Source organism: Pseudoxanthomonas sacheonensis (assembly GCF_031455975.1).
GTDB lineage: Bacteria > Pseudomonadota > Gammaproteobacteria > Xanthomonadales > Xanthomonadaceae > Pseudoxanthomonas_A > Pseudoxanthomonas_A sacheonensis_A.
Map to the genome: position 1 here is coordinate 398,024 of NZ_JAVDTT010000002.1, position 56,427 is coordinate 454,450.

A 56,427-nucleotide genomic window follows, 5' to 3' on the forward strand; every position below is an offset into this window, starting at 1 on the left:
TCGACTGCGCCCGAAGGAACAGGAACTGTAATGCTCTCCTGCAAATGCTCGGTGTGCCAAGTGCTTGGGCCACGAGCATGCCGAGTAACACGGACTGACTCATGAGTGTTGTCACGCCATGAGACAGATAGCTCAAGCTCAATCCTCTCACCGGCAATGTCCAGGACGCGACCAATAGGAGGTGCGCCCACTAGAGCCAGCAGATCCGGTGCGGAAAGCTGCCGAACTGCTTCCAGCTCTTTGACCAATGCGGCGTATGCATCTGACATTTGCATGGATGATTGGTATGGCGCCTAACGCCTGAACTAGCCGACCCGCACTGGATTGGCACCGAAGCCGATATTACTCAGAACGAGCCGAATTTAGCGAGCCTGATGCGGGTTCGGCTTGAATGAACTGTTAGGCGGCGCTACTTGACCTGCCAAAGGATCACCGAGTCTTGTGCCTCGCCAGGAACTAGAGTTATCTCCTTACCGCTTTTGCCATCAAGTCCATTTACAAACAGCATCACTTTGTCATCGACACAACCTGCCATATGTATCCGCGCAGTCAGTCCATCAGAAACTACAGATTGGGGCTCAAGGTCATTGAAGTTGGGAGGAATTCCCGACTTGCCATCTTTGAATAAGCGTGCGTTGCCAGAGTGAGTCAAATCCAAGGCAACGGCGTCTTGATATAGCTGAGCCAATCGTGGCTGGGATAGGCTCTTTGCCAGAGCAATGGAATCAGCATTAGACCCACAGCCACCACAACCGGTGAGAGTCGAGCAAGCGATCAGTAGGATCAGTAGTCGCAACATTATGGGAAGTCGCCTAACGCCTGAATTAATCCGAACCGCGAAGCGGTTTCGGCTTGAATGAATTGTTAGCTGCCCGCGGCCGTAATGGGCAAGAGTAGGAATCTATACGCCTAACCAGTCTCACTGAGGTACTCCGAAGTGGATAGCGCCACTTGGCCACAGTATCGCGGGTTTGCCGGTCGCAGGCGCGATCTGTAGAAGAATCTTTGATTGACACGTCAGATACAGTGCCGTCTGGCAGCACTACGAACTCAAGTGTTACCGCGCACGTGAAGGTCTCTCCCATGCAGGAGTCAGGCGGGATCTTCACCGGGACCTTGTAGATAGGCTCAAGTCCATCTGAAGCCGAAGCCGCAAAGATGACCATGAAGCACAAGACCACGACGAAAAATCTCATAGCAGCTAACGTTTGACTTAAGCGGAATGCCGAAGGCATGTTCGCTTGAAGGAAGGGTTAGGCCTCAACGTGCGCGTCTCTTGGAGAGTAGGAAGCGAACGACTAGCATGCCGGCCCCGAAGAACAGCATAAGTCGGCCGATCCCGCTCTGAGCGTCAGAGGGGTCATCCTTGTTGACGTCCTCGATGGTGCTTGGCGATTCGGGTAGGTAGCGCACGTTCATCGTTGCAGCAGCAGCGTTGCTCCGCAAGGAGCGTCCCAGTTCCGCCGGTACGCCAGTTTCAGCCTGGATCTCACGGCCATCCTCCGTCTTGAAACGGACATGTGCCGTGTAGAGGCTGTCGGCATGACTCGTCTTCTTCTCTTTCCACTCCAAGTTCGTAATCTCGGCTTTGGCTGTCTTGCCGTGATCACGAAGCGCAGCGAATTTGACTGCGTTCCTGTGGCCCGCATAGATGAAGAAGATTCCAATAAGGATAAGACAGATCGAGAATAGTCGGCTACCAAGAAGGCGAAACATGTGGATTCCTCTGAGGCCCAACGCCTGAATTAAGCCGACCCGCGAAGCGGGTTAGGCTTGAATGAATTGTTAGGCCACAGCTTACTAGTACTTGAGCTCGCCATCGACGGTAGCCGTGAGGTCTAGGGCGACAACTACTTTGACCCTATAAGCTCCGCCACCCTCGAAGTAGCCCTGCGGCGGCGTGCGGAAATGGCGTGACCCGGACCGGAAAGCCAGACCCAGCCCCGACTCACCCGCTGGTCGGAGTTGGACAGTCACTGTTTGACCCGGAGCGATGGATCCAACTCGCTGATCGAAGCCCGTGCCAAAGACTGAGACGTTCTCGATGGGCGTTGTAGAGCTATTGGTGATAGCGACCGGCGTAGCCTCCGAGCAACCAGCCAATGCCATCGCTGCGACTGCAGGAATCACGAGTCTCTTCATCTGTGGCCTAACGCCTGAATTAAGCCGACCCGCGAAGCGGGTTCGGCTTGAACGAATTGTTAGGCCGCAGCCAGGTGTGGATCAGCGACGACAGTACGGCGCCGATAAGCCACGCCGCAAGGACCTTGCCACCGTGGCTCAGCAGGTCAGCCGCCGCCAGGGCAGCAACCACGGTCACCGCAAATGCTGAGAAGGCAGGAAGGGGCCTGGCCGCAAACAGTCGAGCTACGAGGAAGTGGATAAGCAATGCCACAAGGGTTGCGCCAATACCAAAAACCACGACTGCATCCCAAAGGACGATAGGGAAGTCCCGCGGCGCTGCAAAGGCGTTGGTTATGGCGAGTGTATAGATGGATGCGGCACATGTGAGTCCGCCTGACGTAACCCCAGCGGAGATGTTTCTAGCCAAGTGCTGCATAGATCCTCCTGCGGCCTAACACCTGAATTAAGCCGACCCGCGAAGCGGGTTCGGCTTGAATGAATTGTTAGGCGGCTGGCTCACTCCAACAACCTGCTGGAGCGCCATCATCTATCGTGATCCGCGCGGATTTGCCAACGAAAACTATAGAAAACACCGATGAGACCAACTGGAACACAGATGACCCATTGGGCTGTTTGATTGGGAATGACCGAAACAAGCAGCCAACAAGCCAGAGCTATGAGCGCAAAGCCTACATACAGTCGCCAGGAAAAGAGCAACTCACCGATACCCAGAACCAAATCTATGAGTCCTAGCATTGTTCCTCCTGCCGCCTAACTACGATTAGACCCCAAAGTGGGGTGTAGCGCGGATTGTGGGTGGGGCCTGGGAGGCCCGTCAATCGGACTTTACCTATACGGCACAAGGGATTACGGCGGTATCGCGGGCCGGTAGTGCATGCAACATTGCGGGTGTTTACCGGCACGGAGGCCGTCCAATGCCTACTGCGGAAGACCTCGCGGTCATAAGCAATCCAGAATCTGTGCCGCCAAGGCCTAGGCTGTTCGATGAAGTTCGGCACAGATTGCGAGTAAAGCACTACAGTTTGCGAACGGAGCAGGCTTATATGTGTTGGATTCGCATGTATATCCAGATCAACGGACGCCGGCACCCACCGCTCCCGTTCATCCCAACCCCAGAAACACCCGCATCCGCCCCAGTTCCGCTTCCAGCGCTTGGTCGAACGCCGCCTCTTGTGGCGCATGGCCGTCGACGTAATGCAGCTGCGGCCGCAACACGCCCTCGGCCACCGACAGATTGCCCCAGCCGATCACGCGGTCGCGCCACAGCAGCGGAAGCGCGTAGTAGCCCAGCTTGCGTTTGGGCGCGGGCGTGTAAGCCTCGAAGCGGTACGCCCAGCCCCAGAACAGCTGGAAACGGCGGCGGTCCCACACCACTGGGTCGAACGGCGTGAGCAGGCGCACGTGCTCGTCGGGCTTCCAGCGCCGGCTCTGCGCGCGCTCGTCCGCCGGCCATAGCCAGTCCACGCCTTCCACTCGCGCCCGCTGCAGACGTTGCCGCGCACGCAACAGCGCCGGTTTGCGCGCTGCGTTCCATTGCGGCACGCCGCTACCCAGGTAACTCACCAGTTGGCCGAGACTGGCATCGGGCAGCGGCGCGTACTTGTCCACGATCAGGTCGATCAACGCGTCCAGGCGCGCGTCGATATCGGCCTTGTCCACTGGCGCGACGTCTTCGCGCACGGCATAGACGCGGGTGCCGCCGTCGCGCCGCGCCACCCGCAACAGGCCGCGGTAGTGCATGCCGTCCAGCAGCTGGGTGCTGGCGTTGGACGAACCGCCGAACCAGTTGGTGGTCTTGCCGTGGGCGAAGTGCGCGTCCACTTCGCGCGGATGCACCGCGCCGCGTTCGGCGATGAACTCGCGTACCGCCCGCGCCTGTCTCCAGCGCGCCGGCGTCCAGGTCTGGCGTGCGGTGCGCGGATGCATCAACGCGTGGTGGGCGCGCGGCAGGAAACCGTAGTTGACGAAGAAGTCCTCCTCCAGCGCCAGCCGCGGATAGCGCCGCTCCAGGTCGCCGGCGCGATAGCCGATCACGCGATGGCGCAAGGTCAGATCCTGCGCCCGCGCCGGCGCGCGGATCGGATCGGCCTGGACGAAGCCGAGTTTTTCGATGGCCCGCATCAGCGTGGTCGGCTTGAACAGCGAACGGGCGATGGCGTAACGGCGCAGGTGGTCTAAGGTCAACGGCATGGGGCAATGATGCCAGCCTGCCGACCTCGGCGCTTCCCATTTTCCGCCTCGCCATGCGGACCACTACGATCTGCACATGTCATCGCCGAGAAGGCCGTGATAATAGATCCCACATCCGCCACCCCACGAGGATTGCCCATGAGGTTATCGCTGTTAGTTCTGGTCCTGTTAGCCGCACTGCTGCCGGCGCGCGTGCGAGCGCAGGAAGCATGCCCCGACCGCTCCACTTATGAGCCCGCACGCGAAATCATCCGCGACCTGGAAAAGATCGTCGCGCCCAACGGCGTGCAGGAAACCTACGCCGCACGCATCGGCGGTATCGACCAATGGCTAAGCGTGCGCGGGCAGGACCGCGACAATCCCATGGTGCTGTTCGTGCACGGTGGGCCGGCGGCCCCCATCATGCCTAGCCAGTGGCAGTTCCAGCGTCCGCTGGAGGAATACTTCACCATCGTCAACTACGACCAGCGTGGCGCCGGCAAGACTTACAACAGCGTGGCGCCGGACAGCATCGCCGACACCATCCATATCCAACGCTACGTCGACGACGCCATCGAGATGGCCGAGTATCTGCGCAAGCGCTACAGCAAGCGCAAGCTGATCCTGATGGGCCACAGCTGGGGTACGGTAGTAGCCATGCACGCGGCGTTGAAGCGGCCGGACCTGTTCCATGCTTACGTGGGCATAGGCCAAGTCGTCAACACGCGCGAGAACGAGCGCATCAGCTTCGAATACGGCCTGCAGCAGGCGCGCGCCCACGACAACGCCGAGGCCATCCGCGAGATGGAAACCATCGCGCCCTATCCGGGTACTACCCCCATCACCCGTGAGCGCATCGTCATCGCGCGCAAATGGCCGCAGTTTTACGGCGGACTCACCGCATTCCGCGAGGATTCGACCTACTACTACCGCGCGCCGCGCCTATCGCCGGATTACGACGACCGCGACCGCTGTGCGATCGATGCCGGCAACGTGTTTTCCCTGGGCCGGCTTCTGGACGAGTTCTTGCAGGTGGACTTCACCGGGGTCAAGGAGTTTCCGATTCCGGTGGTGATGTTCATGGGCCGATACGACTACACGACACCCTCGGCGCCTACCGAACGCTGGCTGCAGCAGGTGAAAGCGCCCTACAAGCGGGGCGTCTGGTTCGAACATTCTGCGCACATGATGCCGTGGGAAGAACCTGGCAAGACCCTGGTCAGCCTGCTGGAGCAGGTGCGGCCGCTGGCGGTAGAAGGAGACGCCGGGCGCTAAGAAGACCAGGTGACGCCACCCCGAGGTTACGTGGCCTTCCCGCGAGCAGGCCGCGTTGGCGTTGCGTTCGCCTTCTCCCGTTATTCCAACACCATGTTCAGATCGCGGCCGGCGCTGGCCGCGTTGCCCATGTAATCGACGGCCGTGATGCGCAGCGTGTAGTCGCCGGCAGGCAGGTCGTCCGGCCACCAGGCGCCGGCGGCGAGTTCGCCGTCGCGCACGATGTTGCTGACCACGTATTTGAAATGCGTCGCCGCGCTGCCGTGCACGGTGATGCCGCTGCCGGGCGCGTAAGCCACCTTCACCGCGTCCGGATCGGCAGGCATGCGGTTGAATTCGATGTTCATGCGCGGCGTTTCGTAACCCGGCCAAGGCGTGCCGTCGGCGCGCAACACCTGATAGCCCAGCGCATGCAGGCCCAGCCTGCGCCTGGGCAGGTTGCGGTCCACCTGGTCCCAGGCGTCCACCACGATCTGCACGCCCATGCCGCGCGGCACCCGCACGCGGCCATCGGCCCGCTTGGCCAACGATCGTTCGCTGGCGTCGAACAGTTCGATGCTTTCGATGCGCGGCGAATAGTGGTCGGCGTATCCGCTGAAGCCCAGCGCCACCGCGTTGCGCTCGAAACCGTTCGCGCCCACGCTGAGATGCACATGCGCCATGCGGTTGATAGTGCCCAGCACCTCGCCCGCCTTGAAGCGCGTGCCGCGCGGCACGCGCATGCGTTCGGGTTCGCCGGCTTCGTCGCGCAGCAGTTGGAAGCGCGGATCGGACACCACCCCGCGCGCATCGCGCCCTACCCGCATGTGGATATAGCTGAGGCCGTCGATCGCCATGCCTTCGCCCAGTTCCTCCAGTCCCCAGGCCCCGGACGGGCTGCTGACCTTGCCGTCGGCGATCGCCAGCACCTGCGCGCCCACGTCGCCGCGGATGTCCAACCCGCCATGCAGATGATCGCGGCTTTCGTTGTCGTAGTTGCCGCGCACTTCGCCCAACGTGCCGACCACTTCGTGCCAACCGTCCTGCGGATGCAGCGGCCAGCGTCCATCGGTGGCGGGCAGCGGATCGTCTGGCGCGGGACCCACCGCACCCAGCGTTGGCGTGGCCATGGCGGTCGCCGCTTCCACCGCCGCGATGCGATGGAGGCGACGGCTGCCGGCATCGGCGACCAACAGCGTCCCCTTGGCGTCGAGGACCAGACCGGCCGGGCGCGAGAGCCGCTGCGCCTGGGTGGCGCCGGTCAACACATGCGGGCGTCCGTCGCGTGACAGCTGGATCACCCGTCCCGACGACATTTCGCCCACGTAGAGCAGACCGTCGTGGGTCAGCGCCAGACTCATCGGCCGGTACAGCGCATTCCGTCCGGCGTAATACGGCGTCACCACCGTGCCATCGGGCGCGACGCGACGGATGGCGTTGTTGCGGGTGTCGGCGACCCAGACGATGCCCTGCGCGTCCACCGCCAACGCGGTGGGCGTATCGAAGCGGGCGGCGGCGCCCACGCCATCCAGATTGCCCGGCCGGTCGCCGCCGGCCAGGGTGCTGACCCGCCCTTGCAGGTCGATCCTGCGGATACGGTCGTTATAGGTGTCGGCGACGTAGACATCGCCATGCGCATCCACCGCCACGCCGATGGGACCGTTGAACTGCGCCTGCGTCCCGGCGCCATCGCGGAATCCGGCCAGGCCGGTACCGGCCACGGTGCTGACCCTGCCCAGCGGCGTGACCTTGCGGATGGCGTGGTTGCCGGTGTCGGCCACGTACAGATTGCCCGCACGATCCAGCGCCAGACCGGAAGGCGTGTTGAAGCGCGCCGCGGTGCCGTCGCCATCGGCAAAGCCTTCGGCGAAGCCGGCCAACGTGGTGACCACGCCGTCGCTGCCGATCCTACGGATGCGGTTGTTGTCGCCGGCATCGGCCACGTACAGCGTACCGTCTTCGGTGACCGCGACACCGTAGGGATCGTCGAAACGCACCTGCGCGGCCGGCCCATTGCGCATCCCGCGCACGCCATCGCCGGCCACGAGCCGCAACTGCGCGGTCCAGCCGAACGGCGTGGGCGCCGGGCCTGCGGGTGCATCGGGATTTTTCGCGGCGAAGAAGAACGTAGCGGCCAGCGCGACGGCGATCAGAACCACCACGCTCCACAACCAGGCTTTACGGCTCATGCGGTCCTGCAGGTAAGAAGCGAAGAGGCACGATAGTCAATCGCAGGGAGTGTGGGAAGCGAGCGCCGCGCGATCGATCAAGCCATCAATGACCAAGGGCACTGTGACGACGATGACAGCGTGCCGATACTCGGCCTAACCGGTCTTGCGTGCGTGCCCCGTGTCGATTCCCTCCCCCGCCTTCGCTTATGGACGCTTCCTCGGCGACTATCCACCGGCTTGCAATACACTGTCGGCGAAGCATGCCGTGGGTGGCAGCCATTGCCGGGAGGGCGCGCAGCGTGGACAGCAATAATCGCAAGCTCGACGAACTGCGCGCGCGTATTCCCAGCTTCAGGTGCATCGTGGGCTGTCACGATTGCTGCGGGCCGGTGACTGCATCGTCCGAAGAGATGGCCAGGCTTCCCGTCAAAACCGAAGCCGAGCATGAAGCCGCGCTGGCGGAATTGAGTTGCCCGCACCTGGGCGAGCATGGTTGCGAGGTCTATAGCGAGCGCCCCCTCATCTGCCGGCTGTTCGGAACGACGCCCAGCCTGCTTTGCCCGAACGGCATGCGCCCGGTCTACATGATCGACAGGCGGACCGAGGAAGAGATCCACCAGTTCCTTGCGAGTACCAGACAAGTGTTGGTTTGACTCGCTTGAGCGGGCGTGCATCGCACGCCATCGTTACCTGCGATGCACGCGGAACGAGCACCGGGACGTAGACCGGCGTGCGACTGCTGTCCGCGCATTGATCTCCGCATGGCGGGATCGAGAGCTTACGGGCGCTGAACGAGCATGGCCGCCGCGCCGCCGCAGCCGCGTTTGTCCATAAGCAGGCACCCCACCAGGACGACAGGGGCGACGATGGAGGCCTGCACTCACGCGCCATGGGCGCATGACCATCCCAAGGAGATTCATTCATGGCTATCGTCAAGGTCCTCATCGTCACCGACGATGACGGCGGCTTCCAACGCAGCAATTCCACCGCGCACAAGTTCCATCTCGGCGAATTCGTCAAGGTGCTCAACGACACCGACTGGCAAGGCTTCACCCTGCAAATCACGCGTGCGCATCGCAGCGCCAATCCCTCTCCCGGCACACCGCAGGCGACCCATCCGATCGGCGCGGATCTGTATGGCTTCCGCTTCAGCGCGGCCAGCCTGGCGGGCTTCGACATGTGTTTCTTCCTGTCGATCGCCTCCAAGTCCGAGGATCCGGTCGGCTCCGATGCCAGCCGCCAGGCCGAAGCCGCGGCCGTGGCCGCTTTCATGGAAGCAGGCGGCGGTTTCCTCGCCGTGGGGGATCACGAAGATCTGGGCGCCAGCATCAATCAGCATATCCCGCGCGTGCGCAGCATGCGTCGCTGGGCTTCGCCGGTCGCCGGACCGCATGGCGGACCCGTGGCGCCCAGCGGCACCGAAGCCGACCGCCACGACACCCTGCAGCGCGGCACCGACAGCGGCACGAACAACGGCATCGTCTATCCGTATCAGTTCAACGACCAGTCCGATGGCGAACCGCAGCCGATCAGCACGCGTTCCTACACGGTGTACTCCAGCCGTTGGTTCCGCAAAACGCTGCCGCATCCGCTGCTGTGTTCGCCGCTGGGCCGGGTGAACGTGTTGCCCGATCATATGCACGAAGGTTGGTGCGAAGTCCCCAGCGATCTGTCGCGCAACGAGGACCTGCCCGGACGCAGCGGCAAACCGGAATATCCGCTGGGCACCGACGGCGTGCAGGTGGAACCGGAAGTCATCGCCGATGCCAAAGTGCTGCCGCATGAAACCTACAACCAGGAATTCGGCGCACCGTTCACCATCTCGCCGATGAGCGGGAACTACTCTTTCGGTGTCATCGCGGCCTACGACGGGCATCGCGCCAACATCGGACGGGCGGTGGTGGACGCCACCTGGCACCACTTCGTCAACATCAATCTGATCGGCACCACTTCGTCGTTCGCCGGGCTCAATCCCAGCAAGGCGAAGGGTTTCTACTCCGGCCCGGGCGACACGCCGGTGCCGGCTTACGAAAAGATCATGTGGTACTACCGCAACCTGGTGTACTGGTTGATTCCCAAACACCGCACGCGGTTCCTATGGTTGAACGAACTGGCGCAGGCGGTGCGGTTGAACCCGCGTTGGGAGGAATTCAAGGGCTCACGCTTCCATGGCGAATACCTGCAGACGCTGGACCTGCGCCACATCCTGGGATTCGCGCAGCTGGCCGAGGGTTATTTCAACAGCGTGCGCGGCTTCTGCGTGCAATTCCATCTGCTGCCCATCATTCTCTACCCGATCTGGAAATTCGATCCGCGCATCTGGGAAGAGCTGATGCCGGAGCTGGACCCGTGGGACCCGGTATCCGAAACCTTGTCGCGCAAGATCAAGCCGCTGGACAGTTGGCGACAGGGTTTGCTGCCGGATGCGCAGCTGCGTCGGCAGGTCTTGCTGGGCACGCTGGCCATCGCCGCGACGCAGCAGTTGGAGCGTTACGGGGAAGCCGACGAGAAATCGTACTTCAACGTACAGAAGCAGTTGCTGGAACTGTTGCCACGCCATCTGGAGCTGGCCGCCGCCGAGCTTGAAGAAGGCATCAAGGCCACGCGTCAGCTCACCGGCAGCCTGAAGGCCTTGGCCGCCGCCGCGCAGCAGGCCAAGCCGGAAGCGCTTGGTCGACAGCAGTTGGGTAAAAAACAGCCGGCTCGCAAGCAGACGCCGGCCAAGGTGGCGGGCAAGAAGCGAAGGTAGATTCCGCAGTAACTAACTAGAACCTATCTTAAAGTCAGATTGATAAGAATTAGCATCGTCATTCCCGCGAAGGCGGGAACCCCGCGCCTTTGCTTTTCAGTAGCTTAAAGTCACTGGATCCCCGCCTTCGCGGGGACGACGGGCAGAAAACATTGACTTGTGGAATTTGAGATAGGTTCTAGGCTGGGTCGGTGACCCCGACCTAGCCTGCGTCGCTCAAACATCGAAATCCCGGATGCGGTAAAAAGGAGCGGAACGGACACCCTTCCTCCCGGAGCTCCACCGATGATCCAATGCATCCGCACCGCGCCTCTCATCCGTCTGTTCGCGTTGTCCGCGACGCTCATCGCGTTGTCCGCTTGCGCCGTCGCGCCCGCACGCGACGCGCTGGTAGTCGGGCAGCAGGCCACGATCGACGGCGAAGTGGTTCGCGTCGATACCGACCCGTGGGCCTACGACGGCAATGCGGTGATCACGGTTTCCAGCGCAGCCGCGGGCACGGTCGGCGTGCAACTGCCCGCACGCTGGAACCTGTGCAAGGCGCCGCCTCTCGGCGACGTGCAGGCGCTTAAGCCAGGCGATCGCGTGCAGGCCGTCGGCACGGTGACCGCGCCGGGAGAGATGCTTGTGTGCGAGCGGCCGCAGCATCGGCTGCGCAAGGTGGAATGAGCGGTCGCAAGCTGATGAAGCCCGCACGATAGATGCCCCCTGCCCGCGGTGCGCCCTCGAGGCACCGCGGGCGCCGCGTGCTCACCCGCCCGTGTTGTTGTGTAGAGCGGCGTGGCGAAAAGCCCATGCGTAGTTGTTGCCGGGCATGGCCGGCAGCAGATTGCGGTAGGCGCGGAAGCGCTCTTCGTTGCTGGGCGCAGCGGGCGTGCTGTCGCGCGCGGGATGCTGCAGCGAAAGGAAGGCCAGCGGTCCCAATACCGCCTGACGGATTGCGAAGCCGTTGTTGTCGTTCATGGTGCGCATACCCCTTGGGAAAGCAGGCATACCCGCGGGCTTGCCTGCGGCCGAGTTCCCCGACAACCCACGCCGACGATGCGCTGAAGAAACCGCAGGCGGCCGGGGTGCTATCCCCCTCTCCGCCGGATGCGTGAGGCGTGTCCCCCTGTTCGACCGCCTGCCAGCCGCATCCGGCGCCTTCACTCTAAAAAACGTGTGCTCCTGCGGAAGGCGGCCACGCGGCCCGCTGCGGCGAGGAGGGTTCGCGCCGTAGCCAGCGTCCGCTTTCGGTCACCTGGTGATGGCGACAAGACGGAAACCCAACTCACCGCACCCGCCGCTCCGACATCGGCGCATTGAACAACCGTCAAACGAATCCGATCCACCGCCCCGCGACCAACGTCGCAATCCACAGTAGCGCCGACGTCCCTGCCAACACGCGCACGCGCACGGGCAATGCGCGCGGCATCTCCGGCAGTTCGACCGAGCGCCAGTGCCGGTGCTGGACCGCCACGTTGCCCAGCGCCAACGAGAGCAGCAGTAGCTTCCAGCGGAAGGCCGTGTTGTCCAGGTAGTCCCCGGGATTCACCGAAAACAGCCAGGCGCCGGTGAGCAGGGCCAGCACCAGGCCCGCGGCGGCGGTGCGTATCGCTAGCGGCACCAGCTCGGACAACGCAGGCTGCGTCCGCCCCAGCACCAGACGCAGGTCCAGCGGCAGGATTGCGCCCAACAGCAGGCCCAGGCCAAGAATATGTGCGGCATTGACCAACAGGTAGGCGGTACCCGACTGCTGAAGCCAGCGCGCGCCCGGCCAGTTGCCGATCCAGTCCACCACCGTCGGACCAATAACCGCAATAGCCGCAATAGCCGCGGCCGTGTTCACGGCATGTCGACCAACCGCTCGGGATACAGGTCGTAGTTGTGGCCGTCGATGGTGATGCGCACCGCCTTCATGTGCCGCTTGCCCGGCTCCTTGTTGCGATTGCCCAGCACCGTGACCTTGTCGCCAGCGCTGGCGCTCTTCGCGGTGAAGCCGGAGCGCTCGGTCTGCGAGGGATTTGCCAGGTCTATCTGCCAGCGGCTGCCGTCGCCAGCTTCGACTTGCAGTTGCGGATGCGGCGGCGCCATCGACACCGACAGGATCTTTCCTTCCAGGGTGGTCTGCTTCTCTTCCGCCCAGGACCAGCCGTGATGCGCCAGTGCCGATACGGCAGCCATCGCCAGCAGCACCCCCGTCGCCAGGCCGCGCAACCGACGGTTCACTTTCGTTGCTTTGGTCTTGATCGTCATGTTCGTCTCCTCGTTCACGTCGGCCGCCGTTGACGCGGGCGATGCCCACGGTATCGGCAGCGGCGCCACCTTAGCGTAAGACGAAGAGCGGAACGTGAAGCGTCTCGGCAGGCTTTGCCGGCCTAGCTGGCGATGCCACAATGCTGCTATCTGCATCGTCGGGTCAGAAAACATATCCGCTTCAATCGCATACGTTCTCCGACTCCTTTATCGCCCCAGCCTGCGACCCTCGCAAGACGTCTTTTTCACCAACATCAAGCCCAAATCTAAGGTGCTCGCTGGCAAACGGTTCGCCACTCTCCCTGCTGGATGCGAATGCTCCCGGCTACCGGTGCGGGAGCCGGGACCCTCGCATCGACCGCAGGTCCCCTCGTTGACGAAGATACGTGCTTCATCTGCACGATGCGCCGGGCCATAAGGCCCAGCCCTGACCCGAAAAAGCGGTTGCGTTCCGCCAACGCGCGCAGCACCGTGCTCTGCCTGGCGCGAAACGCATTGGACGTATACGCCCACACGAGATGCGCAAAGTTCAATGCGCGCGACCCGTAATTCCTAGCCACCGAGGCATTGTTTTCATTGGTCGCGGAAAGGCTTGGGACCAAGGCCTGGGTAGCGCCATTGCCCGTCGTGGAGGGTTGGTTCGCCCCGCCGGGAACGAGCGCCTGCGAGCCATTCATTCTCAGGTTGAGTCCGGTGACCTTACCCGTTCCATAGAGAATCGATATACCCGGGTTGTAATCGAATACGACGACGTCCTTGTAACCGTCGCCGTTGACGTCCCCGATCGCCGGCTGTGCTGCGTTGCTGGGGGAGTTGGCGTAAGGGACGTAGTACTTCGTCTCCCTGACCAAGCCCGCTCCGGCTTGTGTGTAATATCCCAGCGCGTCGTGCCCGTAGTGCATTACCAACAGGTCGTCGCGGCCATTGCCGTCCATGTCGGCAGTCAACATCCTCTCGGGACTCATATATGAAGGAACGCGCACAGGCGGCAGCAGTCCCATATTCCCCTGCAAGTACAAATTGATAGCCGCATTCCCGGAGACGCCATCAAAGGCGGTAACCACGTCCTGGCGGCCATCGCCATTGAAATCGCCCACTGAAGCATTGAGGTTGGGCTGCCTGTCGACAGAGTAAGTCTTCGTCGCTTGCTGGAATCCCATGTTGCGGTTGTTAAAGAACACCACCGCACCGCCGTCGGAACCGCCGTTGGTGATGAGGAAGTCGCTGAATGAAGAGGCAATATCGTTCCATCCATCGCCGTTGAAATCGCCCTGGCGCAGCTGGCCGAGCGAGTCCGAAAACGCCATGTAGCTACGGACCGACGCCTGACCCTGGCCATCGCCGAAGTACAACCCAAGGCCGGGCCATTCGTTGGTCGCCGATGTGCTCGACAGACTCTTCGCGACGATGTCCAGCTTTCCGTCCCGGTTGATGTCGATCGCCATCAGCTCCCCGGTGGGCATGTTGAATTGACCACTGAAGGAGCCTAGAACGAAGTCAGCCTGCCTTTTTCCCACTACCAGGCCTATACCTTTCTCATGGCTGACAACGATATCGAGGATTCCGTCATTATTGAAATCGCCCAGCTCAAGGCTGCCGTTTGGGTATTGCGAAGAGGGCGACGTTGTTGGCGGAGCATATGCAATGCCTATCGGTGCCGCCAGCGTTCCATTGGCGGTCTGCAGCATGATGTTGACGCGGTAGTCCTTCGCCGCATCGGGGTTGGAACCCTGTGCGGTGGAATAAACGACATCGTCGCGACCGTCGTCGTTCACGTCGCCGCTGACGATGGAGACGACGGTGTCTTGCACGAGGGGAGACGAGTAGGAAGAGAACGCATTCAGACCAGGAGGCATGACGGGCTGAACCGGCGTCACTTTCCGGATCGAGCCGAGCTGGGAAATATACAGATTGCCGGCGGCGTCCAGCTCCACGCTGGTCGGGTTGCAAAGCAACGCACGGTTTGCCGGACCATTGTCGCCCAGCCATCCACACTGACCTTCTCCTTCAGCTGAGGTAGGAATTAGCGTCCCCGCGACTATCTGGGTCGCACCGCTTTCGGTCACCATTCTCACCAGGCTGCTGGACAGTGCGACGTACAGGTTGTTTCTCCCATCCGCCTTCACATCCATCGGTGCCGACAGCACGAGGTTCTTGGCGACCGAATCGTCGCTGAAGGTACCGCCACCGGCCACGGTACGTATTACCCCCGCGGTATCCACACGGCGAACTCGGTTGTTTCTGGTATCGGCGATGTAAAGATTGCCGGCGTCGTCGACATCAATGCCTTCGGCCGGTGAGATGCGAGCCTGCTGCGCGGGCCCTCCATCGCCAGAGGCTCCGGACTGACCGTCGCCGACGATCGTCGAAATTATTCCGTCGGGCGCAATCTTACGCACTGTCGGAAACCCGATGTCCAGCACATAGACATTGCCTTGCTTGTCCACTTCCACGTCATCGGGGACGTACATCGACGCCGAATAGGCAGGACCGCGGTCACCGCCATAACCAGGTATGCCGTTGCCGGCGAAGTTGGTGATTATGCCGGCGGTGGATACTTTGCGCACGCGCGCGTTCTTGGCGTCGGCTATGTACAGGTTGCCTGCCGCGTCCAGCGCGATTCCCGCAGGCACCATTCCGGTACTGGTGGCGGGAATATTGGTCCCACCGTACACATCGGTTCCGTTGCCGGCCACAGTGCTGATCGTGCCGGCGGCGCTGATCTTGCGCACGCGATAGTTGTATTTGTCGGCTACGTACAGGTTGCCTTGGGCATCCATCTCGATGTCGTAAGCGCCATCGAGATATGCCGATGTTGCGGGTCCGCCGTCGCCCAGAACGCCGGGCACTCCTCCACCGGCCACGAACGTGATGATGGGGTCGCTGGGCGCGGCCGCTTGAACCATGCCTGCCGATAGCAGAAGCACCCCGACTCGAAGAAGCAGTCGAATGACTCCGGAAACGCCACTCTTCCCCGACGCACGCTTGTCAGTCGTGCGCAAGACTTCAGAACTAAGTCCCATGTTCACTCCCCTGTCCCCATCTCGAGAATATCAGATTGCCAAGAATGCCCGCGCCTCCACATCCATTCGGTGAGGCGCTAACCCGGCCTGTGGCCCAAGGGTCCGTGTCAGACGTGATGAAAAAAGAATGGCTTTACGGGGATCAGACACCTAGTTCGTAGGCTGGGTCGGCTCCATCAACCCAGCGCCACGCAGTCCCAGGAGATTGGCAGGCTTTGCCGGCCTAGCTGGCGATGCCGCGATCTGCAACCTCGAGAAAGATTTGGTTAGTTTCGTCGAAGATGATCGGTCATGCCTTTGGAAACGATGCAGCGACAGAGGTCAACGATACTGTTGTGTGAAATATTTACGTTGCCGTGAACCGACGCACCTACGGACAATAACGAATTAACGGCTCCAGGGAAGGAGCCACCAGTCGCTAATGCTGGTGGCACACGCGGTCTCTGGCGCGAAAATGTTTCATACGCTTGGGAAAGCGCATTGCATAGAAGAATTAACCGGTGGCTGGTTTTGGCGGCCGCCCTGTTTTGGGCGACCGTGGCATCGAATTGTTCGCGCGGCAGGGTCTGTGAAATAGAGGCAACTCTTTACCACGCGGAATCCGGCGGCGAGGGAGCGCACGTAAGGGCAGGCCAGTTTCGCTGTTGAGGACCGCTGCGTTCATCCATCCCTTGGAACCTGGCGTTGGCCTACGCCAACCTGACGCCGACGGTGGGCGGGGCTTAGGGACCCGGGCTGGCGGGCGGATCCTTGCTCCGGGTCCGGGACACCGCGGTGACGATGCCGATGCCCAGCAGCACGATCGCGCCCACTCCTATCCATTGCGGGGCCAGGCCGGCCAGATGCGCGCCATAGGCCAAACCACCGATCAACACCACCATACCCAAGATATAGATCGCTAACGATGACATGTGCGTGCCTCCTGTCTGTGGACGCTGCGATTGTAGGTGGCGTCCGTACTGATGGCGTGAGGACGGGCTGCGTCGTCCGGGGAGGGCTGCCCGCGGACGGGGGCAGCCGTGGAAGTCACCAGCGGCTTCGGCGAACGCGACGGCCCGCGAGCCAGTCAGAAATGCCGCATGCGCTGCCGACCCGCGATATCGCCGTAGTTCCTTGTCCCGTGTATGCAAAGCCCGATTGACGGTCTTCCCAGACCACACCCACAATCCGAGCTACACCCCACTTTGGGGTCTAGTCGTAGTTAGCTGCCATGGACATTCTTACGTTCCTTCAAGACGACAAAGCTCAGTTCGCCTGGCTCGAGAAGGAGAGATTAGCCATGGAGTCGGCGGGGGAGTACTTTTCGTGGTGGCCGCATGGTGATGTAAAGGGATTTGGCGCTGTTGTTACCGGCCACCTCAGATCGATGGAGCTCCACCTAATGCCGAATGGCGAGGTGACTCGGCATCTCGAGGAGTTTGATCCGGCAAAAACTGAGTTCATTACCCTGATCTCCGACGAGCTAACACCGGGCACGCTGCAGGATTTGGAGAGCATCTATGCCGATCTCCGTGATCGCACACTGGCCGGCAGCTAACAATTCATTCAAGCCGAAGCCGCTTCGCGGCTCGGCTTAACTCAGGCGTTAGGCAGACAAGGAGAGATCATGGCAGACGAAGTTGAGAAGCGTGCAAAGCTGGCGCTCGATGCAATCCGTAATGCGTATGGAACAGAGGCGGGCGAGTTCAGCACCACCATGTTCGTCGGGCATCACCTAGAAGAACTTCCTCAGGACTACTGGCAAGAGCGCACCGGTACTGATGCACCCGATCCAGCTGCGGTGCTCAGACTGCTCCAGCTCAAGTCCAACTGGGGCGAGGGTGACATTGAAAACTTTGACTTTTCGCTCCCTGGAGACGTAACGGACTACGTTCTCTCCGTTCGCTTTGACGACGCCGGAGAGATCGATGAAATTTCAATGGAGAGTTGATCGTATGTCTGCCTAACAATTCATTCAAGCCGAGCCCGCTTCGCGGGTCGGCTGTGTCAGGCGTTAACCATCACCACGGAGATCTCAGTTGCTCGAACTTCTCTTTGAGTTCTTTGCCGAGTTCCTGCTGCAGGTCGTCGTCGAGCTCCTGGCGGAGATCGGGCTGCGCTCCACTACCGAACCATTCCGCAAGCCGCCCAACCCGTGGCTCGCTGCTATCGGCTACGCCATCTTTGGCGCAACGGCTGGTGGCATAAGCCTGTTCGTGTTGCCAGAGCCCTTGGTGCAGGGGGAGATTTGGCGCCTGGTTAATCTGGCCGTGACACCTGTGCTGGCTGGCCTGGCCATGGCTGCAATGGGTGCATGGCGCTCTCGACGTGGACAACAAACTCTCCGGATAGACCGTTTTTCTTACGGCTACTTGTTCGCGTTATGTATGGCCGTCGTGCGCTTCCACTTTGGGGCATGACGGCTAACGATTCCTTCAAGCCGAACCCGCTTCGCGGATCGGCGGTGTCGGGCGTCGGGGAGCGGGCTCGTGGGCAGGCTGTCATTTGTTGCAAATGATCCTATCCGTGATGCGGGGCCAATCCGCCTGTACAGTTCAACCGTGGACCACAAACCTCATCAATCGCCATGACAATGGATCACCCTCGTCGCAACTTCCTGCAGAAACTGGTGGCATCGGCCGCGGTCGTGCCGTTGCTCTCGCCTTATCGGGCACTCGCCCAAGCCGATCGCGCCAGTACCGGCAGCCACCAGGGGAAGACGCTGCGCGTCGCGCTGATGGGGTTGGGCAGCTATGCCGCCCGGGTCGCGGAAGCCATGCAGTCCTGCAAGCGCGCCAAGGTCGCCGGGCTCATCAGCGGAACGCCTTCCAAACTCCAGGAATGGGGAACGAAGTTCGGCGTGCCGGAAAAGAACCGGTACGACTATGAGAATTTCGACCGCATCAAGAACGATCCGGACATCGATGCGGTTTACATCATCACCCCCAACGCGCTCCATCGCGATCAGGCGATCCGCGTCGCCAAGGCGGGAAAGCATGTCATCTGCGAAAAGCCGATGGCGGTCAACGCCAAGGAAGGGCAGGACATGGTCGACGCCTGCGCCGACGCCGGCGTGAAGCTGTTGGTGGGCTATCGGATGCATTTCGAGCCCAAGACGCTGGAAGTGATCCGCATGCGCAAGGCGGGCGATTTCGGAAGCATCTCGTTTTTCCAGGGCCTGTGCGGCTTCCGCATCGGCGACCCCGACCAGTGGCGGCTGAATAAGGCGCTGGCCGGCGGCGGGTCATTGATGGATATCGGCATCTACGCCATCAACGGCGCCCGCTACATGGTGGGCGAAGACCCGGTATGGGTGACCGCGCAGCAAACCAAGACCGACCCGGTCAAATTCAAGGAAGGGGTGGACGAAACCATCCAGTTCCAGCTGGGCTTCCCCAGCGGTGCGGTGGCTTCCTGCCTGTCCACCTACCAGATGAACCATCTGGACCGCTTTTTCATGACCGGCGAACAGGGATTCGCCGAGCTGCAGCCTGCCACGGGCTATGGCCCCATCGAGGGTCGTACCCACAAGGGCGAACTCACGCAGCCGCACGCCATGCACCAGACTATCCAGATGGACGAGATGGCCGGCATCCTGCTTGACGGGAACACACCCGTGGTCCCTGTCGACGGCGAAGAAGGCCTGAAAGACCTGAAAATCATCGATGCCATCTATGCCGCCTGCGGAACCGGCCGCAAGCAGGAGCTGCGTCTAGGCTAAAAGGAAGTGATGTAGCCCGGTAGGCTGGGTTGGTTTCATCAACCCATGGCTTCTGCCGCGACGTAGCCCGGGTACGGCCCGCGATTACAAATACCCCAGATGCATCAACGTGAAGGCAGTCATGTCGGCGCAGGCGTGGAAACTGATCACGTACCACAGGTTGTTCGGCCAGCGCTGCCGCACTGCCGCCGCAAACACTGCGAATACCAGCGCATTGGCCACGCCGAAAGCACCGAGCTGCAAGTGATAGGCGGCGAACAACAGCACGACGAGAGTCGTCGCCACCACCGGCCGCCCACGCCACGCCGGCAGGTGCCGCAATAGCATGGCCTGCAAAAACCCGCGGAATACGAGCTCTTCATAGAACCCGCCGATCACCCAGGCCAACGCGAGGGCAATCAGGTAACCGGACAGGTGCGCGCGCACGAAATCGAAACTGGAAAGATCGGGCGGCTCGCCCAACAGACGAGCCAGCATCGGACCGATCGCCGCGTAGTTGGCCATCGCGTAGGCCACGCCGAGCGTGCCACCCACCAGCAGCGGCACGAGTCCCAATGCCCGCCACCGAAACCCGATGTCGGCAAACCCGAGCCGCTGATATCGCAGCATCCCGGCACACAGGCCGAGCCCAAGCAAAGGATAGAGGAACATCGGCACGCCGAAGTGCGGTGCGAGCAATACGCACAGACTGCCGAATGCAACCAGCAACGTTTGTGCGGTCGCCGGCCGGGAAGGGGTCAACGGGGCATCTTCCATGCGGTCAGTGGGCCACCCGCCATTTCTTGCGCAGAAAGTGAACAGACATCAGGCTACACCGCGCACTGCAATCAGTGAATTCCGCGTCCGACCCAAGACAATTGCGGAACGCGGGGGGTTCCCGTACGCCCGCGATTGACCGCGTTCTCTCTACTCTGCCAACGCCTTGACCAGGTCGAACAGGTAATCGCGGCCGACGTAGACAGAACGCACTTCAAGACGTTCGTTGAGGCCATGGACGCCGTTGCCGTCGGGGTCGCCCCACATGCCTGGTGCGCCGTAGGTCGGGATTCCCACCGCCGACAGGTAGAGCCCGTCGGTCGCACCGGTCGAGAGCGACGGGATCACCGGCACGCCGGGGAAGTACTTCGCGCTCAGCGCCTCCATCGGGCCGATGATGGCCGGATCGAGCGGAGGTGACTTGGCCAGTGGCTTGTCTTTGCGCGCCAGCTCGATCGAGATGTCGGGATTGCCGATGATGCCGGCCAACTGATCCTTGATCTCGGCCGGCGTATGGCCGGGAAAGATGCGGCAGTTGACGTTGGCTTCCACCCGCTGCGGCAGCGCGTTGACCGCGTGGCCGCCGTCGATCATGGTCGCCACGCAGGTCGTGCGCAGCATCGAATGGAAACCCTTGTCGGTGTTGACCACCGCCGCCGCGTCGGCGTCGCCCAGATCCTTCGCCAGTGCCGCCATCGCCGTTCCCATGGCGTCCTTGCGCGCGACACCCGCACGCTCGAAGAACACGCGGGTGGTGGCATTGAACTCGGCGGGGAACTCGTGCTCGCGGATCTTCAGCAGCGCGTCGGACACGGCGTAGATCGCGTTGCCGCGCACCGGCTGGGAGCTGTGTCCTCCCGGGTTGGTGGCAACAAGCTTGTAGTCCTGGTAGATCTTCTCGCCGACCTGGATCGACTGCGCCACGAGGTGGCCCTTGCCATCGGTGTCGCCGCCGCCGCCTTCGTTGAGCGCGAAGGCCGCATCGATCAGCTCGCGCTTGTGGTTGGCGAGGTACTGCGCGCCATTGAACGCGGTATCGGTCTCCTCGCCGCAGGTCAGGGCCATCTTGACGGTACGCGCCGGCTTGTAGCCGTCCTGCCGGAAACGGATCAGGGCGTCGGCCCAGGTCGCCGCCATCATCTTGTCGTCGGCGATGCCGCGGGCGTAGTAGTAGCCGTTCTCCTCGATCAGCTTGAACGGATCACGCTCCCAGTCGGCGCGGTTGGCCGCTACCACGTCGATATGGGCCAGCAGCAGGATCGGCTTGAGCGTGGTCGACGTGCCGGGATAGATCGCCACGATCCCGCCCTCCTTCGGGTGTTCGGGCACGGAGAACAGGGTGACCTGGTCGTCGGCGAAGCCGGCCGCCTTCAATCGCGCCGCGATCTGCTCCGCGGCCTGGGTGCAGCTACCGTTGGCGACCGTGGTGTCGGTCTCCACCAGTTCCTTGTAAAGCTCAAAGAATTGCTTCTGGTCCGGACGCAGTTCCCCCATCGTGCCGGTCGGCACCTGTGCCGCCGCCGGAAACGCCACGAGCGCAGCAGCAGCGAGCGCGATCAATGCCTTCATCGACTTCTCCTTCGGTAGTGTCCGAACACGCGGGTCGGCGTCGATTGCGCCGACGCCAGTGAGCGGCGTTTCCGATACTACCGCAACACCACAGCGTCGTAGGCATCGATGTCGAGTGCCCGTGCATGGAAGTGGTAAGTGGGTCATGGTAGCGGCAGTGCGAGTTCCGGCCTGACTGGCTACGGCCTGAAGTCGAGACAGGAGCAGCAAACTCGATCGGCTGCGGTCGACGTCGAGCGAGCGTGTAAATAAACGCGAGAAGCGCGTCTCGCTATCCGGCATCGTCCCGGACACGCTCCACACGCGTGCGATACGCGCTTACGTTATTGCCGGAGATGCTGGTCTCCCGCGTTCCGTTGTTCTCGCCGATTTTCTCGTCCGAGCCGGTCACCGGCTGGGCCTCGACCGCCGTTTCGCGTTCGAAGGCGTGCGATTTGTCGGTGTTGCGGTAATAACGGTACAGGGCCCAATACAGCGCCGTGGCGCCGGCGGGGCCGATGGCGAGCAGCCAGAGTCCATTGTCGTCGCTCATGACGCAGCCACCATGATCCAGAGTGCGATGCCTTCAAGGAACGTGCCCACCGTCAGCGCGGCCGTGAGCAGTTTCCACTGCTGCACCGGCACGCTGCCCATGGTCTCGCCGGTGCGGCCGTTCACCGCGATGTAATGCAGCATGCCGCCGTTGGCGCCCGGCTGGTGGTACGAATACAGCCACACCGGCAGGTACATCGACACCCAGCGCGTGCCATGGACGCTGAGGCGTTCCTGCTCCCAGCGCACGCCGCGGCCGTAGCGGCTTACCGACCCTTCGACTTGCGCGCGACCGACCGACAGCAGTTGATCTTCCAGGCGCGGCCGCAGGCGCTCCACGTCGGTGTTGCGTTTCTCCGAGGTGAAGCCCGACAGGTAGGACGCGTTCCACTTCACCGCGTTCTTGGTGTCGAAGGGCAGGATGGTGTTGATGATGTTGTTGGTGTTGGTCTTGGTATCCAGGTTGCCGCGTTCGGTGGAGGATTCCAGCGGCAAATCGTCCACCGTGAAGTCCACGTGCCGCTCCACTTGGTACACATCGGCATCGTAGTAGGTCTTCTTCTTGTCGCCGCTGCCGCGCGTGTACTCGCGCGTTTGTATCTCGCCCTGGCCGGCGACGTCCACGCTCACGTTGCCGTCGACGATCATGTAGGGCAGATAGACGCCGACCACGTTCTCGGGCGTGAACTGTTCCTTGAATGCCTTCAGCGCGAACAAGCGCCGCTTGTCCACGAACTGGCGAATGCGCGCGACCGCGTCGTCCTTCTTGATATGGAAGGGGAGCACGGCGTCGGGCACCGCGCCGTTGGCCACTTGCTCGTTGACGCCGAGCACGTGCCGGCACCAGTGGCAGCGCGCGGTCATCGCGTTGTCGGTATTGACCGTCACCTCGGCGCCGCAGCCGGTGCACTTGAAGCTCATCAGGCTGGCGGCGTCGGCGGCGATGTCCCGCGCGCCGGACGCGATCACCGTACCCTTGAGCTGGCCGATGCCCTCGCCGAACCCGAACTCCTCCTCGACCCGCGCGCCCTCCCATTCGTTGCGGCAATACAGGCAGACCAGCAGGTCGCTGCCGGGCTTGTGCCGGATATCGGTCGCGCCGCATTTCGGACAGCGGTTCAGGCCGTCCTTGAGCTCGGCGGCGGCCGTGTCGATGGCGACCGGGTCGGGCGCCAGCAGTTCCTCGCGGATCGCTTCGGGCAGCGTGGCCGGGTCGACCGGCAGGCGGCCCGGCAGCGGCGGCACGTCCTGCGGCGATCCCGGGCCGGTGACGGGCGGCAACGGCGGCGGCAGTGGCGGCGGACTATTGGTATTCGACATTTAGGTTGGGCGGTTCGTGGTGCGCGATTTAGAGACCCAGTGCCTTGGCCTTGAGCGCGTCGTAATCGTCCTGGGTGATCAGGCCGAGATCGAGCATCTCCTTGGCCTTCTTCAATTTGGCGACCGGGTCGTCGGCGGCCGGTGCGGCCGGCGCAACCGGCTGCTGCAGGTTGCCGACGCCGCCGAGCATGCCCGAGGCCATGCCCACGCCGACCAGGCCCGCGGCGCCGCCGTTTTCGCCCGCCGACTGAATGCCCTGGGCGACGCTAGCCTGCAGGTTGGAATTGCCGCGCGAACCGGCCAGCGCATCGGCGCGCTGCACGGTCTTGAGCAACTCGCGCGTGTTGGCGTCGTATTCGATCGACACGATGGCGGTCTTGACGATGGCCAGGCCGCGTTCGGATTTCCACTGGTAGCCGTTCTCCACCGCGTCGGACAGGCTCTTGGCGAAACCGAGCGAGTCCTGCTGAAGCTTGGTGATGCGGTTGCCTTTGGCCGGATCGTTGGAGTACAGGCTGAAGGCCGGCGCCAGCGAACCGACGACTTCGTTGAAGAGTTGGCCGGCGGCGGCATTGTCCAGGTCGGTGAAGTCGAAGATCTGGCCGGGCTGCAGATAGCTGGCCGGCACGAAGTTCTTCACGAACAGGATGGGATCGACGATCTTCAACGTGTAGGAGCCGCGCGTCACCGCGCCGACCTGGGTATTGAGGAAGCCGTCGTCCCAATAGATCTCGGATTGCGTGCCGAAGCGGTTCTCCGGCAGTTCCTTCAGCGAAACGAAGAACGCCGCCTGCTGCGAACCCGGCTGGCCGCCGAACTTGAAGCGCTCCCAGCTCTGCTTGATCAGCGGACCGACCAGGCCGTCGCCGGCGAAGATCGATTGCGAGTTCAGGTCGTCCGAGCGCCATTCGTAGCCGCCCGGCTCGGCGGCGAAGCCGGTGATCTTGCCGTCCTGGAACAGCAGCAGCCCGTAGCCTTCGGGCACCACGATCTTCGAGCCGTTGGTGATGATGTTCGAGGAGCCGTGCGTGTTGGAGCCGCGTCCGGCGTTGGTGCCGCGCGGCACCGCGGCGAACAACGCCGCCGTCGACGGCAGGCCGTCCGGCACCGTGTAGAAGTCCTTCCACTGGTCGCCGAGCATGCCACCGACCGCACCCGTCACTGCTTGCACAAGACCCATGACATCTCTCCGTGATTCGTGGCCGGGCAAGGTACCCGCCATACCCGACGTACTATACATTCCCGGGCGGTGGGCCCAATGCGTGCAAAAGGTCATGGATGGCCAACTATCGGCGCACTCAGGTCTCCAGTGGCACTTGGTTTTTCACTGGCGCTCGCGATTGTGACCGGCCGGTTAAATCCGTAACCCACAGCGGGCGTTCGCCAGCGATCCAAGAGGCATTAGACGGCTTCCGTGCCGGTAAGCGCCCACACCACAATGTTGCATGCCCTGCCGACCTGCGATATCGCCGTAATCCTTGTGTCGTGCAGGCAACGTCCGATTGACGGGCCTCCTAGGCCACACACACAATCCACGCTACACCTCACTTTGAGGTTTAATCGTAGTTAGGCAGCGGTGAAACAATGTGTGTACGTTTGACATTCTTTGCAATGCTCGCGATGTCGGGTTGTGCCGCTACGCCCTCCGCTGGCCATGACCCTCGCGCCGGATATTTTGCCGACCCCGCGGACTTCATTGGCGTCAACTTCAAGGCAGGCCAGCCCTCTTCGGACAACGATCTGATTGCGTCATTGGCGGATGATCGTTCCAACGACGCTCTTCGGCACGACTTAGGTCTTATCGCCAAGTTTCCGGCAACCGAACCACTCCGCGTTGAGGGCTACACTGACAGTCACGAGTGCTCTGGTTCTAGTTGTGTCGCGCTTTCTCAGCGTCGCGCTCAAGCGGTGCATGATTGGCTGATTCAACAAGGCGTACCCTCGTCACGGCTCTCATCGCCTTTCGGCTACGGTGCCGCTCGCCCCATAGGAGACAATGGGACTGATGCAGGCCGCGCATCCAATCGGCGTGCTTACATCAGTTACACGTGGAGGTAGTTGGCTTGTACGAGCCGCTGCCTAACAATTCATTCAAGCCGAACCCGCCTCGCGGGCCGGCTCAGTTCAGGCATTGAACGTACAGGGGAGTTCCGATGGGCTTCGCAATATCTTGGCTCGCTGTCTCAGGCAAGGAGCCGCAACAGGTGCTTGATGAGTTGGGCTTCACTCGCACTGGAGAATCGGAGGAATTTCCGGAATCTCCGTTCACATGCGCCTCCCTGCAAGGAGGTTGGTTTCTCGTCTTTGCCAACAGCTTCGATTCGCCTATCGTCTCAGAGAGAGCTCTGAGCGATCTATCTGTTGGGTGCAGTGTCGTGTCGTGCCAGGTCGAGGAACACGTGATGTTCAGCTCTGCTACTTGCCACGAAAATGGCGCGAGAGCATGGCACGTGGAACACGATGCACAAGAAGATATCTACCATCTAGTGTCAGACGGCAACGTCCCGCCTGCGTTTAACGACATCTACGCATCGCTAAAGAAAGAACAAGACGATTCCGGTGGCGCGGACGCGGACGTAGACTACCTTCATGATGCGCCAGTCGCGCTAGCTAAAGCCATCACCTCGTATCGCCACGATGAGGACATTCAAGACGCCAAGACCGATCCCTTTGAGGTGCTGCAGCAACTGCGCCCAACCGCCTCGGCAAAGCCATGGTGGAAGGTTTGGTAGGGACGTATAACGGGTTCGTCCACGCTCGGCCTACTTCAGGCATTATGCCGCTATGACAATCGCTCGAAAGACGTTATGTGTCGCAGTCCTTCTCTTGCTTTCCGGCTGTGTCACTAGTAGCGAATCCGGTTCCGCAGCGATGGGTTGTGATGTCTCTTGGATTGGGAACAGTAAGCTCTCTCCGCAAAGAGCCTGTGAGCTACGTGCCCTGGCAAATCGCTGCGCCGTATCTGACAGGTGCCAGATCCAATGTGAGGCTAAAGGTGGATTGCCGAATGTCGGTGGTGGCTGCAGCCATGCATGCCAAGGCGGCGGTGGCGCACAAACCGACGAAGACATAGCCAAGAACGGAGGTTTGTATGCCACTGAAGATTCGGTCGCTTGCTACAACCAGTCACGATAAGCAGCCTAAAAATTCATTCAGGCCGAAGCCGCTTCGCGGGTCGGCTTAACTCAGGCATTAGTTTGCTCGGAGAGATTATGACCACTGGATTCACGCCTCCCGGCCACAACACGGTTTCGCCGTACCTGCTGGTTCCCTCAGTCGTGGATGCTTTGGCATTTGTCATTGCCACGTTCCAAGCCGTCGAACTTTATCGCGTTGCAGGCGAGAATGGAGGGGTCAAGCACGCCGAGGTCCGCATCGGAGATTCGGTGCTCATGATGGGTGAACGAGGTTCGGCTGCGCTCCCGGGTTCCATCCACGTCTATGTTCCGAACGTGGACGCGGTGTACGGCTTAGCGTTGGCGGCCGGCGCCACGAGCGTGTCCGAGCCCCGGGATCTTCCGTATGGCGATCGCAGCGCTGGCGTGCGGGATCCCCAAGGAAACCTGTGGTGGCTGGGAACGCACATCGGTGCGGCCTAACAATTCATTCGAGCCGACGCCGCCTCGCAGCTTGATTCAGGCGTTAGGCCTTACATCCCTGGCATCAAGCATCATGCCCATCCCGTAAAGGCAAACATGCTCAAGTACGTCTGGTTATTGGTACTCGCAATTCCGCCTTGGGTGGCTGTGGAATTCGATGCCCCGAAATGGATCATGATGGTTTCGGCTGCTCCATTTTTTCTTTTCGCCATGACTTTAGGGGATCCGGACGAGGATTTGCTCGGCGAGGCGTCGGGGACATTCCGCAAGTGGGCGCGAATAGTCATAGGGGTAGGCGGCCTTGTCTTAGGCGGCATTCTCTTTATCCTGTGGAAGGTGCTCTTTCCAAGCTCTTAGGCCTGCAGTGTTAGTCGTCAAGCCAAGCAACAGCGACTGCGGAACCCAGCAATTCGTCCAAGCCGACATCGCTTCGCGGCTTGGCTTAACCCAGGCGTTAGAACTCACATGACGGTCTTACGGCTCATCCCGGTTCTTCTTTTGGCATTGCTTTTTCTGACCGGATGTCAGCCACGGAAAACCGGGATGTTCTCTACTCTAAACATAGACAAGGATGGCCTGCTCTACGGGTACGAGATCTTCATAATCAAAGGCGATCGTGCGGTAGGAGCAGAGTCCGACTACTACGCAATCGTCCAATGCGCGAACGGCAAGGTCAGTCCACCTTTGATAGGTCAAGTCGAGATGGCGGCAGATCAAGTAAAGATCACTATCCCGCCTAATGTAGAGCTTGGCTGCCCATCATCACAATTCGTCGGTGTAGTGGGGTCCAACGAATTGGTAGGAACGTTTGGCAACGGGAAAAAGCTGACACTCCCACGCAAAGACAGTTTTTGGCAGTGATCTCCAACAATTCATTCAAGCCGGAGCCGCTTCGCGGCTCGGCTTAGTCGGGGCCTCAGCTACCCGCCCGCGAACCCCGCAGCTTGATCGGCGCATCCGTCGAATAGAGCTGACCGGGCACCATGGCGCCGAGGCCGTTCTCGACTTCGTTGCCGTCCGCCGTCCGCTTCTGCCACGGGATGGGTGCGTACGGTCCGGGCACGTAGGCCTGCCACCGGCCGTATTCCGCTTTCGGAATATGATTCTCATCGGTCGCCATCTTGAACGTGATCGGCATGCGCACAGCGACCGGTCCCGGCTTGGCGAGCCGTTCCGGCGCGATGTCGAAGGTCCACTGTTTCGCCGCTTCCACCGCGGCCTCGGTGAGAACCTTGCTGAATTTCCGCAACGTTTTTTCGTCGCTGAGTACCGTCATGTCGACTCGTTCGACATGCGTTTCGGCGACGGTGCCGTCGGGATCGAGCCGCAGCACGACATACACGATTCCGCTTACCCCCGAGCGAGCTGCGAACGGTGGATATTTCGGCGGTGTGAGTGCCGCCTTGGCTTTGACCTCGAACGGCACGTTCGGGTCTCGGAACGCCGTGTCCTGGATCGTGACCCGGAGCTTGTCATCGACGCCGGCGATGGGTCGCGCCAGCAACTGCACGCTCATCTTGACCGCAGCCGGCGACTGCAACGGACTGCCGTCGGCGTTCGCCACATCGAGTTCCCAGCTTGGTATTACTTCCGCGAGGAGTTGCTTGGTTTCCGGCGGCAGCGCGTCGGCACGGTCGAGCTTGTACGACTTCACCGCGCCATCGGGTGCGACAACCAGTTCGCCGGTGACCAGCATGCTGGCCTCGACCTGCTTGCGCGTCTTCTCGTACGGAGCTGCCGAAGCGGCGAAGGCGCACAACGCCAGCAACGTGAACAGCAAAATTCTTCGTGTCATTGCCAATTCCCCTCGTTGTATCCGGGCCGCGTCAGCAGTCGCGGCCCCTCGCCAAGCGACGCACCCGGGTGGAGCATAGCGGCTTTCTCGCGCGGCATCAGTCGGCGATGTAACTTACCAAGAGCTCGGCCAACTCTTTCGGGTGACTAAGCGCGACGCAGTGGCAGCCGGGAATCTCGTCGGGGATGATGCCCAGGCGCTCTGCCGCGATCCGGCGCAAGAAGTCGGGCGGAAAAAGGTGATCGTCCTTGCACAGCACAAATTTCGTCGGCACCTTCGGCCACGCGTCGAGCGGCCACGGCGTACGCCAGGCAGTCGGCGACTCCTCGCGTGCCCTGTGCAACGCCTCCTCGGCCAGGGCGCGTGGCACACCGTTGTAATAGCTGACGAGCGGATCGTCGTTGCCGGTCTTTCCGTCATCGCGCTTGGCCTGTTCCCGCGAGGCCTCGCTGTAGCCGGTGTTGGCCCACCAGTCTTCCGGGGTCTCCCGTGGAGCCGGAATCATCGCAGCCAGCAGAATCAACAGGTCGGTCGGCAACCGGGCGGCCACCAGCGGCGCGGTGAAGCCACCATACGATTGGCCCACGACCACCAGATCCCTTCGGTCGCCGACAGCCTCGACCACGGCGTCCGCGTACTCACTCAGGCCCGCAGCGGGGTCGTCGCACGGCAGGTCGGGAGCGACCACCTCGTGCCCCCGCGCACGCAACTCCGCCTCCAACAGATGCCAGTACCAGCCGACGTCGCCGCCGCCGTGGATCAACACGAAAGTCGCCATGCCCGCGAATCCTTGCACTCAAGGTCGTTAGTTCGGCAGAAAAGGGTATCAGAGCTCGTGGGATGTGGTGAGTGCAGCGAACCACATCAATCGCGAGCGCCACCACGCGAACGACGGCTTACCGCGTCCTGCGGGATCTGACTGCTTTTTTCCCCGGCAGTCCCGTTCACTTCGTCGGGAGGAACGCATTCGCGTCCACGAGCTCAACCCCCGGCGTTGCGCGGACGCAGTTGGCCAACTGGGAGACATGGCCTTGACCGTAGAACACCACGGCGCGGTCGCCGAGTTGCAGTGCCTGCAGCAAGCGCGCGCAGATGGCGAAATTGCGTTTCGCCCAGGCTGCGTTGAGCGCGACGCCAGGTTGCTCCTCGCCCTTCCCGTAGCGCAGGAACTCCGCATAAAAGGACGCACTCTCGTCGATGGCGCGTTGCGTGTTCATCTCGCGCAGGACGCCGCCGATGGTGTGCGTGGCCTGCAACGCGGTGATGCGGGCGGTGATGTCTTGGGCCTGCTCGGTCAGTGCGTCGAGCGCATCGGCCTTGCCATTGGCCTGGGCCCACGCCTGCACGGCTTCAAATGGGAAATCCCCCGACACATCCAGGCCGTGGACCTGCTTGAGCCCGCGTTGCTTGGCCAGCCGGAAGCCGAGTTGCACCACTTCATTGGTGGAAGGCGGCAGACTGCCGTCCAGATACCGCGCGTATTCGGTGCTTGCGGTGTCCGCCGGCCATTCGACGCCGACCAGCGTCGGCTCGAACTTCACCAGGGCATCGGCAACGGCTTGCAGCTCGGCCTGCCGCTGCGGCACGGTGACATCCACGGCCCGCACGTTGGCCTGGTCCTGGCCCGGGTTGCTGAAATGATAGGTACCGACGATCAGTACGCGTGCGGGTTCGGCGGCCAGCAAGGCCGAGGGCGCGATCACAAGAAAAAGTGCAAGCAGATAGCGGATCATGGCAGCAGCCTCAAGAGGTTCGATGGAGTTCGGGAGTCGTGGTATTGGCAAACGAACCGCGGACTGCCTTGCCTGCCAACGCAGCGAACGAGAGCGGGCGGCCTTGCTATTGATTGCTCCGCCCATTTAAGCCGGTCCGTGCGGCCGGGGCATGTGCCGTAGGATGGGTGGAAGGATGCGCGCACTTGCGATGTAGTGCATGTTACCGGCCTGGCCGCTGTGCGGGCCCACTACTGGAATGAAACCGGAGGGACACTGATATGCGTACGATTTTGATCTGTTTCGCACTGTGCGCCGGCTTGGCGGCAGCGTGCGCGGCCCAGGCCCAGACTTCCCCGACGGCCAACGGGTGCAAGTCGACGGTCAGCGGCGATCTGCATGTGCATACCTTGAAAAGCGAGATCTTCGGCAATGAGCGAAAGATCCGTGTGCTCTTGCCGGCAGGGTATAGCGACGCGGCCAACAAGGATCGCCATTACCCGGTGCTGTATCTGCTGGATGGGCAGAATGTGTTCGACGCGTGCCTGAGCGAGGTCAGCCATCACGAGTGGAGCGCCGACGAGACGGTGCGGCAGTTGATTGCGGACAAGAAGATCCCGCCGCTGATCGTGGTGGGCGTGGATCACGCCGGCAAGGACCGTGCGCGGGAGTACTTGCCGTACAAGGATTTCGCCGGCAACCCCGATATGGACGAGCCGGCCGGCAAGCTGTTTCCCGACTTCATGAATAAAGAGGTCATGCGGTTGGTCAACGGCAACTACCGCACGCTGACCGGCGCAGCCAATACCGGCATTGGCGGTTCCTCCTACGGTGGCGTCGCCAGCCTGTACGCCCTCCTGGCCAATCCGAACGCGTTTGGCTATGGCCTGATCGAGAGTCCGGTGTTGTGGGTGGGCATGGGCCAGTTGGTGCGCGATACCAATCCGTTGGCGGCCATGCCCAAGAAAGTCTTCGTAGCCTTCGGCGGCAAAGAGGCGTCGGATCCGGCGATCAGCCAGAAGATGATCGGGTTCGTCCGCCAGGTCGAATCGAATTTCCACGCCGCCGGCTACGACGAAACGAATTTCCGGGTGGTCATTGAGCCGGAAGCTGAGCACACCGAAGCCGCCTGGGAAAAGCGGCTGCCCGGTGCGCTGACTTTCCTGTTCGGCGATTGGAAGCCGACGCCACCGCCGTCGCGCTGAATCGCGACCCGCTGACGGCGGCATGCACGGATTGCACAAGAAAAGGCCCCGCGATGCGGGGCCTTTTCAGTGCAGGACGTCTTGATCCGTCGCGAACGAATTAGCTTGCGGCCTTCATCGCCTCCTTGCGGCTGCGCATGATGTTATGGCACTCGACTACGCGCGGCATGTACTTTTCGGCGGACGCTTTTGCCGCTGCCGGTGTGTCGCTGTCGTTGATCGTGTCCTTGAAGGCGGTCATCAGGCGATCTTCCGCTTGTTCAAGCTGGGACACGTATTCATAGTTGGTGTCGCCCAAGGCCGCGCGGACATTGGTATAGGCCTGCGCCATCGTCCCCACCGTCGTGCCGTGTTCGGCGGGCTCGCCACCGGTCGCAGCGACGTCGGCGCTCAGGCCGGCGACGATGTCGCGCTTGTGCGTGGCCATCTGGCCGAACAATGTGGACAGTTCGCTGTCCTCCACCTTGCCAGCAGCTTCGGTGTAAAAATCGCCGCCATCGCGTGCGATCTCGATCAGGTCGTTCAAGCTATGCTGGATCTCGGTGTTCACGTTCATTTCGGTGCATCCTCCAATGTGATACCCATCTTCGATCATCGGGCATCAACGTGGCGTGCAATCCTTCGTCCTTAGTCGTCACGTTGCAGGAACATCCGTGCCTGCGCGTTGCTCCCATGACCCTAAGTTGGGTCGGCTGCATCAACTCGGTAGTGACGTAGGATGGGGCCTCCTGAATAGACATACCGATTACTTCATCTATTCTTAGAAACCCTCTTAAGAGCAGTGCCTGTATCATCAAAGCAATAGCTAATAGATCCCCCAAACACCGGACCACCTTCGAAATCTCTCGGAGAAAAAACTATACAGAACCCCTCATCATCTTTACGAACCTCAGATCGATAGTTCTCAAAAGACCCCATAAACGTTCCAGTTGTCTTAGTCCCTTCATTCACACGCAACTTCAGCTCATTGATGAACTGATCGATTGCAGACTTGTAAGCATTTGCAATGGCTTCATTGCTAGCGTGTGTATCCGAGGCTTTCGCCGTTGCGAAAGCGACATTGCCCATCAACAAGCACGGTGAGCACAGCATCAGGAAGAAATATTTATGCAACTTATTTGTCATCACAACTACATCCTCCATTAGTTCCTGGGTCACTAAGCTCTGTCGGCGCCCCTCTCGAAGCTCCATCGTACGATCTTGCGTTGTGGTCTAACGCCCGAACTAAGCCGCGCCGCGAAGCGGCTTCGGCTTGAATGAATTGTTAGGTGCCATTGCTAGTACACCTCATCAAACGTCCATCCGGTAAGAGCGAGGAAACGGGAGCCGATATCACGAATCGGGCCGTTATCCGGGGACCAACGCACAACCACGTGATACTTACCTGTATCCGATACCTCGACAATCCACTCTGAGCCGTCAAGCCCATTGCGCTCTTCAGAGGTGGGCATGGAGCCAAACTGTGCCTCAGAAAAGGCGTTCTTGAGCTCTTGAAGTTGATCGACCGATAGCGTTTTCTCGAAGCGTCGGAGCACCTTACCCGGCTCGTAACCACCAGCGCCATCCAATTCAATGGCTTGGACAACCGCATGACTTCCTTTGTCAATCACCCTCACAACAACCGGATGGTGAAATGTGCGCAGCCACGTAAAGCGGTAGACGTGCCCTGGCTGCCCACAGGACAGCGACGGTTCCCCCATGGCGGTTAAGTGCTTGGAGTACCAATGACGGACAAACGCGTCTGAGCGTTCATCTGTCTGATTAAGAGCGCTGTTTGCAAAGTAGTAATCGTCTGCCGATTTTCTCGGGCATGCCGCGCGATCGGTAGGCGATGTCGCTGCGCAAGCTTGAGCCACGAGCATCACTGTTATTAGGGTCAGATAGCTAAGAAGTTTGGTCATGACACCTAACACCTGACACAGCCGCACCGCGAAGCGACGTCGGTTTGAATGAATTGTTAGAGCGCATCTTCGACGCTCTCACCGTAAAGGCGGCTTTGGCGGATCTTGGTCTGCATTTCCCTCCTCAGCCACAATGACCGCGGCTGCTGTAGCTGCCGCAGCGGCGGAATCCGAAGCTGCTTGGGCATAAGCCTTGACCTTCTCTTGAGACGGATTAACTTCGGCAGCGTTGCGTGCCTCAATAGCTTTTGTATGGGCGGCATCAGCTTCTACTATTAGCTCAGCTTTACTTTTTTTCCGAACCACATCGCGAGACTTTGCAACAACGCAGCCTCCAAGAAGTGCGATGCAGATGACCGACATAGCGAGATTTTTCATATGCGCTCTAACGCCTGAATTAAGCCGACCCGCGAAGCGGGTTCGACTTGAATGAATTGTTAGGCACGTGGCAGCAGACTTTCACTAGCCAAAGCCTCCATTACCGCGGGGAGCGTGTATTTTTGCCAAGGAATTGTGCCCTTCGGGTCATCATCCCGGTAGAACTCTCCAGCATCGAAGGCCTGATAGATAACCAATGGGAAACCCCTAAGGTCGATGTCCATGATTGCGGCGAGCTGATTCATGGCAACGTCTCCGTCCGAATAGGACATCTCGCCGTTTACAAATTCATCTGCAACCACCTTGGCGAAGAGATAGCAGAAACGATCTTTGTCCATGCCGTGCTTTGCACAAAATGGCTGAAAGCCATCGGGCCACAGCGGGTTTGCGCTCTCGCGCTTGATGGATAGCTCAATCAGCTGGCGAAGATCTTCGTCCACGTGCCTCACTACGATTAGACCCCAAAGTGGGGTGTAGCGCGGATTGTGGGTGTGGCCTGGGAGGTCCGTCAATCAAGCTTGGCCCTCACGACATAAGCCGCTGCGCTCGACTCCTCTTACGAGGTTTGCAGCGCGGCGATGCGGGCGGCGACTTGGGGATGGTCGCGGTAGTAGGCGGCGTTGTCGGCGAGGGTGTGCCAGCGTTGGTGGTCTTGCAGCAGGTAAGTGATGTGCTGGGCCATGGCCATGAGTTCGCTGGTATCGGGTGGGCAGCCGTTCTCCAGGGTGTGCTGCATGAGCCGCAGGAGTAGGAAGGCGTGGTCCAGACAGGTGTCGCTCTCTTGCTGGGCGTTGTCGGACACGGCACTCAAGCGGTCCGGCGACAGGCAGGCAATGCCGGTGTCGGCCAGGGTGGCGTTGGTTCTGCCCGAGAGAAGATGGATAAGCCGCTCAAGCGGGGTGTGCGTTTCGGCGAACGCGAAGGTGTCGGGGGTTTGTGCCGCTGCGTCGGTTTCTTCCGGCGAGGTTTGGCGGTGCAGGGACTGGCTCATCGGCAACTTCCTGTAGTGAGGGCGGGACTCGCCTGATTTCCAGCAGGCGTCTCAATCATCGTTACCGGTATGCCATGAAGCAAACCGGTGTTGCGGCCTCTATCCCGCTTCCCCACCGATGTCTTTGTGCAGCAACCACTTACGTGTTCGATGGAGAGTTAAAAGCAGTAGAGCGATAGGCTGTGGTGCGGTGGGTCGCCGCGCACAACAATGCGTCATGACCGGGAAGTCATCCTCTCGACGCAAAGCGGGCGATGCACGGAAACGTATCGCCCGGTGCGTGAAGCGCCTGAGGACTGAGCGGGAATTGAGCCAGGAACAGTTGGCGGAACTGGCGGGGTTTCACCGTACCTACGTTTCCCAACTGGAGCGTTGCGTCGCCAATATTTCCATCGACGGGCTGGATCGACTGGCGGCTTCGCTTTCCGTGGATGTCACGGAGTTGCTTGCCAAACCTATGTGGTCGGCGAACGAGGCTGAAAGCGCGACGTTCGGTTTGCGCCTGCCCATGCCCTGACCGATCCAGCCGGACGGTGTGGTTGTGCACCTCGAAGGTTAGACGGGCGGCGGTTGAGCCTGGTGCGCATGGCTGGAAGGGCGGCAGTCGGGCGGGCGAAGGCCGTCGGCGACTCTCAGGGCACGGGCCGCAAAGCCCACGAGCGCCGTTCGCAAAGCTCTGATCCTTGCCCGCAAGGCTCGGAATGTCAGCCTCGGCACATTTAGCTCTGCACGCAAAGCGAAAGGCTTTGCGCGCGAAGCGCTGAGGCTTGCGCGCCGAGCTCCGAGCCTTGCGAAAGTGATTCCCACACCCGGTGGACGTGGCTGGAAAGCGGAATCGCAAGGCAATTTTCCTTGCGCGCAAAGCAAATAGCCTTGCGCCTGGAGCTCCGCGCCTTGCGTGCAAGGCTTTGTGGCGGGCGCGCAAGGCACATGAGCACCAGCTTCTGAGTTTGAAGTGTTGCGCGCAAGGCTCCGAGCTTTGCTTATGCGCAAGATGCTAGCGGTGCGGTTCAACCGCCGGTGGGCGGAGGAGGTCCTCGACGAACCGCAAACCTGCGGTTGAGTTCCACCTTTCCCACTGAAAAAGGAAAGGCCCCGCGACGCGGGGCCTTTCTGTTTTACGGCGAGTTCGTAAGATGTGGTGGGCGCAGCGAACCGCATCAATCACGAGCACCATCACGCGAACGATGTGGTGCGCCTACGACTTGGCGCATCCTACGGGTTACGGGACCTACTTTTCGTAGAGAACCGCCCCGTCAGTGGCGTAGTACTTGATGGCAGCTCTCTTGAATCCCTTCATGGTTGCAAGGTTGAAGCCACCGCCCACCAGCGCGCCAACACCAAATGGGATCAGACGACCCACGGCAACACCACCTCGCTTGGCCCCGTACTTTGTGACTATCGTCGTGCCAACCTTCTGATTAATTTTACTAAAGATCTTCGCGGGCACTTTCTTGAACTGAGCAATCGCAACCTTTGTCGCCAGTCGAGCCGCCGTTTCTTTTCCGAGGGTAAGGACGCCGCACCACAGCCCAAGAACGCGCACAAAGTCTTGGTTGAAAGACGCATTCACGTCACGATCGTAAATGATACCAATACCGATCGCCATGCCGGCCATGCATCGAAACATGTAGGCAAGATCCGTGCTTATGGCGGTTGCTTCGACAGCGACCATCACGCCGGTGCCAATACCAGGAATCGCGCCGGGCAGTGCTGTAGCAGCGCCTTCGGACGCGTATCGCCAACAGATGCGATCCGCCCACTTCTCTGCAAGCTCGCCCCTTGTAAGCTTCGGATGCGCGCTACGCAGGTCGACGATATGTCGTCTTACATCGTCGGCATCTGGCTGCACGGCTGATATCAGTTTCACCACGCCTTGCGCAACCAACCCATTTCCAGACATTCCATTCCCCCATTCTCGACGCTGAAGTGATGTAGCTGTAGCCTGGGCAGAGCGCAACGAAACCCGGGGCTTTTGATCTGGCGTACGGACGCCTCGTGCAACCGGGCTGCTTCGACAGGGATTTCTAGAGCGGTGGCTTTCCGATGTTGGCATCCCGGTTCCCTGCGCTCTACCCAGGCTACGTGACTAGGGCAATCCGAGCCACCTGCACGCCGCGGTATTTGCTGTTGTGAGCTTGTCCGCAAGGTGAAGGCACCGCATACCGAGCCCCCCCAGGAAAAGTCCATAGATCCAGAACGAAACCACCAGCGGCGTTCTTACATCGGCGATGATTGCCAGATAGATGAAGAACAACGCAGACCCCATCGCCAGGAAGTAGAGGGCATTCAGCGCGTAGCGCCAATTCCGTCTGCCATTAGACGTGGCGTGGCTCTTCTTCTTCCAGTTGAGCTCAAGCGTCTCGTCATTCATTTCTAGAAGATCCCAGAACTCGGAAACCTCCAGCAATGCTCGAGCGGCCTGCGGGCCTTGCATCAGCGAGCGAATAATCGATGCAGGCAGATAGGTGCCGAACAGGTGGCGTACGGAAACCTCAAGCCAGATGTCGTCGCGTCCTTCGTTGCGCATCCACAGATCGAGGAAATCGCGACGATCCGCACTCTTTGATCTGTGCAGGTTGAATATCCCCTTCACCAGCACAGCGCCCACCAGGGCGCATAGCACCGGTATCAACAGCTTTCCATTGCTGACTTCCAATAGCTTCTCTATCACGGCCACTCCCCAGTGGTTTTCAACAGCCTACCCGATTGCAACGCGGTCTACTGGTTAGCTAGCGGGTCGCCCCAGCGGAACTCGTGCGCAATGTGACGCTTTGTGGCACGTAAATAATTCACACGGGCTGGATCTAGCGCCGCCCAGCAACAAAGGGGCTTGGCATCTATCTTGCTTACTAAACACGATAAAGTGCCATCTCAATTCTTCCAGCCACTTGGCGTAAGTGCTCAGTACGGTCGTGGGATGTACTGATGGCGCCGATTCTGGCTAATCTAGGCACAAAGCAGACTGCTGCTGCCAGTCAATGGGAGCGCTCCGTGGAAGATAGGGTTAGTAGTTAGGGAGAGGTACATGCGCTCAGCGATTCATCTTCCAGTCGTTGAACGACTGCGAGTACTGAACTATCCGCTTTATCCGGGATCGACGAAACAAGGTCTTGATCTGTCGTTCGACAAGGGCGTGACCGTCATTGCCGGTATCAACGGCATCGGCAAGACGACCCTGCTGAACCTGCTTCTACGGATGTTGGTCGGGCCGACCAGCCCGTCCAAGGCCGCCACACGCGACATCGGCCGTGTCAGTAAGCGCAGTCTAATCACAGCCAGAAAGTTCAGTTTCTTCCAGGACAGGGCTGGGGTCGCTCTGGCTGCCAACGCGACGTCCACCCTGACATTCAGGATTGGCGGGAAGCAGATTGCTGTCACGCGGCGACTGACCAACTTGGAAATCACCAAGCTGGTCATCAGCGGAAAGTCCGTGGCAACGCCCGACAACAGCTCGTTTCTGGAGCAGATGGCGGAACTGTCCGGGCTGGCCACGCCCTACGACTTCCACATGGTCGTTCGCTATGTCCAGTTCTTCACTGAGGAGCGGTTGCCGCTGTTGTGGTCGCCCACCGCACAGTTGGAGCTGTTCAAAATGCTCTTCGTCGATGAGGCCATCGGTCGAAAGCTCAACAAGCTCTTCTCCGAGATCCAAGGAGCTGACACCGACTATCGCAACCGGACCTACCAGTACAACCTGCGTAAGTATCGATACGAGCAGGCGCGTGCGAAATACCAGTCGGTCGATCCAGATCTGACCGCAGTGACAGCTAAGTTAGCCGAAACAAGAGCGGAGCTTGATGGCGCCAGCCGGGATCATCGCCGGGCCACTGAACAGGTGGCCGAACTCGTCAAGCAGCGAGACGATGCCGACCGCAAGATTGAATCACTGCAAGTCACGTTGGATCAAGAGATACATGCCTTCCATCAGCAGGATGCTGCCTACATCGCGCAAGCGCTTCCCACGCTGGATGACAAGTTCCAGATGCTTATGCAAGGCTTAGGATCAAACCTTGGCTGCTTCGTGTGTGGGAAGAGTGGAAAACGTGAGGTTGCGGCGATCAGCAAACGGCTGCGTGATCATCATTGCTTTGTGTGCAATGCATCATTGGCGCACGCATCAGCACCGAACGTAACACCAATCACAGCCCGCGCTCTACAAAAAATAGAGAACAAAATCGATGCGTTGCGCACCGAAATCGCGGCCCACCTTAAGGCGCAGCAACAGCAGGATGAGGCCTATGCTGGCGCTTTGGCGCTGGTTCGTCCGGCAGTCGCGCGACGTCACGAGCTGATGATGCGCGTGGAGCAGCTACAGGCGCAGATTCCCGAGACTTCGGATGCCACCCAAGCACCGCTCCTGGCCGACCTCGAAATCGAAAAGATCGAGCTCGATCAGCTAGCCGAGAAACGCAAAGAACTCAGCGCCCAATACAAACGCCAGATCGATAAGCTGTTCGTGGAAATGGGTGAGATCGAGAATGACCTGGGTAGTCGTCTGACCGGCTATGCCGAAGCATTCCTGCATGAAACGGTGGTGGTGAAGTTCCTGCGAAACTATCCGTTCAAGGTGGCAACGGGCGCCCCTCAGATTAATCTACCGACGTTTCGCATCGCAATGACGTCCAGCACCCACCTGGCGGCTCACGACCGTTCCACTGCGACAAGCGTTTCTGAGTCCCAGAAAGAGTTTCTGGACCTTGCATTCCGCATGACGCTGCTGGACATGGTGGCCAATGACGGCACTACCATGCTGGTCATGGAGACGCCCGAAGCGAGCTTGGACTCCTGGTTCATGGAGCGGGCCGCGCAGATGATTCGCAAGTTCTCGCCCGAGGACAGCCAGCGCATGCTGATCGCCACGTCCAACGTCAACGGTACGTCGATGATTCCGGCTCTTCTGGGATTGATCAAGAAGGATGGAACTATGCGCAAACTGTCTAAGGCCAAGCAAGGTCGATTGATCGACCTGATGGCACTGGCCGAGGAGCCGGGCGTATTACGCGATGACGAAGCGCGGGAGAAGCTCACGTCTGAGCTGAGGGGTTACCTTGGCAGCTAAGCGCAAACCGGTGACCCGCGCCGACCACGATCGGCTCTTCTTCACGCGATGGGTGCTGTTTCTGCTCGTCGCCAACGAGGCTGCGGGCCTGCCTAAAGTGTCCAGGCAACGCCTCCATGCACTTCTGTTCATGTCGTTTGCATCCAGCCGCTATTACGCCATAGAACCGCTGCGCCAGCGGGCACGCCGCACGCAGCAAGGCCCCTACTATCGAAATGCGCATGTCGCTTTGGGTGGCCTGGTGTTGGGCGGCATGGTTTCGGTTGAGGATTTCATGGCACACCCGGCGCCTCGTGACCTTCAGTTCGAGGGCGTCTTTCGCCCTACTTTGACGGGACTGGACGTGGCGCAAACGATGCGCGAAACGGTTACGGGGGCTCGGCTGTATCGGTTTTTGCTAGATATGTGCTTGGCGTCGGCTTATACGACTAACCCCCACAACGGCGACACCGACGCGACCCTGGAGCCGGGCATTAAGCGTGAAGGCATTCTGCTAGACAACATCCTTGGGGAAGACCTGACCTATCGTAGGGCGGTAAGGCGCTATGGCGACATTTTGGAGCTGCAGGATGCCCCGGATGAGCAGACACCCACGGTAGCCGGGTTAAGCAGTATCGAAGAGTGTCTGGAGCAACAAGGCGCATACAATCGCAAGGATGTAGTGGCAGCCTATCAAACGCTGCTGATGCGGCGCAGCCGGAAGGCGGCCTGATGATCAACGAGTCTGCCGCAGATGGGCTGACCAGCGACGAGCTGCAGTCGCTACAGGGTCAACGAGCTGCGCCGTCCGGCGAGCCACCGCTGCGATTCGTCCAGCAGTGTCAAGATTGGTTTAAGGCGTGGCTTGTTGCCAACAAGTACCCTCTCGACAACGGTCAGGTGCTATCTGATCAGGTCTTAATGTTCATTTTTGCCGAGGCGCCCGACATCGAGCGTCCGAAGTTCAGCGCCATTGAAACGCAATGGACCCGCTTCTTCCAGGGCGCGCATGACCAGAAGGCCCAAGGGGTTATCTTGAGCAACGAGAACTTCCGGACGATACATAGCATTTGTCCGACACTAAGTTCACTCGGCGACGCTTTTAAGTTGGTGGTCGACCATTTGACGGCGACCGATACCTTTGCCATCGCGCAGCTATCGCAACGTCGGCTGTTGTTTCATCTACCAGGCGGAAATCTCGAAGACTGGTGCAGTAATCCCACCGTGAGCATGATGCAGCTGTCTACGCAGCCACTATCCGCGGACCGCATCGAAGCCGACATCGAGCAATTCCACAAGGACAGTCTGCTTTACGCCACGAATCCGATCTCGCAAATGGTGTGGAGGGGTAAGCAGCATCCCTATAAGTTGAACCCTATTCCCGAGCAGCGTATCCAGAGCTATTTGCACCTGTTCTTAAACGCATCGTACAAGCATTTGGCGGGGATCGTGGATGAAGAATCTCGGGGGAAGGGCGGGCGGTGCGACATCAAGGTCACTTGGCCCAAGCTTGGCTCTCCGAACGAATACACAACCACTATGCTCGAACTGAAAGTGCTAATCGAAGGCAAGGGCTCCACCTATCATCGAAATTGGGCCTTGTCCGGTATCACACAAGCACATCGTTACCGCCGAGCTGACTCCGAAGCCGTGTTCGCATGCGTATTCGACGCACGCAACGACCAGGCCGACCAAATGCTGGACCTGAACGACGTCGCCAAGGAAAAAGACGTTCGTCTGCGGCGTTACCTAATGGAAGCACCCATCGATAGCAAGGCGTCTGGGCCGATCGCCAAGACTCCAGCAAAGTCCAAGAAGCTCACGACGAAAAAGCAGGTAAGTAAGGCAGCGAAGAAGTACGTCAGGAAATCAGTCAAGAAGGGCAGTGCGGCCAAGTAGCCTGCTTCTCTGCGCACAGCGACTACTTGGTCACTTTGGCCGATGACTCAACAGCCTCGGTTCAATACTGGTCAATCGTCCTTCTGCAAAATCAGAAGCGACTCAGCGAGCTGATGTTGCCCACCCTGCTGCGCCGAAGCACGCATCGAGCGGAACGGTTCGACGTTGAGAACGCGATAGCCCAACGTCGGGGCGTAATCAGCGAGGATCTTCGCCACAGGAATCTGGACGCCGGCATACCGACTGTCACCGACGACTGCCCAGACTTCGGCGTGCGGTGTAAGCCGCTCATATAGCAAGCCGAGGACCTTGGACATGTCGTGGAAGTAATGGCCGATCATGTCGGGAATCCATGGCGACCAAAGGCTGTCGCGCTCCCTGCGAAGCCGTCCTAGTGCACGGGATAGGCGCAGCGAACCAGGTGGTGGCGCCAGGAAGTCACGCTTGAGCTGAACGTGCGAGCACAGCGTCGACTTGCGAAGTGCGTGGTTACTGGCGGTACTATCGAGGTAGCCCAGCATCCACAGCTCTGCGTTGTAGACGTCGGTGTAGTCGAAAGAGTTGGGGTATGGCGGCGAGAACACCGCCAAGTCGGCTGGCGCGGCATTCGCGAGTTCGCTTAGGCAGTCACCGCGAAGAACAGTATGGCCTCGGTGCCGGCGATAGCGATGCTCGTGGATTTCAGTGATCGCAGCCTGACACCGCTGCTTGAAGAGCATGTCCACCATTTCCGGCGCCGTTCGTCGCTCGGTCCAACCGCGACGATAGCGACGTCCTTTCCCATTAATGATGACGTTACTTACTGATATGAGCATCCCCCCGAGCAAAACACGGAACAGGCGTCGATGGTGCGGATTCGACAGCGTGTCGATTGCGACTAGATGACAGGCGATGCGACGAGCAACGGCCCGGTCGAATATCCACCTATCCGTCGCCGCGGATTCGATGAACGTCAGAGGCAAACTGGCAAATCGCCGAAGGTCGCCCGCCTGACGAGAGGTTGCCCGCACAATCCGCCGGAAGTCTTGCGCGAGCTCGTCGGGATTGTATACGCCGAGCTTGGCTTCGATCAGATCAGCCAAATAGGGATTGACCTCGATGGTCGTCGGCGCAATGCCAAGAAACTGGCTGGCCAGTGCCGTCGTGCCGGACCCGCCGAAAGGATCAAGACATGTGGCAATCGGTCGATGGCTTTCTCGAACGGCGCGGGCGACGACCTCTGGCGCGAACGCCTCTTTGAAATGGTGCCATTCCTGAAAGGGCAGAGGCTCCGCTCCGGCGTTGCTGCCGATGGAAACGATCTTGCGCTGCCCGGTCCATGCTTCGAATGAAATCGATGGGTCGCCGCATGTCGAAGTGTTCAATGAGGCCAACTCCATCCAAACTCCTTGCGAGCGTACTGAGATATCCGCACTACCCTCTCTCAGTCCGCAGCTTGTCACGTTTCGACTCTAGGACACAACAGCGCATACGAAGCGAGCGGCCTTTAGCCGCTCGCATGTGTGAAATATTTACTGCCTGCGACGCTACTTGGTTCGCTGTCGCCTGCTTCAACCCATCCGCATCTGCGGAGCACTGATTTCCCTTCTAGGGTCCTCCATCGCATGCACCTGCGGCTGCCGCTGCTGGGTTTCGTTCAAAGTCTGTAACTGCGCCACCGACTGATCGACCGGCGTATTGATCGCATCCTGCGTCTTCATCTGCGCCCGCCGCTGCGCCGGATCGCCCGGCTCGCCCTGCACCACGAACATATTCTCGCCCGCACGCACCGCCCCACGTCCCTCGCTCAACAAGACATGGTCGATCTGCGACAGCCCATTGGCCTTGGCCAGACAGGCCGCACTGGCGGCCATGCACGCACTCTGCCCGTCGTACTCGCGCCCGACCTTGGCATCCAGACGGCGCACCGCCGCCTCGGCCTGCGACACCAGCGGATCCGGACGGCTGGCGCTCGCCTGATCGCGGCCAGGACCCGTCGGCCCGCCCTGCTCCTGCTCGGAGATCAACCACTGCAGCGGCGTACGCTCCGGCATCTTGTTCTGCTGTTCCGTGTTGAGCTCGCTCTTGGGAAAAGGCGCATCGATGCTCTTGATATCCCGGATGTTGTCCAGCGGCTTCAATGCACCTTCGTAGTTCTTGTCCTTGCCAAGCACCGTGTCCCGGTGCAGCCCTGCATGGTTCAACGCACCCCAGGTGAAATCGATGCAGCTGTTGGACGCCCCGTCGTACTTCATGTCGAAGTTGTGCTTGGCCGGATCCTTGCCGAACTCCTGCAGCTTGTCGTACTGCTCCTTGCTGATCTCCATGGTGCGGGAGTAGCGGGGATCTTTGTAGTCCTTCACATCTGTCTCGTACACCTTGCCGGGCCCACTCGATTGCCCGTGTGCGGCTGGCGCGAAGCCGTAGCTTTTTTCTTCCCCTCCATCGGAGATCGAGTAGTAGACGTGCCCCGCCGCAGAAGTACCTCCGGCAGGTACCGTTAATGGCGTTCCGGGAGCGGCAACATAGACCGTAGCGGTGTATCTCTTTTCCATAGTGTGTGACCTACTTTCCTTGTCGTGGATAGGCGATTATCAGTTCTGACCTGATCTGCTCTGCATTTTCCTTGAATAACACTTCGCGATTCCGGACAAAGCGAACCGTTGTCCGATAGCGGCCCGAAGGCAAACTGGGTACATAGGCGAATTCGAGTTCCTTGTGTTTTGCGAACTCGCGGTAGGTGGAACCCGACGGAAGCAAACCCGCCGCCTCCATCGTGCCGACATCCGCATCGGCGGGAGTCAGTCCGGGCACCAAGCCATCGGCAGGAACCGCTAGAGTCACGACCGCCTCACCTGGCCCAAACCCGGTTTTCCATTGGCTGCGTTGAAGAGCTACTGCCGTCTGTCCAGATTCCTGGACGCGGTAAAGATGCACTTCTGCCGAGATGTCGGCACGTCTCAACCGATCCGCCGCGTCGGCCACCGCGGTGGAATCGCCATTGGAGAGTGCGGCAGGATCGACATTCGTTAGCCGCAATCCTATGAACAAAGGTGGAGCCGGATTGTCCGCCCACGCGGGCACATCGAACTCCAGTTCGATCGCGCCGGTTTCGTTGGGGTCCAGACGGCGTACCAGGGGTACTGCGGTTCGCATGTCACTTGGCTCCTTTGCGGTGGGTTCGCTTACCTGCGGGGGTGGCGGCCGCTGTGGGCAGCCCGTCATTGCGCACAAGGCCAGGGCCATGAGCGCGATCCGCATTCCTTTGTTTGCTATGAGCACGACTACCTCGTCATGGTGTTAGGTGGGGCGCATGACGAGCATGCAACCTATCGATGCGCTGCCAGCTTCCCGTTTTCTTCATGCAAAAGAAAGGGGTGACCGATGGTCACCCCTTTCTTGAGTTTGTTGCGAGTTTTCGATGGCATGGTTCGCATTCCTTGCGAGAGAGCATTCCGTGGTGAGACAAATTGAATCGGGGCTCACACCCCGACCGGATTCACCTTCTCCACATCGATCTTGTACTGCTTGATCGCACGCGCCACATCCTTGCCGGTCATCTTGCCGTCCGCCGCCAGCGCCGCAATGGCCGCATGCGCGATGTAGTTGCGATCCACCTCGAAGAACCGGCGCAGGTTGGCGCGCGTATCCGAGCGGCCGAAGCCGTCGGTGCCCAGCACCGTGTACTTCTGCGGCACGAACGCGCGGATCTGGTCGGCATAACCACGCACATAGTCGGTGGCGGCGACGACCGGGCCCTGGCGGCCTTCCAACAGCTCGGTGACGTAGGCCTTGCGCGGCGCCTTGGCTTCCGGATTCAAGCGATTCCAACGCTCCACATCGAAACCATCGCGACGCAGCTCGTTGAAGCTGGGGCAGGACCAGATGTCGGCGCTGACACCGAAATCCTTGTCCAGCAGTTCTGCCGCTGCGATCGCCTCGCGCAGGATGGTGCCGCTGCCCAGCAACTGTACGCGCAGCTCGCCCTTCTTCGGCTTGCCCGCATCCTTCAACAGATACATGCCCTTGATGATGCCCTCGGCCGCCCCTTCCGGCATGTCCGGATGGGTGTAGTTCTCATTCATCAGGGTGATGTAGTAGTACTCGTCCACCTGCTCCTGCAGCATCTTCTGCATGCCGTATTGCAGGATCACCGTGACCTCGAAACCGAAGGTCGGATCGTAGCTGCGGCAATTGGGAATGGCCCCGGCCAGCAGATGCGAATGCCCGTCCTCGTGCTGCAGGCCTTCGCCGTTGAGCGTGGTGCGCCCGGCCGTGCCGCCCAGCAGGAAGCCGCGCGTGCGCATGTCCGCCGCCTGCCAGGCGATGTCGCCCACGCGCTGGAAGCCGAACATGGAGTAGTAGATGTAGAACGGCAGCATGGGCACGTTGCTGACCGAATAACTGGTGCCCGCCGCCATCCACGACGAGATCGCACCGGGTTCGCTGATGCCCTGCTGCAGCACCTGGCCGCTCTGGTCTTCGCGGTAGTACATCAGCTGGTCGGCATCGACCGGCTTGTACTTCTGCCCGAACGGCGCGTAGATGCCGATCTGGCGGAACATGCCTTCCATGCCGAAGGTGCGCGCCTCGTCGGCCACGATCGGCACGATGCGCGGACCGATCTGCTTGTCGCGCAGAGCGATGTTGAGCGTCTGCACGAAAGCCATGGTGGTGGAGATTTCGCGGTCGCCCGAGGACTTCAGCAGGCGGTCGAACACTTCCAGCTTCGGCGTTTCGAACGACTCGGTGGCCTTCTGCCGGCGCTGCGGCAGATAACCGCCCAGCGCGGCGCGGCGTTCCTTCAGGTACTGCACTTCCACCGAGTCCTCGCCCGGGTGGTAGAACGGAATCTTGCCGTCGGCCAGCTGCGCGTCGGTGACCGGGATGTTGAAGCGGTCGCGGAAGATCTTGACCGTCTCGTCGTCCAGCTTCTTGGTCTGGTGGGTGGGGTTGAGCGATTCGCCCGCCGCGCCCATGCCGTAGCCCTTCACCGTCTTGGCCAGGATCACCGTGGGCATGCCCTTGGTGTTGACCGCCTGGTGATAGGCCGCGTAGACCTTGTGCGGATCGTGGCCGCCGCGATTGAGGCGCCAGATGTCGTCGTCGGAAAGATTGGCCACCATGGCCGCGGTTTCCGGATACTTGTTGAAGAAGTTCTCGCGCGTGTACTTGCCGCCGAAGGCCTTGCAGTTCTGGTACTCGCCGTCGACGGTTTCCATCATCAGCTTCTTCAGCACGCCGTCGGTGTCGCGGGCCAGGAGCGGATCCCAGTAGCTGCCCCAGAGCAGCTTGATCACGTTCCAGCCGCCGCCGCGGAACACGCCTTCCAGCTCCTGGATGATCTTGCCGTTGCCGCGCACCGGACCGTCCAGGCGCTGCAGGTTGCAGTTGACCACGAACACCAGGTTGTCCAGGCCTTCGCGGCCGGCGAGCGCAATCGCGCCCAGGCTTTCCGGCTCGTCGGACTCGCCGTCGCCCATGAAGCACCAGACCTTGCGGTCGGAGGGCGCGATCAAGCCGCGGTGTTCCAGGTATTTGAGGAACTGCGCCTGGTAGATGGCGGCCAGCGGCCCCAGGCCCATGGAGACGGTGGGCGTCTGCCAGTAATCGGGCATCAGCCAGGGATGCGGATAGGAAGAGATGCCGTGGCCGTCGACTTCCATGCGGAAGTTGTCCAGCTGGGCTTCGCTGATGCGGCCTTCCAGGAACGAACGGGCGTAGATGCCGGGCGAGGAGTGGCCCTGCACGAACAGCAGGTCGCCGGGATGGTTGTCGCTGGGGGCGCGCCAGAAATGGTTGAAGCCCACGTCATACAGCGTGGCCGAGCTGGCGAAGCTGGCGATGTGGCCGCCCAGGTCGCCGGGTTTGCGATTGGCGCGGACCACGGTGGCCATCGCGTTCCAGCGGATGATCGAGCGCAGGCGCCATTCGATGGCCGCGTCGCCGGGGGACTTGGCTTCCAGCGCCGGGGCGATGGTGTTGACGTATTCGGTGGTGGGCGAGAACGGCAGGAACGCGCCCGAACGCCGGGTCAGTTCCACCATGCCTTCCAGCAGCTGGTGCGCCCGCAGCGGGCCTTCGGCCTCGATCACGGCCTTGATGGAATCGACCCATTCCCGGGTTTCCGCCGGATCCGGATCGCTTTGCAACATGTCGTTCAACCAGTTCATTGCCACTCCCGTGGGGGCCATGCCGGGCATGGCGGGTAGTCGTTTTTTTGTGAGCCCGCGAGTGTAACGCAGGCCCCGTTATTCGGCCTCGCTACGCCTGCGTATGGAGACGGCACGGCCCGACACGCCTGGGTGTCCACCGGCCGCCGCGGGAGGCGCAGGACACGCGCGCCCCGTCTCACATTAGTCGCGGGCGGGAGCATATGATCGGGCCGGGGGATTCATTGGGATACCGGCATGCCCGGAGCGGGTCCAAAGCAGCGCAGCAGCACAGCGCGTGCCGACGCTGTGCGTTGGCGCGGCAGCCTGCGCACGCGTATCGCCCTGTGGTCCGGGGCGCTCAACGTGATTCTGCTGCTGCTGATCACCGTCGCCATCGCCTGGGTCGCGCGCGGCATGATCCTGGACGACGCCAAGCGCAACACCCGCGCCAGCGCGCAGGAAGCCGCGCAGCGCCTGGCCGTGGCGATGCGTTCGGTGACCATCACCACCGCCGGCCTGTCCGACCTGGTCGCCGCCTCCACCCTGGACCACGACGAACTGACCACCACCCTGCGCGCCATGGTCAGGGCCACCCCGGGCGCCAACGGCGGACTGCTGGTGCTGGAGCCGGTGCATGGGCCGCGCGAGGAACTGGGCTACGCCCGCTACATCGCCGCCAATGGCAAGGACCGCGACCTGCTCGCCGACGGTTACGACTACCGCAGCAAGGCCTGGTACCAGCGCACCCTGTCTTCGTCCAGCGGCTGGTGGTCCGAGCCGTACCGCAACCAGACCGCCGGCGGCGTGTGGATGGTCACCTACAACCTGCCCCTGCGCCCGACCGCACGCGGCGGCAGCGCCCGCGGCATGGTCAGTCTGGACCTGCCGCTGACAACGCTGACCGACCACTTCGAATCCCTGGCCAATCTGCCCGGCTGGCGGGTCTCGCTGGTGGCCCCGGGCGGCACCCTGGCCGCCAATCCCGAGCCCGGGGTGGCATTGACGATGACTCTGGACGACTACATCCGGCGCAGTGGCCGCGTCGACCTGGCCGACGCAGCGAACGCGGTGCGACTGCGCCAGGCAGGACAGTTCAACCATCAGGACACGCGCAGCGGCGAACGGCGCTACACCGTGGTCGAACCGATCGGCGACAGCGGCTGGTCGCTGCTGGTGGCGCAGTCCTACCAGCTGATCGTGGCGCGGTTGAACGAGGCGCTGTGGCAGCTGGCCGCGGTCGGCTTGTTGCTGGCGCTGATCTCCATGCTGGTGCTGCGGCGCCTGGCCAAACGCATCAGCCGGCCGGTGGAGCACCTGGCCGAATCCACCACTCGCCTGGCCCGGGGCGAGTACGACTGGCCGGTGCCGCACACCGGACGCAGCGACGAAGTCGGGCGCATGGCGCGCACCCTGGAACACGCGCGCGTTTCCATCCAGCAGCAGCTGGTGGAAATCGGCGAGATGGGCGCGGCGCGGCAGAAACTGGAGAGCGAGCTTTCCATCGCCCGCGACATCCAGCTGGCGATGCTCTCGCCCGCACGGGTGATCGAGCGCGGCGACGCGCGCCTGGAGGCGCACGCGATGCTGGAAGCGGCCAAGGCGGTGGGCGGGGATTTCTACAGCTTCATCGAACGCGGCGACGAACTGTGGTTCGCGATCGGCGATGTTTCCGACAAGGGCGTACCGGCGGCGCTGTTCATGGCCCGCACCGTGACCGTGCTGGAAGTGGCGGCGCGCTCGTCGTCCTCGCCGGACCAGGTGCTGGCCGAAGCGTCGCGACGCCTGGTGGAAGGCAACGACACCTGCATGTTCGCCACCGTGCTGTGCGGCCGCATCGACGTGCGCAGCGGACAGTGCACCCTGGCCAACGCGGGCCACGATTCGCCGCTGCTGCTGCATGCCGACGGCCGGGTGGAAACGATCGCGGCCGAGGCCGGCCCGCCGGTCGGATTCGAAGTCAGCACCGATTTCCCGCTGTGGCATGGGCGGCTGCAGTCCGGCGACACCTTGCTGGCCTACACCGACGGCGTCACCGAGGCCTTCGATGCGGACAACCGGGCTTTCGGCGGCGAACGCCTGCTGGCGGCGCTGCGTCCCGGTTACAGTGCCCAGGACAATTGCCGGCGGTTGATCGCCGAAGTGCACCGCTTCGCCGGCAGCGCGCCGCAATCGGACGACATCACCGTGCTGGCGATACGTCTGGGCCAGCAAACGGAAATACCGAGAACCACGCAATCGGAAACCACGCAGTCCGCCACCATCGAGGAGAGCGCGCATGCTGATACGTCTGATCGTTCCGGGTGAACACGCCCGCGTGGAAGACCTCAATACCTCGCTGGAAGCGGTGCTGACCCGGCACGGCATCGACACGGGCGTGCGCGGCGACGTGCGCCTGATCGTGGAAGAACTGGCCAGCAACGCGATCGCCTACGGCGGCGTCGGCCAGCACGAGCTGTCGGTCAACATCGCCATCGCCGGCGACCTGCTGACCTTGGAATTCCGCGACGAGGGCGCGCCTTTCGACCCGCTGTCCACCGCGCCGCCCAATTTGGACGCCGACATCATGGACCGCCCCATCGGCGGGCTGGGCCTGTACCTGATCCGGCAGATCGCCGAGGAAACCCACTACCGTCGCGTCGACGACGCTAATCTGCTGCGCGTCCGCCTGCGCATCGCTACTCCGGAGACACTGTCATGAGCCTGCACATCGAGATCCTTCCCGCCGCCAATGGCAGCCAGCGGGTCGTCCTGAGCGGTCGCTTGGACACGCACACCTACGAAGACCTGGATGAGAAGCTGGCGCCACTGCTGAGCAGAAACCTGCACTCGCTGGTGCTGGATCTGGCTGCGCTGGAATACATCAGCAGCGCCGGCATCCGTTCCATCTTCAAGGCGCGCAAGGCGCTGGGCGGGCATGGCGGCAAGGTGCTGGTGGTGAATCCGCAGGCGCAGATCCAGAAGGTATTCGACGTGGTCAAGGCGGTGCCGATGAACGAGATCTTTTCCTCCACCGCCGAAGCCGACGCCTACCTGGATGCGATGCAGCGCAAAGTGCTGCAGGGCGATGAGGAAGACTGATGCCAGCCCCAACCCCACTGTGGGAACGGCGTCTGTGGGGTCTGTGGGAGCGGCGTCCCGCCGCGAGCTTTCGCATCACTATCGAAAGCGAAAAGCTCGCGGCGGGACGCCGCTCCCACAGACGCCGCTCCCACCCTCAAGCAGCCACGGAATGCCCATGAGTCTGGAGATCGAGATCTATCCGCCGGTCAACGGCAACCAGTACGTGGTGCTGTCTGGTCGGCTGGACACGCATACCTACGAACAGCTGGACGACACGCTGGAACCGTTGCTCGCCGCGGCCAAACCCACGATGGTGCTGGTGATGGATCTGGCCCGGCTGGAATACATCAGCAGCGCCGGCATCCGCTGCATCCTGCAGGCGCGCAAAGCCCTGGCCCCCGGAGGAAAGGTGCTGGCGGTCCATCCGCAAGCGCAGATCCGCAAGGTGCTGGACATGGTGCAGGCGTTACCGCTGGGCGAAATATTCGCTTCTACTGCTGAAGCTGATGCTTATATCGATAAGTTGCAGCGGGAGATGCTGCATGGGAGCGATGCGGGTTGAGTTGCTTTGCCGAAGCCCCTCTCCCATCGGGAGAGGGGTTGGGGTGAGGGGCGACGAAAGTGGCAATGATTCAGACAACGTAACTCCGCTCGCCCCTCATCCGCCCTTCGGGCACCTTCTCCCGAAGGGAGAAGGGAATAGCAAAAACCTATTTCTGCTGCTTGCGTATCTGCGCATCCACCGCCGCGATCGCGGTCATGTTCACCACCCGCCGCGGCGTCGCCGAGCTGGTGAGGATGTGCACCGGCTTGGAGATGCCCATCAGGATCGGGCCGATGGCCACGCCGTCGGTCATCACCCGCACCATGTTGTAGGTGATGTTGGCCGCATCGATGTTCGGCAATACGAACAGGTTGGCGCGGCCGCTGAGCGTGGTATTGGGCATCATCCGCTTGCGCAGCACTTCGTCCCAGGCGGTGTCGCCCTGCATCTCGCCGTCCATCTCCAGCTTGGGCATGCGCTCGCGCAACAGCGCGCGCACCTTGCGCATCTTCTGCGCGCCGGGAGTGTCGTGGCTGCCGAAGTTGGAGTGCGACAGCAGCGCCACCTTCGGTTCGATGCCGAACAACTTGAGCCGGTAGGTCGCCTGCAAGGTGGCCTCGGCGATCTGCTCGGCGGTCGGGTCGTCCTGCACGTGGGTGTCGAGGAAGAAGTACGCGCCCTGGTTGTTGATCACCCCGGTCATGGCCGAGGTCGACTGCACGCCCGGGTCCAGCGGAATCACGCTGCGCACATAACCCAGTTTCTTGTGGAAACGGCCGACCATGCCGCTGACCAGGGCATCGGCTTCGCCGCGCGCCACCATCACCGCGGCGATCAGGGTCGGGCGCGAGCGCATCAGGTTCTTGGCCGCGGCCGGCGTCACGCCACGACGCTCGGTCAGCGCGTGGTAGTACTGCCAGTAGTCGTTGAAGCGCGGATCGTCGTCCTGGTTGGTGAGTTCGAAGTCCACGCCCGCGCGCATGCGCAGGCCCAGGCGGTCGATGCGGGTCTGGATCACGTCCGGGCGGCCGATCAGGATCGGGAAGGCCAGGCCCTCGTCGATCACCGTCTGCACCGCGCGCAACACCACTTCCTCTTCGCCTTCGGCATAGACCACGCGCTGCTTGTCGGCGCGGGCGCGGTCGTAGACCGGCTTCATCATCAGGCTGGTGCGATAGACGAACTGGCCCAGCTTCTCGCGATACGCATCCATGTCCGCGATCGGGCGCAGGGCCACGCCCGAATCCATCGCCGCCTGCGCCACCGCGCCGGCCAGCTCCACCAGCAGGCGCGGGTCGAACGGACGCGGAATCAGGTATTCGGGGCCGAAGCACGGAATCTCGTCGCCATAGGCCGCGCCCAGGTCCGAGGCCTCGCGCCGCGCGAGCGCGGCGATGGCTTTGACGCAGGCGGTTTTCATCGCCTCGTTGATCACCGTGGCGCCGACATCCAGCGCGCCGCGGAAGATGTAGGGGAAGCACAGCGCGTTGTTGACCTGGTTCGGGTAATCCGAACGGCCGGTGGCGATGATGCAGTCCGGGCGCACGCGTTTGGCGTCTTCCGGCAGGATCTCGGGATTGGGGTTGGCCAGGGCCAGGATGATCGGCCGCTCGGCCATGGTCGCGACCATCTCCGGCTTGAGTACGCCGGCGGCGGACAGGCCCAGGAAGACGTCGGCGCCGGCGACGATGTCGGCCAGCGTGCGTTTGTCGGTGTCGCGCGCGTAACGCGCCTTGTCCGGATCCAGATGGTCGCGGCCGGTGTAGAGCACGCCGTCGCGGTCGACCGCCAGGATGTTCTCCGGCTTCAGGCCCAGCGCCACCAGCATGTCCAAACAGGCGATACCGGCGGCACCGGCGCCGCTGGTGGCCAGCTTCACTTCGCCGATGTTCTTGCCCACTACTTCCAGCGCGTTGTAGATCGCCGCGCCGACGATGATCGCAGTGCCGTGCTGGTCGTCGTGGAACACCGGGATCTTCATCCGCTCGCGCAGCTTGCGCTCGACGATGAAGCACTCCGGCGCCTTGATGTCTTCCAGGTTGATGCCGCCGAAGGTCGGCTCCAGCGAGGCGATGATGTCGACCAGCTTGTCCGGATCGTTCTCGTCGATCTCCAGGTCGAACACGTCGATGCCGGCGAACTTCTGAAACAGCACGCCCTTGCCTTCCATGACCGGCTTGCCGGCCAGCGGACCGATGTTGCCCAAACCCAGCACCGCGGTGCCGTTGGTGACCACGGCGACCAGATTGCCGCGCGCGGTCATCTCGCTGGCGGCGTTGGGATCCTCGACGATGGCCTCGCAGGCGTAGGCCACGCCCGGCGAATACGCCAGGGCCAGATCGCGCTGGGTGACCATCGGCTTGGTCGGCGCGATCTTGATCTTGCCCGGCGGCGAAATGCGGTGGTATTCCAGCGCGGCCTGTTTGAAATCCGAGTTCTTCTGATCTTCGTTCGACATCGACACATCATCCGTGGACTGGATCCGGATTCTACGGGATCGCGCGCGGCTCGGCCGGGGCCGAGCCGTTATGTGACTTTCAGGAACGCAGGGTTCAGTCCGCGTCGCCCAGCACCGCCTGGCCCGGTCCGGCGAAAGGTCCGGGCAGCACCGTTTCCGGCGCTTCGATCAAACCGCCCGGACCGGCATCGAGTTCGGCGCGCAGCCGCGCCACGTCCAGCTCGCCTTCCCACTTCGACACCACCAGCGTGGCCACGCCGTTGCCGATGATGTTGGTGATGGCGCGCGCTTCGCTCATGAAGCGATCGATGCCCAGGATCAACGCCAATCCCGCCACCGGTACCGATGGCACCACCGCCAGGGTGGCCGCCAGGGTGATGAAGCCGGCGCCGGTCACGCCCGAAGCGCCCTTGGAGGTGAGCATGGCGACCAGCAGCAGGGTCAGTTGTTGCGGCAGGCTCAGGTCGATGTTCATGGCCTGGGCGATGAACAGCGCAGCCATGGTCAGATAGATGTTGGTGCCGTCCAGGTTGAACGAATAGCCGCTGGGCACCACCAGGCCGACCACCGATTTCGGGCAACCCAGCTTCTCCAGTTTCTGCATCAGCGGCACCAGCGCCGATTCGGACGAGGAGGTGCCCAGCACCAGCAGCAGTTCGCCGCGGATGTAAGCCAGGAACTTGAGGATGGAGAAACCGGTGATCCGCGCTATGGTGCCCAGCACCACCAGCACGAAGATGGCGCAGGTGGCGTAGAAGCCGCCCATCAGCTTCATCAGCGGACCCAGCGCATCCACCCCGTACTTGCCGATGGTGAAGGCCATGGCGGCGCCGGCGCCGATCGGCGCCAACCGCATGATCACGCCCATCATGCGGAAGAACACCTGCGACAGGGAATCGAACATGCCCAGCACCGGTTTGGCCTTCTCGCCCACCGCCATCAGGGCGAAGCCGAACAGGCAGGCCAGCAGCAGCACCTGCAGCAGGTCGCCGTTACCGGTGAAGGCTTCGGTGAAGGTCTTGGGGATGATGTGCAGCAGGAAGTCGACGGTGCTCTGCTCGTGCGCTTTCTCGGCGTACTTGGACACCGCTTCCGCATCCAGGGTGGCCGGATCGACGTTGAAACCGGCGCCGGGCTTCCACAGGTTGACCACCAACAGACCGATGGCCAGGGCGAAGGTGGAGACCACCTCGAAGTAGAGGATCGCCTTGGCGCCGACCCGCCCCACCTTCTTCACATCGGCCACGCCGGCGATGCCGATGACCACGGTCAGGAAGATGATCGGCCCGATCAGCATCTTGATCAGCGAGATGAAGCCATCGCCCAGCGGTTTGAGCGCAACGCCGGTCGCTGGCGCGAAGTGGCCGATCAGTCCGCCGATGACGATGGCGCAGAGAACCCACAGATACAACCGCGAGGATTTGGCAAGCATGGCGGAACGCTCCAGTGGCGATGACGGGGCCGACAATGGCAGCGTCCGGGGCCCGCACCAATAACGCATTGGTACTAGCCGTCCACCCAAGCCCGCAGAATGGTCTTCCCGCGCTGGAGAAAAGCCGCGCCCCGCGTGAAGATGCCCGTCATGGTTCCGTCCTTCCGCCCCCGTTTGCGTCTGTTGCTGGCCGGGCTGGCGGTCGTGCTGGGCATCGGCCTGCTGAGCGGGCTGGCAGCCTGGCAGGCCGAACGGCGCAGCCTGCGCGCCAGCGCCGAACAGGCCCGCGAACAACTGCGCCTGCATCGCGACACCCTGGACGCCATCGTCGAACGCTATCGCATGCTGCCGGCGGTGCTGGCGCTGGATCCGGAGGTGCGCGATGCGCTGGCCGCCGATACCCACGACGCGGCTATGGTCGAGCGGCTCAACCGCAAGCTGGAACAGGTCAACGGTGTCGCCACCACTTCCACCCTGACCTTGCTGGACCGCAACGGCAAGGCGCTGGCGGCCAGCAACTGGCGCACGCCCAACAGCAACGTCGGCACCGATTACGGTTTCCGTCCGTATTTCCAGCAGGCCATGACCCACGGCACCGGCGACTTCTATGCGCTGGGCTACACCACCCGCGTGCCCGGCTATTTCCTGTCGCAGGC

At 61.5% G+C, this 56,427-nt stretch carries 56 protein-coding genes and 1 pseudogene (1 of these 57 running past the window's edge); 24 read left to right on the top strand and 33 right to left on the bottom strand.

Annotated elements, in window-relative coordinates:
- Positions 1-409 precede the first annotated feature (409 nt).
- The 4 genes from J2W94_RS08980 to J2W94_RS08990 all read right to left on the bottom strand — a co-directional run bounded on the left by J2W94_RS08980 (position 410) and on the right by J2W94_RS08990 (position 2,560).
- Positions 410-799 carry a hypothetical protein gene (locus J2W94_RS08980; protein WP_310092356.1) on the bottom strand — a complete coding sequence of 130 codons (390 nt, stop codon included), beginning with the start codon at positions 797-799 and terminating at the stop codon, positions 410-412.
- A gap of 25 nt (positions 800-824) precedes the next feature.
- The gene (locus J2W94_RS18170) at positions 825-1,235 is read right to left on the bottom strand and encodes a TonB family protein (protein WP_430540577.1); all 411 of its coding nucleotides are present in this window, start codon (positions 1,233-1,235) and stop codon (positions 825-827) included.
- Between the two features lie 25 nt (positions 1,236-1,260).
- Positions 1,261-1,716: a DUF3592 domain-containing protein gene (locus tag J2W94_RS08985; RefSeq protein ID WP_310092358.1), complete on the bottom strand. Its 456-nt coding sequence runs from the start codon at positions 1,714-1,716 to the stop codon at positions 1,261-1,263.
- Between the two features lie 445 nt (positions 1,717-2,161).
- On the bottom strand, positions 2,162-2,560 hold the full coding sequence (locus J2W94_RS08990; protein WP_310092360.1) for a hypothetical protein: 399 nt from the start codon (positions 2,558-2,560) through the stop codon (positions 2,162-2,164).
- A 499-nt stretch (positions 2,561-3,059) separates the two neighbouring features.
- Here J2W94_RS08990 and J2W94_RS18115 point away from each other — a divergent pair.
- Positions 3,060-3,224 (top strand): annotated as a pseudogene (locus J2W94_RS18115) (phage integrase N-terminal SAM-like domain-containing protein); the annotation flags it as partial.
- A 22-nt stretch (positions 3,225-3,246) separates the two neighbouring features.
- Here the strand turns inward: J2W94_RS18115 and J2W94_RS08995 are convergent.
- Positions 3,247-4,335, bottom strand: coding sequence for a DNA glycosylase AlkZ-like family protein (locus tag J2W94_RS08995; RefSeq protein WP_310092364.1), 1,089 nt, complete (start codon positions 4,333-4,335; stop codon positions 3,247-3,249).
- Positions 4,336-4,473: 138 nt separating this feature from the next.
- Between J2W94_RS08995 and J2W94_RS09000 the strand changes: the two genes are divergently transcribed.
- On the top strand, positions 4,474-5,589 hold the full coding sequence (locus J2W94_RS09000) for an alpha/beta fold hydrolase (protein WP_310092366.1): 1,116 nt from the start codon (positions 4,474-4,476) through the stop codon (positions 5,587-5,589).
- Positions 5,590-5,669: 80 nt separating this feature from the next.
- On the opposite strand, the gene J2W94_RS09005 is transcribed toward J2W94_RS09000, so the two are convergent.
- Entirely contained in the window at positions 5,670-7,757 is a 2,088-nt protein-coding gene (locus J2W94_RS09005) for an NHL repeat-containing protein (RefSeq protein ID WP_310092367.1), read from the bottom strand.
- A 251-nt stretch (positions 7,758-8,008) separates the two neighbouring features.
- On the opposite strand from J2W94_RS09005, the gene J2W94_RS09010 reads away from it, so the two are divergent.
- The 3 genes from J2W94_RS09010 to J2W94_RS09020 all read left to right on the top strand — a co-directional run bounded on the left by J2W94_RS09010 (position 8,009) and on the right by J2W94_RS09020 (position 11,157).
- Entirely contained in the window at positions 8,009-8,392 is a 384-nt protein-coding gene (locus J2W94_RS09010; RefSeq protein WP_430540578.1) for a YkgJ family cysteine cluster protein, read from the top strand.
- A 269-nt stretch (positions 8,393-8,661) separates the two neighbouring features.
- Complete coding sequence (locus J2W94_RS09015) at positions 8,662-10,488, top strand: hypothetical protein (RefSeq protein WP_310092369.1); 1,827 nt, start codon at positions 8,662-8,664, stop codon at positions 10,486-10,488.
- Positions 10,489-10,773: 285 nt separating this feature from the next.
- A complete protein-coding gene (locus tag J2W94_RS09020) occupies positions 10,774-11,157 on the top strand; it encodes a hypothetical protein (protein WP_310092371.1) in 384 nt (127 codons plus the stop codon).
- 81 nt (positions 11,158-11,238) lie between these two features.
- Here the strand turns inward: J2W94_RS09020 and J2W94_RS09025 are convergent, their stop codons facing one another.
- The 5 genes from J2W94_RS09025 to J2W94_RS09045 form a co-directional block, all read right to left on the bottom strand.
- Positions 11,239-11,451, bottom strand: a complete 213-nt coding sequence (locus tag J2W94_RS09025) for a hypothetical protein (RefSeq protein WP_310092372.1) — start codon at positions 11,449-11,451, stop codon at positions 11,239-11,241.
- A 349-nt stretch (positions 11,452-11,800) separates the two neighbouring features.
- Complete coding sequence (locus J2W94_RS09030; RefSeq protein WP_310092374.1) at positions 11,801-12,316, bottom strand: hypothetical protein; 516 nt, start codon at positions 12,314-12,316, stop codon at positions 11,801-11,803.
- Positions 12,313-12,723 carry a DUF6152 family protein gene (locus tag J2W94_RS09035; protein ID WP_310092376.1) on the bottom strand — a complete coding sequence of 137 codons (411 nt, stop codon included), beginning with the start codon at positions 12,721-12,723 and terminating at the stop codon, positions 12,313-12,315. The genes J2W94_RS09030 and J2W94_RS09035 overlap by 4 nt, the downstream gene beginning before the upstream one ends.
- A 266-nt stretch (positions 12,724-12,989) precedes the next feature.
- On the bottom strand, positions 12,990-15,650 hold the full coding sequence (locus J2W94_RS09040) for an FG-GAP-like repeat-containing protein (RefSeq protein ID WP_310092379.1): 2,661 nt from the start codon (positions 15,648-15,650) through the stop codon (positions 12,990-12,992).
- A gap of 818 nt (positions 15,651-16,468) precedes the next feature.
- A complete protein-coding gene (locus J2W94_RS09045) occupies positions 16,469-16,657 on the bottom strand; it encodes a hypothetical protein (protein ID WP_310092381.1) in 189 nt (62 codons plus the stop codon).
- A gap of 299 nt (positions 16,658-16,956) precedes the next feature.
- Here J2W94_RS09045 and J2W94_RS09050 point away from each other — a divergent pair, with 299 nt between their 5' ends.
- The 4 genes from J2W94_RS09050 to J2W94_RS09065 all read left to right on the top strand — a co-directional run bounded on the left by J2W94_RS09050 (position 16,957) and on the right by J2W94_RS09065 (position 19,446).
- Complete coding sequence (locus tag J2W94_RS09050) at positions 16,957-17,283, top strand: hypothetical protein (protein ID WP_310092382.1); 327 nt, start codon at positions 16,957-16,959, stop codon at positions 17,281-17,283.
- Positions 17,284-17,352: 69 nt separating this feature from the next.
- Entirely contained in the window at positions 17,353-17,676 is a 324-nt protein-coding gene (locus tag J2W94_RS09055) for a DUF2004 domain-containing protein (RefSeq protein ID WP_310092385.1), read from the top strand.
- A gap of 88 nt (positions 17,677-17,764) precedes the next feature.
- Entirely contained in the window at positions 17,765-18,145 is a 381-nt protein-coding gene (locus J2W94_RS09060) for a hypothetical protein (protein WP_310092387.1), read from the top strand.
- A 173-nt stretch (positions 18,146-18,318) separates the two neighbouring features.
- The gene (locus tag J2W94_RS09065; RefSeq protein ID WP_310092388.1) at positions 18,319-19,446 is read left to right on the top strand and encodes a Gfo/Idh/MocA family protein; all 1,128 of its coding nucleotides are present in this window, start codon (positions 18,319-18,321) and stop codon (positions 19,444-19,446) included.
- A gap of 84 nt (positions 19,447-19,530) precedes the next feature.
- Here J2W94_RS09065 and J2W94_RS09070 read toward each other — a convergent pair whose 3' ends face one another.
- From J2W94_RS09070 to J2W94_RS09090, 5 genes are all read right to left on the bottom strand, one after another.
- Positions 19,531-20,202 (bottom strand): CPBP family intramembrane glutamic endopeptidase, encoded by a 672-nt coding sequence (locus J2W94_RS09070; RefSeq protein WP_310092390.1) that lies wholly within the window; start codon positions 20,200-20,202, stop codon positions 19,531-19,533.
- Between the two features lie 150 nt (positions 20,203-20,352).
- A complete protein-coding gene (locus J2W94_RS09075) occupies positions 20,353-21,771 on the bottom strand; it encodes a M20/M25/M40 family metallo-hydrolase (RefSeq protein ID WP_310092392.1) in 1,419 nt (472 codons plus the stop codon).
- Positions 21,772-22,042: 271 nt separating this feature from the next.
- A complete protein-coding gene (locus J2W94_RS09080; protein WP_093284932.1) occupies positions 22,043-22,303 on the bottom strand; it encodes a hypothetical protein in 261 nt (86 codons plus the stop codon).
- Positions 22,300-23,622: a TFIIB-type zinc ribbon-containing protein gene (locus J2W94_RS09085; RefSeq protein WP_310092395.1), complete on the bottom strand. Its 1,323-nt coding sequence runs from the start codon at positions 23,620-23,622 to the stop codon at positions 22,300-22,302. The genes J2W94_RS09080 and J2W94_RS09085 overlap by 4 nt, the downstream gene beginning before the upstream one ends.
- 28 nt (positions 23,623-23,650) lie before the next feature.
- Positions 23,651-24,802 carry an SPFH domain-containing protein gene (locus J2W94_RS09090; RefSeq protein WP_310092398.1) on the bottom strand — a complete coding sequence of 384 codons (1,152 nt, stop codon included), beginning with the start codon at positions 24,800-24,802 and terminating at the stop codon, positions 23,651-23,653.
- Between the two features lie 440 nt (positions 24,803-25,242).
- Here J2W94_RS09090 and J2W94_RS18175 point away from each other — a divergent pair, with 440 nt between their 5' ends.
- The 5 genes from J2W94_RS18175 (at position 25,243) to J2W94_RS09110 (ending at position 28,082) form a co-directional block, all read left to right on the top strand.
- The gene (locus tag J2W94_RS18175; RefSeq protein ID WP_430540595.1) at positions 25,243-25,680 is read left to right on the top strand and encodes an OmpA family protein; all 438 of its coding nucleotides are present in this window, start codon (positions 25,243-25,245) and stop codon (positions 25,678-25,680) included.
- Between the two features lie 95 nt (positions 25,681-25,775).
- A complete protein-coding gene (locus tag J2W94_RS09095; protein ID WP_310092400.1) occupies positions 25,776-26,354 on the top strand; it encodes a hypothetical protein in 579 nt (192 codons plus the stop codon).
- Between the two features lie 480 nt (positions 26,355-26,834).
- Positions 26,835-27,221, top strand: a complete 387-nt coding sequence (locus J2W94_RS09100; protein ID WP_310092402.1) for a VOC family protein — start codon at positions 26,835-26,837, stop codon at positions 27,219-27,221.
- A 96-nt stretch (positions 27,222-27,317) separates the two neighbouring features.
- The gene (locus J2W94_RS09105; protein ID WP_310092405.1) at positions 27,318-27,578 is read left to right on the top strand and encodes a hypothetical protein; all 261 of its coding nucleotides are present in this window, start codon (positions 27,318-27,320) and stop codon (positions 27,576-27,578) included.
- Between the two features lie 186 nt (positions 27,579-27,764).
- The gene (locus J2W94_RS09110) at positions 27,765-28,082 is read left to right on the top strand and encodes a hypothetical protein (protein WP_310092408.1); all 318 of its coding nucleotides are present in this window, start codon (positions 27,765-27,767) and stop codon (positions 28,080-28,082) included.
- A 55-nt stretch (positions 28,083-28,137) separates the two neighbouring features.
- Here the strand turns inward: J2W94_RS09110 and J2W94_RS09115 are convergent, their stop codons facing one another.
- The 3 genes from J2W94_RS09115 to J2W94_RS09125 all read right to left on the bottom strand — a co-directional run bounded on the left by J2W94_RS09115 (position 28,138) and on the right by J2W94_RS09125 (position 30,749).
- A complete protein-coding gene (locus J2W94_RS09115; protein ID WP_310092411.1) occupies positions 28,138-29,001 on the bottom strand; it encodes an energy transducer TonB in 864 nt (287 codons plus the stop codon).
- Between the two features lie 112 nt (positions 29,002-29,113).
- Complete coding sequence (locus tag J2W94_RS09120; protein ID WP_310092413.1) at positions 29,114-29,794, bottom strand: alpha/beta fold hydrolase; 681 nt, start codon at positions 29,792-29,794, stop codon at positions 29,114-29,116.
- A 166-nt stretch (positions 29,795-29,960) separates the two neighbouring features.
- Positions 29,961-30,749: a DUF5694 domain-containing protein gene (locus J2W94_RS09125; RefSeq protein WP_310092414.1), complete on the bottom strand. Its 789-nt coding sequence runs from the start codon at positions 30,747-30,749 to the stop codon at positions 29,961-29,963.
- A 260-nt stretch (positions 30,750-31,009) separates the two neighbouring features.
- Between J2W94_RS09125 and J2W94_RS09130 the strand changes: the two genes are divergently transcribed.
- Positions 31,010-31,933 (top strand): alpha/beta hydrolase, encoded by a 924-nt coding sequence (locus J2W94_RS09130; RefSeq protein ID WP_310092417.1) that lies wholly within the window; start codon positions 31,010-31,012, stop codon positions 31,931-31,933.
- Positions 31,934-32,033: 100 nt separating this feature from the next.
- On the opposite strand, the gene J2W94_RS09135 is transcribed toward J2W94_RS09130, so the two are convergent.
- From J2W94_RS09135 to J2W94_RS09160, 6 genes are all read right to left on the bottom strand, one after another.
- The gene (locus J2W94_RS09135; protein ID WP_310092419.1) at positions 32,034-32,489 is read right to left on the bottom strand and encodes a PA2169 family four-helix-bundle protein; all 456 of its coding nucleotides are present in this window, start codon (positions 32,487-32,489) and stop codon (positions 32,034-32,036) included.
- 194 nt (positions 32,490-32,683) lie between these two features.
- The gene (locus tag J2W94_RS09140; protein WP_310092421.1) at positions 32,684-33,058 is read right to left on the bottom strand and encodes a hypothetical protein; all 375 of its coding nucleotides are present in this window, start codon (positions 33,056-33,058) and stop codon (positions 32,684-32,686) included.
- A gap of 152 nt (positions 33,059-33,210) precedes the next feature.
- Positions 33,211-33,834, bottom strand: a complete 624-nt coding sequence (locus J2W94_RS09145) for a hypothetical protein (RefSeq protein WP_310092424.1) — start codon at positions 33,832-33,834, stop codon at positions 33,211-33,213.
- Between the two features lie 78 nt (positions 33,835-33,912).
- Positions 33,913-34,212: a hypothetical protein gene (locus tag J2W94_RS09150; RefSeq protein WP_310092426.1), complete on the bottom strand. Its 300-nt coding sequence runs from the start codon at positions 34,210-34,212 to the stop codon at positions 33,913-33,915.
- Between the two features lie 59 nt (positions 34,213-34,271).
- On the bottom strand, positions 34,272-34,652 hold the full coding sequence (locus J2W94_RS09155) for a hypothetical protein (protein WP_310092429.1): 381 nt from the start codon (positions 34,650-34,652) through the stop codon (positions 34,272-34,274).
- A gap of 116 nt (positions 34,653-34,768) precedes the next feature.
- Positions 34,769-35,203 (bottom strand): hypothetical protein, encoded by a 435-nt coding sequence (locus J2W94_RS09160; RefSeq protein ID WP_310092431.1) that lies wholly within the window; start codon positions 35,201-35,203, stop codon positions 34,769-34,771.
- A gap of 217 nt (positions 35,204-35,420) precedes the next feature.
- Here J2W94_RS09160 and J2W94_RS09165 point away from each other — a divergent pair, with 217 nt between their 5' ends.
- The gene (locus J2W94_RS09165; protein ID WP_310092433.1) at positions 35,421-35,720 is read left to right on the top strand and encodes a helix-turn-helix domain-containing protein; all 300 of its coding nucleotides are present in this window, start codon (positions 35,421-35,423) and stop codon (positions 35,718-35,720) included.
- Positions 35,721-36,434: 714 nt separating this feature from the next.
- Here the strand turns inward: J2W94_RS09165 and J2W94_RS09170 are convergent.
- Entirely contained in the window at positions 36,435-37,073 is a 639-nt protein-coding gene (locus tag J2W94_RS09170; protein ID WP_310092435.1) for a hypothetical protein, read from the bottom strand.
- A gap of 219 nt (positions 37,074-37,292) precedes the next feature.
- Entirely contained in the window at positions 37,293-37,877 is a 585-nt protein-coding gene (locus J2W94_RS09175) for a hypothetical protein (protein ID WP_310092437.1), read from the bottom strand.
- Positions 37,878-38,231: 354 nt separating this feature from the next.
- On the opposite strand from J2W94_RS09175, the gene J2W94_RS09180 reads away from it, so the two are divergent.
- From J2W94_RS09180 to J2W94_RS09190, 3 genes are read left to right on the top strand one after another with little or no spacing between them, the layout of a single operon-like run.
- Positions 38,232-40,265, top strand: a complete 2,034-nt coding sequence (locus J2W94_RS09180) for an AAA family ATPase (protein WP_310092438.1) — start codon at positions 38,232-38,234, stop codon at positions 40,263-40,265.
- The gene (locus J2W94_RS09185) at positions 40,255-40,977 is read left to right on the top strand and encodes a hypothetical protein (protein ID WP_310092440.1); all 723 of its coding nucleotides are present in this window, start codon (positions 40,255-40,257) and stop codon (positions 40,975-40,977) included. Before J2W94_RS09180 ends, J2W94_RS09185 begins: the two co-directional genes overlap by 11 nt.
- The gene (locus tag J2W94_RS09190) at positions 40,977-42,143 is read left to right on the top strand and encodes a hypothetical protein (RefSeq protein WP_310092443.1); all 1,167 of its coding nucleotides are present in this window, start codon (positions 40,977-40,979) and stop codon (positions 42,141-42,143) included. The genes J2W94_RS09185 and J2W94_RS09190 overlap by 1 nt, the downstream gene beginning before the upstream one ends.
- 71 nt (positions 42,144-42,214) lie before the next feature.
- On the opposite strand, the gene J2W94_RS09195 is transcribed toward J2W94_RS09190, so the two are convergent.
- From J2W94_RS09195 to aceE, 4 genes are all read right to left on the bottom strand, one after another.
- Positions 42,215-43,522, bottom strand: coding sequence for a hypothetical protein (locus tag J2W94_RS09195; RefSeq protein WP_310092445.1), 1,308 nt, complete (start codon positions 43,520-43,522; stop codon positions 42,215-42,217).
- Positions 43,523-43,693: 171 nt separating this feature from the next.
- Positions 43,694-44,485 carry an XVIPCD domain-containing protein gene (locus J2W94_RS09200; RefSeq protein WP_310092447.1) on the bottom strand — a complete coding sequence of 264 codons (792 nt, stop codon included), beginning with the start codon at positions 44,483-44,485 and terminating at the stop codon, positions 43,694-43,696.
- Between the two features lie 202 nt (positions 44,486-44,687).
- The gene (locus tag J2W94_RS09205) at positions 44,688-45,278 is read right to left on the bottom strand and encodes a hypothetical protein (protein WP_310092449.1); all 591 of its coding nucleotides are present in this window, start codon (positions 45,276-45,278) and stop codon (positions 44,688-44,690) included.
- Between the two features lie 326 nt (positions 45,279-45,604).
- The gene (gene aceE / locus J2W94_RS09210) at positions 45,605-48,295 is read right to left on the bottom strand and encodes a pyruvate dehydrogenase (acetyl-transferring), homodimeric type (protein ID WP_310092451.1); all 2,691 of its coding nucleotides are present in this window, start codon (positions 48,293-48,295) and stop codon (positions 45,605-45,607) included.
- A 237-nt stretch (positions 48,296-48,532) separates the two neighbouring features.
- Here aceE and J2W94_RS09215 point away from each other — a divergent pair, with 237 nt between their 5' ends.
- The 4 genes from J2W94_RS09215 (at position 48,533) to J2W94_RS09230 (ending at position 51,899) form a co-directional block, all read left to right on the top strand.
- The gene (locus tag J2W94_RS09215) at positions 48,533-50,581 is read left to right on the top strand and encodes a SpoIIE family protein phosphatase (RefSeq protein ID WP_310092453.1); all 2,049 of its coding nucleotides are present in this window, start codon (positions 48,533-48,535) and stop codon (positions 50,579-50,581) included.
- Positions 50,553-50,975: an ATP-binding protein gene (locus tag J2W94_RS09220; protein ID WP_310092454.1), complete on the top strand. Its 423-nt coding sequence runs from the start codon at positions 50,553-50,555 to the stop codon at positions 50,973-50,975. Before J2W94_RS09215 ends, J2W94_RS09220 begins: the two co-directional genes overlap by 29 nt.
- Positions 50,972-51,355, top strand: coding sequence for an STAS domain-containing protein (locus J2W94_RS09225; protein ID WP_310092456.1), 384 nt, complete (start codon positions 50,972-50,974; stop codon positions 51,353-51,355). Before J2W94_RS09220 ends, J2W94_RS09225 begins: the two co-directional genes overlap by 4 nt.
- A gap of 157 nt (positions 51,356-51,512) precedes the next feature.
- Positions 51,513-51,899 (top strand): STAS domain-containing protein, encoded by a 387-nt coding sequence (locus J2W94_RS09230; RefSeq protein WP_310092457.1) that lies wholly within the window; start codon positions 51,513-51,515, stop codon positions 51,897-51,899.
- A gap of 148 nt (positions 51,900-52,047) precedes the next feature.
- On the opposite strand, the gene J2W94_RS09235 is transcribed toward J2W94_RS09230, so the two are convergent.
- Positions 52,048-54,339, bottom strand: coding sequence for an NADP-dependent malic enzyme (locus J2W94_RS09235; RefSeq protein WP_310092459.1), 2,292 nt, complete (start codon positions 54,337-54,339; stop codon positions 52,048-52,050).
- 94 nt (positions 54,340-54,433) lie between these two features.
- Positions 54,434-55,813, bottom strand: a complete 1,380-nt coding sequence (locus tag J2W94_RS09240) for a dicarboxylate/amino acid:cation symporter (RefSeq protein ID WP_430540596.1) — start codon at positions 55,811-55,813, stop codon at positions 54,434-54,436.
- Positions 55,814-55,921: 108 nt separating this feature from the next.
- On the opposite strand from J2W94_RS09240, the gene J2W94_RS09245 reads away from it, so the two are divergent.
- On the top strand, positions 55,922-56,427 hold the start of the coding sequence (locus J2W94_RS09245; protein ID WP_310092463.1) for a hybrid sensor histidine kinase/response regulator. The gene runs 2,134 nt beyond the window's last position; only the first 506 of its 2,640 coding nucleotides appear in the window; it begins with the start codon at positions 55,922-55,924; its stop codon lies off the right edge, out of view.

Coding starts and splice junctions, on each gene's coding strand:
- J2W94_RS18175 (WP_430540595.1), top strand. CDS start 25,243: ATGTCGGGTTGTGCCGCTACGCCCTCCGCTGGCCATGACCCTCGCGCC.
- J2W94_RS09105 (WP_310092405.1), top strand. CDS start 27,318: ATGCTCAAGTACGTCTGGTTATTGGTACTCGCAATTCCGCCTTGGGTG.
- J2W94_RS09180 (WP_310092438.1), top strand. CDS start 38,232: ATGCGCTCAGCGATTCATCTTCCAGTCGTTGAACGACTGCGAGTACTG.
- J2W94_RS09120 (WP_310092413.1), bottom strand. CDS start 29,794: ATGGCGACTTTCGTGTTGATCCACGGCGGCGGCGACGTCGGCTGGTAC.
- J2W94_RS08980 (WP_310092356.1), bottom strand. CDS start 799: ATGTTGCGACTACTGATCCTACTGATCGCTTGCTCGACTCTCACCGGT.
- J2W94_RS09195 (WP_310092445.1), bottom strand. CDS start 43,522: ATGGAGTTGGCCTCATTGAACACTTCGACATGCGGCGACCCATCGATT.
- J2W94_RS09135 (WP_310092419.1), bottom strand. CDS start 32,489: ATGAACGTGAACACCGAGATCCAGCATAGCTTGAACGACCTGATCGAG.
- J2W94_RS09205 (WP_310092449.1), bottom strand. CDS start 45,278: ATGCGAACCGCAGTACCCCTGGTACGCCGTCTGGACCCCAACGAAACC.
- J2W94_RS09235 (WP_310092459.1), bottom strand. CDS start 54,339: ATGTCGAACGAAGATCAGAAGAACTCGGATTTCAAACAGGCCGCGCTG.
- J2W94_RS09020 (WP_310092371.1), top strand. CDS start 10,774: ATGATCCAATGCATCCGCACCGCGCCTCTCATCCGTCTGTTCGCGTTG.
- J2W94_RS08995 (WP_310092364.1), bottom strand. CDS start 4,335: ATGCCGTTGACCTTAGACCACCTGCGCCGTTACGCCATCGCCCGTTCG.
- J2W94_RS09090 (WP_310092398.1), bottom strand. CDS start 24,802: ATGGGTCTTGTGCAAGCAGTGACGGGTGCGGTCGGTGGCATGCTCGGC.
- J2W94_RS09025 (WP_310092372.1), bottom strand. CDS start 11,451: ATGAACGACAACAACGGCTTCGCAATCCGTCAGGCGGTATTGGGACCG.
- J2W94_RS09065 (WP_310092388.1), top strand. CDS start 18,319: ATGGATCACCCTCGTCGCAACTTCCTGCAGAAACTGGTGGCATCGGCC.
- J2W94_RS09190 (WP_310092443.1), top strand. CDS start 40,977: ATGATCAACGAGTCTGCCGCAGATGGGCTGACCAGCGACGAGCTGCAG.
- J2W94_RS09055 (WP_310092385.1), top strand. CDS start 17,353: ATGGCAGACGAAGTTGAGAAGCGTGCAAAGCTGGCGCTCGATGCAATC.
- J2W94_RS18170 (WP_430540577.1), bottom strand. CDS start 1,235: ATGCCTTCGGCATTCCGCTTAAGTCAAACGTTAGCTGCTATGAGATTT.
- J2W94_RS09145 (WP_310092424.1), bottom strand. CDS start 33,834: ATGACCAAACTTCTTAGCTATCTGACCCTAATAACAGTGATGCTCGTG.
- J2W94_RS09015 (WP_310092369.1), top strand. CDS start 8,662: ATGGCTATCGTCAAGGTCCTCATCGTCACCGACGATGACGGCGGCTTC.
- J2W94_RS09080 (WP_093284932.1), bottom strand. CDS start 22,303: ATGAGCGACGACAATGGACTCTGGCTGCTCGCCATCGGCCCCGCCGGC.
- J2W94_RS09130 (WP_310092417.1), top strand. CDS start 31,010: ATGCGTACGATTTTGATCTGTTTCGCACTGTGCGCCGGCTTGGCGGCA.
- J2W94_RS09085 (WP_310092395.1), bottom strand. CDS start 23,622: ATGTCGAATACCAATAGTCCGCCGCCACTGCCGCCGCCGTTGCCGCCC.
- J2W94_RS08990 (WP_310092360.1), bottom strand. CDS start 2,560: ATGCAGCACTTGGCTAGAAACATCTCCGCTGGGGTTACGTCAGGCGGA.
- J2W94_RS09220 (WP_310092454.1), top strand. CDS start 50,553: ATGCTGATACGTCTGATCGTTCCGGGTGAACACGCCCGCGTGGAAGAC.
- J2W94_RS09125 (WP_310092414.1), bottom strand. CDS start 30,749: ATGATCCGCTATCTGCTTGCACTTTTTCTTGTGATCGCGCCCTCGGCC.
- J2W94_RS09225 (WP_310092456.1), top strand. CDS start 50,972: ATGAGCCTGCACATCGAGATCCTTCCCGCCGCCAATGGCAGCCAGCGG.
- J2W94_RS09150 (WP_310092426.1), bottom strand. CDS start 34,212: ATGAAAAATCTCGCTATGTCGGTCATCTGCATCGCACTTCTTGGAGGC.
- J2W94_RS09000 (WP_310092366.1), top strand. CDS start 4,474: ATGAGGTTATCGCTGTTAGTTCTGGTCCTGTTAGCCGCACTGCTGCCG.
- J2W94_RS09230 (WP_310092457.1), top strand. CDS start 51,513: ATGAGTCTGGAGATCGAGATCTATCCGCCGGTCAACGGCAACCAGTAC.
- J2W94_RS09095 (WP_310092400.1), top strand. CDS start 25,776: ATGGGCTTCGCAATATCTTGGCTCGCTGTCTCAGGCAAGGAGCCGCAA.
- J2W94_RS09005 (WP_310092367.1), bottom strand. CDS start 7,757: ATGAGCCGTAAAGCCTGGTTGTGGAGCGTGGTGGTTCTGATCGCCGTC.
- J2W94_RS08985 (WP_310092358.1), bottom strand. CDS start 1,716: ATGTTTCGCCTTCTTGGTAGCCGACTATTCTCGATCTGTCTTATCCTT.
- J2W94_RS09075 (WP_310092392.1), bottom strand. CDS start 21,771: ATGAAGGCATTGATCGCGCTCGCTGCTGCTGCGCTCGTGGCGTTTCCG.
- J2W94_RS09140 (WP_310092421.1), bottom strand. CDS start 33,058: ATGACAAATAAGTTGCATAAATATTTCTTCCTGATGCTGTGCTCACCG.
- J2W94_RS09050 (WP_310092382.1), top strand. CDS start 16,957: ATGGACATTCTTACGTTCCTTCAAGACGACAAAGCTCAGTTCGCCTGG.
- J2W94_RS09070 (WP_310092390.1), bottom strand. CDS start 20,202: ATGGAAGATGCCCCGTTGACCCCTTCCCGGCCGGCGACCGCACAAACG.
- J2W94_RS09165 (WP_310092433.1), top strand. CDS start 35,421: ATGACCGGGAAGTCATCCTCTCGACGCAAAGCGGGCGATGCACGGAAA.
- J2W94_RS09045 (WP_310092381.1), bottom strand. CDS start 16,657: ATGTCATCGTTAGCGATCTATATCTTGGGTATGGTGGTGTTGATCGGT.
- J2W94_RS09110 (WP_310092408.1), top strand. CDS start 27,765: ATGTTCTCTACTCTAAACATAGACAAGGATGGCCTGCTCTACGGGTAC.
- J2W94_RS09215 (WP_310092453.1), top strand. CDS start 48,533: ATGCCCGGAGCGGGTCCAAAGCAGCGCAGCAGCACAGCGCGTGCCGAC.
- J2W94_RS09100 (WP_310092402.1), top strand. CDS start 26,835: ATGACCACTGGATTCACGCCTCCCGGCCACAACACGGTTTCGCCGTAC.
- J2W94_RS09160 (WP_310092431.1), bottom strand. CDS start 35,203: ATGAGCCAGTCCCTGCACCGCCAAACCTCGCCGGAAGAAACCGACGCA.
- J2W94_RS09035 (WP_310092376.1), bottom strand. CDS start 12,723: ATGACGATCAAGACCAAAGCAACGAAAGTGAACCGTCGGTTGCGCGGC.
- aceE (WP_310092451.1), bottom strand. CDS start 48,295: ATGAACTGGTTGAACGACATGTTGCAAAGCGATCCGGATCCGGCGGAA.